Below are 54,772 nucleotides of genomic sequence, written 5' to 3'. Positions count from 1 at the left end.
AGTCCATCTGCTAAATTCCTGATCTCTAGCTGAAAAAAGAACGCCGGGTGGGCAAAAGAGCAGTGTTTTTGTCAGGTATAAAGAGGAGAACGGGAGCTTTAATCGAGAATTTAATCACTTAACTTGATAATCTACCAACTTACCGGTAGATTTCACCAATCCCCAGCATAACCACTCCCACAATCCCCGGCAAAACCGTCTTTCCCCAATCATCCGCAAAGTTTCCATCCTATCCTATCCAGAACTACTTAATAACGCAATCCCTAATCTCCATCCAATAGCTGCCGCAAAGGTGCAAGTCCACTTTCATAAATCTTTATTACTGTTAGAAAAACAGCTTATAGGCCTCATATCCAAAGTAAAGTCCAAAACCGATAAGGGAGAGCCCCGATAAAATTGAAATAAGCGTAAGTATCCTGCCAGTCATGAATCTTCTGAAACTGCTTGCCACCGCTGCCATCGTCAAATCCCAAAGCAGCAGGCCGATAAAGATTGCACAGCTGTATATCAATATTTGGCTTTTATCATATTCAGCTGCTGTTTTCGCCAATACAGAGCCATAAATGCCAAGCCAGAATAGAATGGTCAGGGGATTGGAAATGGACATCAGGAATCCGGAAATAAATGATTTTGCTGCCGATTCATCTTTAAGGCGGTCGTTGGATACTACTTTTCCTGCAGTTAAAAGGCTTTCGATTCCCGTATAAACGAGCACAAAAAAGCCGAACAGCCATAAAAATGATTTTACGAAGGGGATCTCCAGAAAATTCACGACTCCCATATAGACAGCAATCATATATACTCCATCTGCGATCATAGCTCCCAGTCCGACAAGCCAGGCATGAAAAAAGCCGTTTTTTATGCCTTTGTCCAGCTGTGCTGCATTTATGGGACCAATAGGAGCTGCAAGGGAAAGCCCTAGGAAGATATAGCTTAGAAATATGCTCAAAAAAAACAACTCCTTCTCATTTGCTGCTTGTACAATTCTATTCAGCATTATAGGTTTGTACGACAGAAAAATGGATAAAAACTGCTGCTGGCTTTGCGAAGTCAGAAATGGGGAATAGTAGAAGCGAAGGCAAAGGGGTGATAAGTGATGATCGATGAACAGCATTTGGTCAAACTGATTAAACAATTAAAAGAAGCTGACAAACAGCAATTCCAGGAAATAATTTCAGAATTGCAGCCTTATGATATTGCCAGGCTTTATGAGGAGCTTCCGGAGAAGCACCGTTCGCGTTTCATCCTTCTGCTTGATCCCGAGCAGATTGCAGATTTGCTTGAAGAGCTTGAAAGGGAAGAACAGTATGGGGTTTTAGTAAAGCTTGGTGTGGAAAAATCAGGTCAGGTCATGGATCTTATGGATAATGACGACTTGGCCTTGCTTTTAGAAGGCCTTTCACCTGAAAGGATAGAAGAACTCCTGGCAGGGATGAAGCAGGAGGAGTCCCTGATTGTCCAGAGTATCATGAATTACCCGCCTGAGACTGCAGGAAGAATAATGACGAACCGGTTCGTATGGATTCCTGAAAGCTATACTGTCAGCGAAACGGTTGCCAAGATGAAATCATTTGCTGTATTTTCGGAAACAATCAATTATCTTTATGTGATAGATAAAGACAAATGTTTGACAGGGGTTGTTTCATACAGGGACCTGATTCTGGCAGAGCCTCATGAACAGATCAAAGATATTATGTTCAGCAGGGTGATTTCAGTAAATGTGGAAACAGACCAGGAAGAAGCAGCCATGCTTATTGAGCGCTATGATTTCCTGGCTTTGCCTGTCGTGGAAGAAAACGATCGGCTGGTAGGCATCATTACTGTGGATGATATTATTGATGTGGTCATCAGGGAAGCGACAGAGGATATTGAAAAACTATCAGCATCGGGAAAATCTATTGATTTTGACACAAAGGCTTTTGTGGCTGCCTACCGGAGACTGCCATGGCTGATCTTGCTGCTTTTTATAGGGCTTGTTTCGGGAACGATCATCAGCAGCTTTGAAGAAACGATTTCCAAGGTGGTTGCACTGTCATTCTTCATGCCAATGATAGCAGGGATGACAGGGAATACAGGAACACAATCCCTTGCTGTTGTTGTAAGGGGGCTGATCAGCAGAGAAGTTGACCGGGAGCTTGCAGCAAAACTGATTCTCAGGGAGTTTGCTGTCGGGCTCATTATTGGGGTGACCTGCGGCATCCTGATATCTGTGATTGCATATATCTGGCAGGGTAATGCCGTTTTGGGCCTGGTGGTCGGAAGTTCTCTTATTATTACCTTGATTATAGGCACTCTTGCAGGGACAATAGTCCCGCTTGTTCTTTATAAGCTGAATATTGATCCGGCGGTTGCTTCAGGGCCTTTGATTACTACATTGAATGATATTATCTCGCTGTTCGTATATTTCGGCATTGCAACTGCCTTTATTTCAAAGCTGATGTGAGAGAGGAATAAATTTCTTGCTGAAGCGAAAAGCTAAATCGACAAACTTTTTTGGAGGGATTTTCTTGAACGCAAATCGGGTTAAACAGATCCTTTCTTCAACTGCAGAAATTGAAGTGACTTATAATGGTGCTTCTGTATGGATTGACAGCCTCAATGAAGATGGCCGGACCGCAACAGTCCATTTGAGAGGTCCGCTTGAGGAAAGGTCTGTTGTAGAAATTGGAGAACTGTTGGAAAAATAAGGTGGACGCCGCTCTGTTATGAGCGGTTTTTTTATTTTTCATAACCTCAGTTAGTTTTTCAAGTTGATTTTTGGCTCACGCTTGTGAACTATAGTTCACAAGCGTGAGCCAAAATCAAAAACAAAGTTCAAAGCGAAAAATAAAAAAATATCAAAATCATGTTTAAAACATAAATGAGAGGGTATAAAAAGAGGTCGGATTCTGTCCGCTTTTCTATTTATAGGCAATCAGTGCTGATTTAGGGGGGGAAATTATGAGTTTTAGAAAGAAACAGTTCCTGGGTTTCGGGATCATTATGCTGTTTGTGGCAGCTATCCTGTTCTTGACGGTCTACTTTATGAATGGGATGAGAAGCAACCTTAGGGAAATCACTGAAGACAGATATGAAAAAGTTAAAACAGCTGGTGAAATCAGGCAGGGATTTACCCAGTCTGACCAGGTGATCCTGCAGCTGATTAACAGTGAAAAGGCTGCCGATGCGGAAAGCAAAGAGAGAATTGAAGAAAACAGAAACGCAATTCTGCAGGGCGTAGCATATCTGGAGGACCGCCTCAATCGCGAAGAGGCACAGGATCTGCTGATGCAGATTCAGATTGAATACTCCTCCTTGATCAACACAGAGGATGATCTGATAAGGGCGCTGGATGGTGATGTACCTGCAGCTGATTTGCGGAGGCTTATGGAAAGCCGGCAGGAGCAGAGAGACAGCCTTAGTGAAGACCTGTCTGACTTCAGTGCCTTTCAGGAAAGCCTGATGGGTGCTTCTGTGGAGCAGTCACGTGATACATATGATCAGATGATTATCAGCATTATAGCAGGGTCCATCCTTTGTCTTGCTGCTGTCGTGGCAGCGGCTTTCTGGGTGATTAGAAGCACATCCATGAGCCTGAAAAAGATAATCAGTGTCATATCCAGGGTGAATTATGCCGATCTTTCTTCCCTGCCCAGAGTAGAAATTAATACAAAGGATGAAATAGGCGAAATCGGGCTTGCTTTCAATGAGATGGCTGCATCGCTTGAAGACTATAGTTTAAAAGAAAAAGACTATACGAAACATATATCTGAACAAAACTGGCTGCAGACGAATATAGCAGATATCGCTACAATGTACCAGGATATAACGGATATCAAGACGCTGGGCGAAAAATTTATTGCAGAAACTGCTATAATTCTGGACGCCTCTGCCGGTGCGTTTTATTTGCGCACTGGGGAAGGCAGGGAAAGCCGTTTCCTTAAGCAGGCAAGTTATGCTGGAGATGGAAGAGAAGCTGGCAGGGAGGAGTTCTACCTTGGCGAAGGCCTGATCGGCCAGGCAGCTCTGGATAAGCGGACCAGGGTGCTGAAGGAGATTCCGGATGACTACTCGCTTGTCAGTTCTGGACTTGGTGAAGTGAAGCCTAAAAGCATACTGATTGCCCCGGTCCTTTTTGAAGGGAATGTCACTGCAGTCGTAGAGTTTTCTTCCATCAGGGAGTTCACAGCTCTTGAAGAGAAGCTTCTGACACAGCTGCTGGATACGCTCGGTATCACAGTCAACAGTGTGCTCGGAAGAATGGAAATCGAGCGGCTGCTAAAAGAATCCCAGATGATGACAGAAGAGCTGCAAGTACAGTCAGAAGAGCTCCAGACTCAATCTGAGGAACTTCAGGTCCAGTCAGAAGAGCTTCAGTCACAATCGGAAGAGCTAAGGATGATCAATGAACAGCTCGAAGAAAGAACAAGGGATGCAGAACAAAAATCCCGCGATCTGCAGCAGGCCAATAAGGATATTGAAGAAAAAGCAGAACAGCTGTTATTAAGCTCCAAATATAAATCTGAATTCCTGGCCAATATGTCGCACGAGCTCAGGACCCCGCTGAACAGCATCCTGCTGTTATCAGAAATGCTGTCAGAGGGGCAGGGTGAAGAAATACCGGAGGAGCAGAAGGAAGTAGCTAAAGTGATTCATTCATCAGGGAAAGATCTGCTTTCTCTCATCAATGATATACTTGACTTATCTAAAATCGAGGCCGGGAAGCTGGATATGCTCTTTGAAGAGATGAATTTGAGTGAATTGCCTTCCTATCTGGAATACAATTTCAGCCATCTGGCACAAAAAAAGAACCTGGATTTCAATATCTCAATTGCTGAAGACCTTCCTGGGATCATGTATACAGATCAGCAAAGATTTCAGCAGATTATCAAGAACCTGCTTTCAAACAGCTTTAAATTCACAGAGAAAGGCTCTGTTTCCATAGAGGTAAATCTGGCTGAACCGGAAAAGACAAGAAATCTGCCTTTAAAATCAAAAGCTGATTTTTGGACAGAGATAAAAGTGTCTGATACAGGAATAGGCATTCCGGAAAGCAAGCAATCCATCATCTTTGAAGCATTTCAGCAGGGAGATGGTGCGTCAGTCAGGAAATACGGAGGCACAGGGCTTGGCCTTTCTATCTGCCGGGAGTTTGCAAAGCTCTTGGGAGGCTGGATATTCGTGGAAAGCGAGGAAGGGGAGGGAAGTACTTTTACCCTGTTTATACCAAGCCTTCCTAATGGCCTCGAGAAAGAACAGTATACTGCAGCAGCACAGCTAGAAATAGCCGCTTCGGCTGCGGCGGAAGAAACAATCACAGATACTGGGGCGGAGGAGCCGGAAATTCATGCAGGGATTTCAAAGGAAATCCGTCATATCTTTAAAAATAAATCTGTGCTAATATGTGATGATGACAATCGCAATATCTATGCGCTGGAAAAGGCGCTTAAAGCCGAGGGAATGGAAGTCACCACGGTGCAGAACGGGCTGGAATGCCTGGAGATGATCCAGCAGAGAAGAGATATTGACATTATTCTGATGGACATTATGATGCCTGTGATGGATGGCTATGAAACAATGCAGCACCTGAGGTCCATGGATGGTCTTGAACAAATGCCGATCATAGCATTGACAGCGAAAGCAATGAAAGGGGACAGGCAGAAATGTCTGGATGCTGGTGCATCCGATTATATCAGCAAGCCCCTGAAGCTTGATCAGCTTTTGTCCGTCATGCGGGTGTGGCTGACAAAAGCTTCTTAGTAAATTGGAAAGGGGCATATGTGTGAAAAAGGATGTGCTTAAGGCGGATGAACGGGAAAAAATTGAGATGGATCTTCTTCTTGAAGCCGTCTACCTGATTTCCGGTTATGATTACCGCCAATATATGCGCTCCTCTGTAGAAAGAAGGATACAGCATAGAATGAGGCTGGAGCAGATACCGACAATCAGCAGGCTTATTGAAAAAGTCCTGCACTATCCAGGCTTCATTAATAGAATATTGGACGATTTATCCATCAGTGTGACAGAAATGTTCCGGGATCCATCCTTCTTTAAAGCATTTCGCGAGAAGGTTGTACCCCGTCTCAGGGGCCTCCCGGAAATCCGGATATGGCATGCAGGCTGTGCTACAGGGGAAGAAGCATATTCAATGGCAATATTAATGGAAGAAGAAGGACTCGGCAGTAAAACAAGGATCTATGCGACCGATATAAACGAAAATGTTTTAAAGCGGGCAGAGAGCGGGACATTCCCCCTGGCCAGGATGCAGACTTATACTAAGAATTACATCCAGGCGGGCGGCAAGAAGGCTTTTTCAGAATACTATTCTACTGACGAATGCAATGCCTATTTTCACCGGAATCTAGTGAAAAATGTGATATTTGCCCAGCATAATCTGGTGACTGACGGCTCTTTCAACGAGTTTCATGTTATCATCTGCAGAAATGTAATGATTTATTTTACACCTCAGCTGCAGCAGGATGTACTTGATCTTTTCCATGAGAGCCTTTCTGATGGCGGGTACTTGGGACTTGGAAACAAAGAAACGCTGAGAATTGGACGTTCAAAGGAAAATTATGCGGAGTTTGATGGCAAAGAGAGATTGTATACGAAAAAGTAAGGGGATTGCCTGGATCTTTGGGCATAAACTTAGAATTAGAAGGGCGGAACCCATGATGGTTCCGCCCTTCCGTTTGTATTATACTTAGCTTTCGGAGCAGGCCAGGACATCTGGCTGCAATAATTGTTGGGTGCAGCCCTGCTGGCCAGTCTGCATCTCTAAGCAAGCCCGGCAGCAGAATATTTCTCTGCGGCTTCAACGGCCGGATGCTTCAGCACCTGTTCGATTTCCGCCTTGGCTTGGATCATGACGACACACATATCATCCGGCTGGCATGCTTGGAGCTCTTTAGGAATGATCAGATTGATGGGTGCATCAATGGTTTCTTTGTCCCACTTGCTTCCCGCTGCTTCTGCAAGCAAGGGAATGCCATCCTCAAACTTTCGTTCAATGGCTTCCATGACCCCGTCTGTGTACAGAAGGATCTGAATGCTTTTTTCATACTCGATAACAGATTTTTCGACTTGTATGTTATCCCAGAAGCCGATGGCGCAGCTGCCTTTTTTCATGGGGACCGTTTCCCGTCCATCCACAAGGGCAAAGCATGGCGGATGCCCGGCGTTTACGAACTCCACTGTTTTTTTCTTTGTATCGATCACCAGATATACCGCTGTAAAATAATAATGGAGACCGCTCTTTTTTTTCTCGAGCATGACCATCCATTTATTCAGCTCTTTGATGACTCTTTCCGGGTCACTGAAATTCCTGATCACATCCCTCAGGACAGAGGAAATGAACATGCAGACGAGGGAGGCTGAAATGCCATGCCCCATCATATCCAATACGATGGCTGCATACCTGTTCTGATCAATCTTATGCCAATAATACATGTCGCCTGCCAATTTAAATGCGGGAATATAGGAAGCATTAATATGTATGTGATCCTCCTGAACCATTTCGCTTAAAAGATTATGCTGGACCTGCTGGGCTAGATCCAGTTCATCCTTTATTTTTTTTTCGTGTTCTTTATGCCAATCTTTTTCTTCCTTAAGCCTCAGGGCAACCCTTAATCTGGCTGCAAGCTCCACTTTATTGATAGGCTTCGTTATGTAGTCGATGCCGCCTACATCCAGCGCCTCTGCTACCTTTTGAGAATCTTCAAGGGCAGTGACAAATATGACGGGGATATCCCGGTACAGGGGATTTTCCTGCAGGCGCCTGCATGCTTCGATCCCATCCATTTCAGGCATCATGATATCCATCAGGATGACATCTGGTGTACTTTGGGGAAAAGCGGGCCCGGCGCTTTCCAAATGCTTGAAAAGGTCTTTTGCCGATGTAAAAGACCTGTAGTCGTCATACCCGGCATTCCTTAAAATCTTTTCAACTACAAACAAATTTACCTGGTTATCATCCACTATTAAAATCGACATTCTCACTATCTCCTTTAAGAAAGAAGCACATTCAGCTCCTCATAAAACGGTTTTAAATCTGTCAGGCTGGGGAAACAACTACCTGTATGAATATTATGTATGATAGCGGTTCAGGAAAACCATTCCGCAATATATACCCTTCTTTTATGGGCGTTAAACATATTTTTTCGGAATTCCAGTTATAAATTCCCGGTGCGGTACAAAGTATAAATTAAACAGAGGCCGTTCATTAGGCAGCTGCAGAGGATTGCTGTAAAATAAATGGTGATTTTTACATAGAGAGGAGAACCAGTTATATGGATAAAGAACAAAGTAAAGTGGATCTCCAGCAGGTATCGGATGCAGACAAAATATGGACAAGAGATTTTGTCCTGATCTGCATTGCTAATTTTTTTGTATTTTTAGGCTTTCAGATGACATTGCCTACCATCCCCTTATTTGTTGAAGACCTTGGGGGCAACGATCAGCTGATTGGATTTGTGGTTGGCATTTTCACATTTTCTGCCCTGCTTCTCCGGCCGTATGCCGGGCATGCTCTTGAAACAAAAGGCAGGCGCTGGGTTTACTTGCTCGGCCTCTTTATTTTTGTGCTTGCAGTAGGGGCATTCGGTTTTGTGCCTGGAATCATATTTTTATTTTTGTTAAGAGTGATCCAGGGCGTGGGCTGGGGATTTGCCACTACTGCTTCAGGGACAATCGCAAGTGACCTTATTCCTCCTAAAAGAAGGGGGGAAGGTATGGGCTATTATGGCCTTTCAGGCAATATCGCCCTTGCTCTCGGTCCTTCGCTGGGACTCACACTTGCAGGAGTACTGACATTCAAACAGCTGTTTTTGATTAGTGCTGCACTTGGAGGGGCGGCTTTTTTGCTTTCATCACGGATCCGCTATAAAGAAGTGGAAGAAAGCCAGTCCGCTGCCGCTCCGGTTAAATGGGATTTCTATGAGAAAAGTGCACTGAAACCCTCTGTCCTGCTGTTTTTTATCACTGTGACTTTTGGAGGGATTGCTTCCTTCCTGCCGCTCTATACAGCTCAGAAGGGCATCGGCGGAATTCAATGGTATTTTCTGATTTATGCTCTTTCCATCATGCTGACAAGGACCTTTGCCGGTAAGGTTTATGATTTAAAGGGCCATAAAGCTATATTTGTACCAGGGGCCTTCCTGATATTAATCGCGATGATCCTGCTTTCATGGCTGCCGGGCACCGGCATCTTATATCTGGCAGCTGTGCTCTATGGGCTGGGTTTTGGCAGCGTCCAGCCTGCCCTGCAGGCATGGTCGATTGAACAGGCGCCAAAGAACAGAAGGGGGATGGCGAACGCCACATTCTTTTCTTTCTTTGATCTTGGGGTGGGAATTGGAGCGATGCTATTCGGCCAGATCAGCCACTGGTTCGGCTATAGCAGCATCTATTCGACAGCTGCAGTATCAGTCTTGATTTCAATGGTCATGTACCTTATTTTTCTCAAGAAAGAGGATAAACACAAAAAACATGGAGCACTGCAATAGCAGGCTCCATGTTTTTTGGTTCTCTAAAAAGGCAGTCACCGTGTCTTTTGACACTATGATGCAGTCAGGAACAGCAGTATGATAATAACTTAAAAAGTCTTAATCATGGTTTTGGCAGAAGGAATTCAGGGAAAAGAAAAAGAGGATGCGTCAATTTGAAAGTTTCTGATGCTAAAACTATGTCCATGGGGGGATACATATGGCTAAAAGATTGATTCTTTTATCGCTGCTGTCTGCTGTTTTATTTGTATTGATTTCCTCATTCGAATTCGATGCAAAAAAGACAAATGCTAATGTAGAAGAGAAAAAAGACTATGTTTCTTTTGAATATAGAATTACAAAGGTAGAGGATGGCACGTATTACGGGAAATCAGCTGATGGGCTTGGCATATCATTTACATTGGATGATCTTGACCAGAACATCATCATTAAAAAAGAAGATACAGTGGTTTGTTATTTTGAAAAAGACAATATGAGGGACGGATTGGTCCGTGTCGAAAAGAAATAGCCAGTCGGTTGATTGGCTGTTTTTCTTTTGGCAAAATGATGCGGGTACCGTGTTTTTTTCAAAAATGAAGGGGTAATAGTTTAGTGGAGAAAAAATTTTAATGAAAGAGGCTGATCATATGGCAGACAATAAGAATAACGATGACCGCAATCAGTATTTCCAGGAGCGAGCCGGGACAGATGAAGCAAACTTCCACGTTGTGCCAGGTGATGAGGAAGGCTGGGCTGTAAAAAAAGAAGGCGAAGATGAGCCGGAATTAACAACCGGTTCCAAATCCGAAGCTGTGGACAAGGCTAAGGATATGGCGAAGGAAGCAGGTACAATGGCCATTATCCATAATGATGAAGGAAGGATAGAGGACCAGGAGAATTACCGCCAATAAGAATTAAAGGCTTCAGCCCAGGGCTGAAGCCTTTTTGTTGGAATGCGGGACCACTGTACTCGTTTTTAAAGAGGTAATATGCTATTCTAAAATAAAGTTTAAAATGCAAAGGGTGTCCATCATGAAAATAGTTTGCTTTGGTGATAGTCTAACCCGCGGAGTGTCATACCTAAAAGGGCGGCTGAGAATCTTAAAAAAGAACTATCCAGCTGTCCTTCAGGAGTTATTTCGAAATAATGGTGCAGGTGAAGCGGGGCCGCATGTTGAAGTGTTGAACAAAGGTGTCTTTAATGATAATTCGAATCTTCTGCTGTCACGGCTTGAACGGGATGTAACTGATGTGAAACCCGATTTTGCCATCATCAGCATCGGCGGCAATGATTGTAATTTTTCATGGGAAGAGGTTGCGCAAAATCCAGACAGTGAACATATTGCTTCAGTTCCGCTGGACAAGTATGCAGATAATCTCAGATGTATGATAGAGAAAGTGAAGAACAGCGGGATTACTCCAATCCTCCTGACCCTGCCTCCGCTTGATCCAGTCCGCTATTATGAGAATATTTCTGGCAAGTTCAGTTCACAAATCAGCAGCTGGATATGCAGAGTCGGCGGGATAGAGCACTGGCATGGGAAATATAATCAAAGTCTCAATAAAATTGCGGATGAACTGAATGTAATGAAAATAGATGTAAGATCTGCATTAAAACAGGCCGGAGATCTGACAGACTTAATTTCAGCCGATGGAATCCATCTGACCGAATGGGGATATAAGATCCTGGGGGCAGAGATATACAATTATCTATCCGCCCTCATGCAAACCGGGAATATGGATAATGCCTCATTGGCATCTGCATCAGAATAGGAAGGACGGCTGCCGGCTGGCCTTCTTCCTGAATTTTTTCATAGAAGTAATAGAAAAAAGCGATTTGCAGAAGCAAATCGCTTTTTTCGGTAAATCTTTTTATGCGGCTGAGAGGACTTGAACCTCCACGGGGTTGCCCCCACTAGAACCTGAATCTAGCGCGTCTGCCATTCCGCCACAACCGCTTACTAGCAACTGAATTTATTATAGCATAATAATTATGTTTGTACACTACTTTTTTAATAAATTTTCAAGAAAATTTATTGGATTTTATTTGCTTTTCTATTTCTGCATTCAGCAGTTCCTTCCCGCGGCCCTCGAGTGATCTGACATGCAGCAGTTCTTCGGCAAGGTCATGGAGGGATAGTATTTCAAACAATACCGCAGTTTCAGGAGAGATATGATGATGCTGGTCCGGATGCAGGTCAGCCAAGGGAATAAATTCTTTCTGTTCGCTGAACCACTGTGTGAGCGCATTTACTTTAGTCTGATAATCCTCTTCAGGTATAAATTCTTTATCCTTAAGGACGCGTGAGACGGTTTCCATGACCGGCATGATCGCAATATTTGTTTTCTGATCAAAGCTGAACCGGGATTTTGGCAAATAAAACAGATTGCCGATATGATAAATCAATTGGCGGAGAATGATCAATTTTTTATATTCAAGCCTGAAGCACCTTATTTCTTTACGGGTAAAACGGTGGAATCTCCATTCATCTTTCTGATATAAACATAATTTTTCAATTTTCTCCGTGTCCCTCGACAGGTTCTGAAAATCTTCTAGGAGCCTTGCTTTTTCAAAAGGAGAGCCGGACATGTGAGTAAATGACTTCAGCAGGATAGAAGAAGCTTTTTCGAATGCTGAGTCGATTCCCAGCATAATGGTCTTCGAATACTGCGGCGGCATGATGAAGATATTGACTAAAGACGAGACGACCAAGCCGGTGCAGGTTGTGCCGAGGCGGATAAAAAAGGATGCTGCATAATGATCATGGACAGTCGAAATCATGGCAGCTCCTGTCAGCACTGCAACAACCGTACCTTCGTGAAGTTTCAGTTTATGGCAGGCAATGATTGTGGCAAGCGAAACGAATGCATAAGAAAAAGGACTGTCGCCTAACAGGAAAGCAAAACAAACGGCAAAACCTGCCCCGATGGCAGAAGCAGGAAAGCGGATGAATGCCTTTCTGATTGAATCGGCAGCAGTCGGTTCAATTGTTACAATGGCAGTTATGACTGCGAACATGGCAGGCCAATCCAGCAAATGACAGATAAAGGCTGTCACAAAAACAGCAATCCCGGTTTTTACAATTCTCCCGCCAGCAAATTTAAATAGGAAAGGTTTCATTTTTTTGCCTTCTTTTACTGTATTATTTATTTTCATGATATATATATTATATCGCAAATATGATGCTCTATGGGGGAAGAAAAGATTCAGCTGGAATGCTGACTAATACAATAAGCATTGATTCAAGTGGATATGCAAAGAAAAAAGGAGAGAGGAGTGCCGCTATGCTCATTCATTTAGTTCCTAAAGATGATTTGGAGGCTCAGGGAATACGCTGGGTGCTGGAGTCCCATTTAAGCGGGGTTGATCTGCGGATTTGGAAAGATCAGACAGAGTTTCTTAATGGCATAGAATTTGATTCACCAGGACTTTCCATCATTAATATGGACAGCTGGGACCAGGGGGCCGGGGAAAAAGCGGAAGAGTTGAAGAATAAAAGAGTGCGCTGGCTCGGGATTTCCTCTGAAAGGATATTTCAGACAGCATACCGTGCACTGAAATATAAGGGTGAGGATGTGCTGTTCAGGCCATTTTCTTCTTCAGACCTGGTAAGGGCTGTCCAGCAGATCCGATTTGAACTCAGGAATAGGCCGGAGCAGGGGCAAACCAGGAAATCTGCCTCCCATGAACCTGGCTATCCAGATTTGTTCATCTCGAACGGGGAACAGGACAAGGGCCTTACAATGGCAGCGTTCCTTACCCCTAACAGCTCAGCTTTTCAGACATTGTACAGCAGATTATGCAGTCATACTTCCATTAAAGCAGGGAAAGTGTTCGCTTTGTCGGAGTTCGTTCTTTTTGTACGAACTTCTACGAATGGGAATGCTCAGGATGAGTTCCACTCATTTATGGCAGATTGGAAAAAAAGCTTTCCTGCCGCTCCCCTGGCTGTCATCGTACATATAACAAAGAAACCGCAATCGCTGAAGGATGCATACCAGCATGTGCGGATGCTGACCAAACTGATTTTTTTTGAAGGCTATGACATTATCATTTCAGAAAATCATTCTTCTTTAACAAAGGGAATGGACCCGCTCCTGACACCGGTCGAGCAGAGGGAATGGATAGAAATGCTTGAAAAAAGAGACGAAAAAGCTATTCGTTCCTGGTGTGAAAGAGAATTCCTTGCTCTGAAATCCCCATACCCGGATCCGGAGCTGGTCAGGGTCCGTCTGACAAGTGTGCTTGCACAGGCGAGAAGGTATATGAAAACCTATCAGCTTCAGTCTGAACTGCTGGAGGAAAACTATCACCATGTTTTTCAGAAGATAGTCCATCTGCCGACCATCCACCAGATTGTCAAGGAGCTTGAGCAATTTGCGGCCTTGCTTTTCATGGAATATAACCGCAAAGGAATGGATGATCCTGTCTCGGCTGCTGAAAAAGCCGAAGAACTGATAGAGTCAAATTACTGGATCGAAGGCTGGAACTTATCAGATTGTGCAGAATCGCTCGGAATGCATAAAAGTACATTGAGCCGCCGGTTTGCAGCAGAAATAGGGCTGACCTTCCGTGAAAGGCTTCATGAAATCAGAGTCCGGGAGGCAAAGCGGCTCCTGCTTGAAACAGATTTGCCGATTGAAAGGATAGCCGGCATGTGCGGGTATTCACACCCATCTTATTTTTCGTCCAAGTTTAAATCAATTGTGTTAGAAACACCTGTATCTTATAGACGGAAAAAAGCTGAATATATTTAAACAATTCGAAATATTTCTTAAAAACATGTCAATCTGTTGCGCTGAGGGTGCAACCATTTATAAAGAAATCACCAGATTATAAATTCATCACCTCCTGTCCCGCAGTAAAATGAAAGAAACCATATTCAGGAGGTAATTGTGATGGGAAAAGCTGCTGAGAGAGTGAAAAGATACCGGGGCAATCAATTGAATACGAAAGGCTGGCAGCAGGAAGCAGCGCTAAGGATGCTGATGAATAATCTGGATCCAGAGGTAGCAGAGATGCCTGACAAGCTTGTTGTCTATGGGGGGATCGGCAAGGCTTCCAGGAACTGGGAATGCTTTGAAGCTATAGTGGAGTCGCTTAAGAAGCTGGAAAATGACGAAACACTTCTTGTCCAGTCAGGCAAACCTGTTGCGATTTTTAAATCGCATTGTGATGCCCCGCGTGTTCTGATTGCCAATTCAAACCTTGTACCGGCCTATGCCAACTGGGAAACCTTCCATGAGCTTGACCGCAAGGGCCTTATGATGTATGGGCAGATGACCGCTGGAAGCTGGATTTACATTGGCTCCCAGGGGATTGTTCAGGGGACATATGAAACTTTTGCCGAGCTGTCCAATCAGCATTTTGGAGGTTCCCTTAAAGGCACTATTACTGTAACAGCCGGCCTTGGAGGCATGGGAGGGGCACAGCCGCTTGCTGTCACGATGAATGGCGGTGTCTGCATCGGGATTGAAGTGGATGAGACAAGGATCGACCGCAGGATTGAAACAGGATACACCGATATGAAAACGGATTCATTGGGGGAGGCCATTTCCCTGGCTGAGCAGGCAAAGAAAGAGGGGAAAGCCCTTTCTATTGGGCTTGTAGGCAATGCTGCTGAAATACTCCCCAAAATGCTGCAAACGAATTTCATCCCGGAAGTATTGACAGACCAAACTTCTGCCCATGACCCGCTGAATGGGTACATCCCCGCCGGTATGACTATTAGTGAAGCTGAGGAGCTGAGATCAGCGAACCCTGGGGAATATGTCAGAAGGTCAAAATCTTCTATGGCAGATCATGTAAGGGCTATGCTCGATATGATGGGAAATGGCACGATTACTTTTGACTATGGAAACAATATCCGCCAGGTGGCAAAAGATGAAGGTGTGGAAAACGCTTTTGCTTTCCCCGGATTCGTGCCTGCCTATATCAGGCCGCAGTTTTGTGAAGGAAAAGGACCTTTCAGGTGGGCAGCTCTTTCAGGAGATCCTGAGGATATTTATAAAACCGACCGGGCTATCCAGAGAGAGTTCAGCGATAATGAGCATTTATGCAATTGGATCAGGATGGCTCAGGAAAAAATCCAGTTTCAGGGGCTCCCATCCCGCATATGCTGGCTTGGCTACGGAGAAAGAGCCAGATTCGGAAAGATACTGAATGATATGGTCGCGAGCGGGGAACTGAGTGCTCCGGTAGTAATCGGCAGAGACCATTTGGATTCCGGCTCAGTCGCTTCTCCGAACCGTGAGACCGAATCGATGCTGGATGGATCTGATGCTGTTTCAGATTGGCCAATCCTCAATGCCCTCATCAACGCAGTCGGGGGAGCAACATGGGTCTCCCTTCATCATGGAGGCGGAGTCGGGATGGGCTACTCCCAGCATTCGGGTGTAGTCATAGTTGCAGATGGCACTAAGGAAGCTGAAATGCGCATTGAAAGGGTGCTCACCACTGATCCCGGCATGGGAGTGGTCCGGCATGCGGATGCCGGATATGAGCTGGCCAAGAAGACAGCAAGGCAAAAAGGCATAAACATGCCGATGTTAGATAAAGGAAGTGAGCGGAAATGAGCAGCAGGATAATATGGATTAAAAATGCCTCCCAGCTTGCCACTCTCGCTTCAGATGTGAAAGGGCCGCGTTCAAAAAGTGATATGTCAGAGCTGGGATTGATCGAGAACGGGAGCTTATTGATTAAGGACGGCAAAATTTTGGCAGCAGCGGCAGCAGGAGAAGTAGAAAAAAAGTATGGAGCCATCCTGAAGAATGCAGAGATTATTGATGCTTCCGGCCGGCTTGTCACACCCGGGCTGGTCGATCCCCACACTCATGCAGTATATGGCGGCAGCCGGGAACGGGAGTTTGAAATGCGCCTAGAAGGTGCCAGCTATATGGATATCATGAACAGCGGCGGCGGAATCCACGCGACTGCAAGAATGACAAGGGAGGCATCGGAAGAGGAGCTGATAAAGCAGACAGCACTGCGCCTTGACTCCTTCCTTGCGCATGGAGTGACAACAATTGAAGGGAAAAGCGGCTATGGAATGGAGCTCGAAACAGAGCTGAAGCAGCTGCGGACAATGAAAAAACTGAATGAGCAGCATCCTGTTGATATTGTCCCAACCTTTATGGGGGCACATGCAGTGCCGCCGGAATACAAAGGCAGGGAAGATGAGTTCGTCGACTATATCATAAATGATATGCTGCCGGCTGTGTCTGCTGAAAAGCTCGCAGAATTCAATGATGTATTCTGCGAGCTGGGCGTCTACACTCCTGAACAGGCAGAAAGGATTCTTGAGGCCGGAAAAAAATTCGGGCTGATTCCTAAAATACACGCTGATGAAATTGAGTCCTATGGAGGAGCAGAGCTTGCAGCCAAGGCAGGGGCCATCTCAGCAGAACATCTGCTGAAGGCCTCGGAAGCTGGAATAGATGCGATGGCAAAGTCTGGAACGATTGCCTGTCTGCTGCCGGCAACAGCTCTTTATTTGCGGGAGGAAGCGGCCAAAGGGCGGATGATGATTGACAGAGGGGTGCCTGTAGCAATCTCAACAGACTGCAACCCTGGTTCATCACCGACGACCTCCATGCCCCTCGTCATGAATCTCGCCTGCATCTTGATGAGGATGACGCCGGCAGAGGCATTGACCGCTGCAACCTATAATGCCGCATGCGCCATCAGAAGAGAAGATCGAGCAGGGTCACTGGAAGAAGGCAAGCAGGCGGATATTGTTATGTGGAATGTGAAGGACTACCGGGAGCTGCAATATTTGTTCGGGGTCAATCATGTTCATTCTGTCTGGAAAAACGGCATAAAGGTGGTGGGGTAAGATGGATGCGCGCTGGCTGACAAAACCCGGCTGGTCCTGGAATTATGCTGAAAGCAGTTCCCCTGAATTCGTCCATCAATGGGTCTGTCCGCTGGAGCGGATAGAGGGAAAACCCGATGTCATCATTTATGGAGCGCCCTTATCAAGATCATCCATCAGTGTTTCAGGAGCATCCCTATACCCGGAGGAATTCAGGAAAATGTGGAAGGGATACGCAGCCTATAATCTTGATGAAGATATCGATTTGACCACTTTTACTGCTGCTGATGCAGGAGATGTTCTTATGCATACGACTGATATTCACCTTTCCCACAGCCGTATCCAGGAGACAGCCTATGAACTGGCAAAAGGCTTCCCGGGATCTGTCAGCTGCCTGATCGGCGGGGACCATTCAGTCACAGCCTGTTCTGTGCGAGGGATAAAGGAAGCCTTTCCTGAAGAAAGAATCGGCATCCTCCAGCTGGATACCCATCTGGATGTAAGAGATCCGCAGGAACTGGGGCCTGCAAATGGCACACCGATCCGCCAGCTTATAGACGGCGGCGCTGTTAAGGGGGAGGATATAGTCAATATCGGGCTTCATGGATATTTCAATGCAAGGCCGCTGGTAGAATACGCAAAAGAACACAAGATCCGGATGGTCACCATGAAGAATGCCCGGAAGCAGGGGCTTATCCGAACAGTGCAGGAGTCACTGTATGATTTGGCAGCCAGGACAGACCGGGTTTATGTAACAGTGGATATGGATGTTCTGGACATATCAGCAGCACCGGGCGTGCCTGCCTCGACACCGGGAGGTATGATGCCTGCCGAACTGTTTGATGTCCTGCTCGAAATTGGGAAGTGTCCGCATGTGTTGCATATTGACTTTGTCTGTCTCGACCCGACAAAAGATTCAAACGTATCAGAAACGGTAAAAGCGGGCGTCTATGCCTGGCTGCAATTTATGACCGGCTGCACATTGCGCAAGTAAGGATTGAACACTCACTGTTAAGGGAGCGATTGATATGGAAACCAATCTGCCAAAACAGCCAGGTACAGACATAAGCACCAAAACGCCATTTATGTGGAAATTTTTCGTTTACAGTTTCATAGGCGCGTTCATTTTCTTCGTCCCCATCACCATCGGCGAAAAGAATTCCATTCTGCTTGATCATATTGTGACTTACATTCAAACGGCAGCGGAACCTGCCATCCCTTTTTATACTCTGCTCATTCTGGCTGCCGGAGCCATATATCCTTTTTGGACAGGGAAATGGAAGAAATCCCTGACAGATATTATTTTTTCATTGTTTAAGGTGGCCGGCCTGCTGGTAGGCATCATGATTCTTCTGAATAAGGGCCCAGCCTGGCTGTTTGACCCGGATATGGGGCCGTTTTTATTCAATAAGCTTGTTATACCTGTCGGCCTGCTGGTGCCAATAGGCGCTGTCTTCCTTTCTTTGCTGGTAGGCTACGGCCTTTTGGAATTCATCGGGGTTCTAGCAAGGCCAATCATGCGACCCATCTGGAAAACGCCCGGACGTTCTGCAATTGATGCTGTCGCTTCTTTTGTGGGCAGCTATTCGGTCGGCCTGCTGATAACAAACCGCATCTATAAAGAAGGCAAGTATAACGGCAAAGAAGCAAGCATCATTGCAACTGGCTTTTCAACCGTTTCTGCCACGTTCATGGTTATTGTGGCAAAGACCCTCGGTCTGATGGAAATGTGGAATCTGTATTTTTGGCTTACCTTCTTCATAACCTTCCTTGTGACAGCGATAACGGTCAGAATTTGGCCTTTATCAAAAATAAAAGAAGATTATTATGAAGGTTCTGACCCGCAGCCGGAGAAAAAGATAGAAGGAAACCTTTTCACCGCAGCATGGTCTGCGGCTAGGGAAACAGCCGCTTATTCACCGCGCCTGCTGAAGAACGTCTGGATTAATCTGAAGGATGGGCTGTTAATGGCCATGGCTATCCTGCCTTCCATCCTGTCTATCGGACTGCTTGGCCTGATTTTAGCTGAGTTCACACCGGTCTTTGACTGGATTGGCTATATCTTTTATCCGTTCACATCAGTTCTGCAGCTGCCGGAGCCGATGCTTGCTGCCAAGGCAAGCGCTCTCGGCATAGCAGAAATGTTTCTTCCTGCCCTGCTGGTCACTGAAGCTGCACTGGAACTGAAGGTTGTCATTGCGATTGTCTCTGTGTCAGGAATCATCTTTTTCTCTGCGCTTGTGCCTTGTATCGTGTCGACGGAAATTCCTCTCTCCATCCCCGTGCTCATCGCTATTTGGATTGAAAGGGTGATTTTGACGCTGATTATTAGTACACCGCTTGTCTATTTGCTGCTCTAGAAAGAAAAAAAGCACGGCTTCGGCCGTGCTGTTTTTCTTTACCGATTCATACTAAGGCTGGACCAAATAATCTCAATGCTTTTACGGGACTTTCACCTGTGCTTTCTATTGAAAAGTTGAATGTATTTGCAGGAATAAACAGCTGATCGCCTTTTTTAACAAATTGCTCCATTTCGTCCGTTTTCACCACTGCGTTCCCGTACAGAATATATAATCCGGAAAACACTCCGTCTCCCGTAATTTCAACCTCTCTTTCCACTTCGATAAGGGTCATTCTAAAACACGGTGTTTGCTGATATCCAATTAATTCGGTTTCTTTAAATCCTTTTGATTCCCATAATACAGCAGGAGGTACTTTCCACTTTTCCAAGGTTTCTTCGCTCGTATAAGTTTCGTACAGGAATATATCAAACATTTTTTCGAATCCCAGTCCCTGGTGAAGCAAGTAGTCCTCCAGCTGCAATCCGGAAGGGGAGGATTTTTCAAGCCGGATTGTGTAATCAGTGGGTTCCTGGATTTCAACCAGCAGGCAGCCCGCTCCGATGGCATGGGGGATGCCAGCTTCAATCAGGAAGGTATCTCCAGGGCGGACATAGTACTTGTGCATGCAATCCAGCATGCCTTTAATGTCTTGTTCATTAAATAAGTTCTTCCATTGTTGCTTTGTGACACCGGGTTTGAATCCTAAATACACATACGGAGGTTCCCCGTTGATTTCTCTCCCTCCAATAAAGTGCCAGCATTCAGTCTTGCCATATGCCGAATTAAATAATTGCTGGGCTTTTTTCTTGTCAGGGTGGGCCTGAATAATTAGACGCTCAGCCGAATCGATTAATTTTACGAGAACACCAGTCTGCTTTCCAAGTTTCTCAACATGCTGTTTGCCTAAAAATTCAATGGGGTGCTCATCTACCATTTCCTTTAAAGTGATTTTTATGCCAGCCAGATCCAGTTTATTTAATCCGTCCGCTTCCCGGCCCTCCGTTCGGCTTGAAACAATTGATATCATCCATTCTTCCGGGAAATGACTATCCTTGGGATCTTCTTTTCCATGAATTTCATCAATCAGTTTTCCGCCAAGGTAGGTTCGCCATGATCGAGCAGGGGAGAGCTTTATGGGTGCTGAACCATCATAAATATGTCTATTCAAATATGTTCCTCCTTATCTTTATTTAAAAGTATGTCTGTATTAATAGTAAGTGAATGCGCTTCCATTAATAATTAAAGATTTTAAGATGAATGAGTAAAATTTTAAGAGATTCCTTCAGCCGTCAATTAATTCATTGAGAGGATGCAGAGATTGATTTACACTATCGGTACCAGTGCGATGGCGGCGCTAACAAAAATATAAATGGAGGATAAGGAATGAAAAAATATGCTATTTGCGGTGTCAGCAATCGGGCTTTGGAAATGTTTATGCGGCCCATGATGAATGAATTTTCCGAAGAAACCGGGATTGCAGCGATATTGGATTCCGATCCTTATCGCTTTAAGGTATGCAAAGAGAAATTTCCGATGCTTGAACATGTTCCGACGTATAATCCGGAACAATTTGAAGAAATGATTGACCAGACAAAGCCTGATTATGTGATTGTCGCAGGCAGGGATGATACACATGTTGAATATATTTTAAGATCATTAAAGAAGCAGGTTGATGTCATAACAGAAAAACCGATGGTGACAAATGCGGCAGATGCCAATAAAGTCATGAATGCCGAAACCGAAAGCAGTGCTAAAGTGATTGTCACATTCAATTATCGATACAGTCCATTTCACAGGAAGATTAAAGAAATGATTTTGGAAGACAAGGTCGGCAGGATTACTTCCGTGGATTTAAATTGGTATATAGATACATTCCATGGATCCAGTTATTTCAGAAGATGGAATCGTGACAGGAATTTTTCCGGAGGCTTATCAATCCATAAATCAACACATCATTTCGATCTGGTGAATTGGTGGCTGGATCAAAAGCCAGAAGAGGTATTTGCATATGGAAGCCTGAATTATTTCGGGCCTGATGGAGAATTAAATCCGCGAAAAGTACCGAGCCGCTATTGCGGAACATGTGCTGAACAAAGCAAGTGCACCTATTTCAGGCGCTGGAATCCCCGCAGCGGAACCAGCACTGTAAAAGACGACCATCTGCTTGCAGGAGTATATGAGGAAGTACCTTACACTAATTACAGGCCGGATGCCTGTATTTATGATGAAGAAATCAGCATTGAGGATACCTATGTGGCTTCAGTTAGATATGAGGGAGGAAGCTTGCTGAGCTATTCTATTAATTTTTCCTCTCCTTATGAGGGTTACCGATTGGCGATAAATGGAACAAAGGGGAGGATCGAAACGGCAGAGTATCATGAGCCGTCACGGATTCATTTCAAATATCCTGAACAAACCATTGATTATTTTCCGCTCTTCGGTGCGAAAGAAACAATAGAGGTTGTTAAAAATCCTGGGGGCCACGGGGGCGGCGATCCCATTCTGCTGGAAGATCTTTTCCTTGGCCCTGACCCTGCCAGAAACTATCCCATCTTGGCAGGATCGCAGGCGGGTGCTTATTCAATAGCGGTTGGAGAAGGCGTATGGCGGTCTGTGAAAGAAAAAAAGCCAATGAATATAAACGAGCTCCTATTTGCCAGCAAGCAAGCCATCAGCAAATAAAATGCTTAATCCGAACCTGCCTGATCCTGTAAAGGAAAGGGCAGGTTTTTGCTGGAACATCAAAGCCATGTTACTGAATGGAATTTCAACCAGTGGAATTCTGATAAAACTGAATTAACTAAAATATCTTAAAATTTTACCCTATCATCTTAAAATCTTTAATTATTTTAGAAAACGTTTTCATTTACAATTAAATCAAGAGAAAGGGGGAAACTAGATGAGTTACTCGCCAGGAGTTCCTGAATCAGTAATCAACAGCAAGAAGGCAGTGGAGAAAAAGAAAATTAAAAAAGAAAAATTGATTCCATATCTTTTTATACTGCCATCTTTTCTTATTATCTTAGGATTTTTGTTTTACCCGATTGCGACTGTGTTCTACTATAGTCTGCAAAACTATGACATTTCAGCACCTTATTATAATGGCTTTGCGGGGCTTGATAATTTTAAAAACATCTTTACGCAGGACGAACTATTTATCCCCAGCTTAATCAATAGTGTGAAGTGGGTAGTTTCTGAGGTCGGCCTGCAGCTAATCTTTGGGATGATCCTGGCCCTGCTGCTGAACCAGACTTTCAAGTTCAGGGGGTTTGCACGTGCGGTTGCTTTCATCCCATGGGCAATTTCAGGGGTGCTGGCGTCTGTTATGTGGTCTATGATGTTTAATGAGCATATGGGAGTAATCAATGACATGCTTATGAAGGTGGGAATCATAGACGAACCGAAGGCTTTCTTAGCCAGCACATCCACCGCTTTTGCAGCTGTGGTGATTGCTGAACTATGGAGGGGGATTCCTTTCTTTGCAATCACTCTCTTAGCTTCCCTTCAGAGTGTACCGGACGAATTATATGAAGCAGCAAGGGTAGACGGAGCAAACCGCTGGAAATCTTTTATCTACGTTACTCTGCCTCAACTGAAAAATACGATAGTGCTGACTACATTGCTAAGAGTTGTCTGGGAATTCAACAACGTTGACCTCCTGTTCAATTTAACGGGCGGCGGGCCTGCACACGCGACAACGACACTGACGATGTATATTGCAGATTTGGCTGTTCATGGAAGCAACTTTGGATACGGTTCTGCCTTAACGGTTGTCTCATTTGGAATACTTCTAATCTTTGCCATCCTTTATTTGAGGCTATCCCGTTATGAAAAGGAGTGAGTTGATTGTTTTCAAAAAATAAGAAATTAGATAAAATCCTGACTTTATATCTTCCTTTGGCCATGATGCTCAGTTTTACTATCTTTCCAATCTATTGGACGATCAACACAGCATTAAAGCCGGAAGGAGATATAGTAAAGAGACCTTTGCAGTATTTCCCGGTCAACCCGACAGTTGAAAACTTTGTCTATTCATGGACTAATATCGGATTTGCGACCTTTTTTAAGAATAGCCTGATTGTTGGCATCTGCACTGTCATTGTTGTTCTTATATGTTCAACTTTGTCTGGATACGCACTGGCAAGATATCAGTTCAAAGGAAAAAAAGGGTTTTTGCTGATGCTGTTATCCACCCAATTTATACCAAGGGCTATGATGATCATCCCATTGTTTGTCATTTTTAAGAATCTGGGATTAATCAGCCATCCGCTAGCTCTGATTATCACATATACGGCAGTTGAGATTCCTTTTACGACCATCCTGATGAGCGGATTCATAGCAAACGTACCAAAGGAACTGGAAGAAGCTGCAATGATTGACGGCTGTACAAAATTGCAATCCCTGCGACATGTAGTATTTCCGCTATTGCTTCCCGGCATTGTGGCAACAGGCGTTTTTACTTTCATCTACACTTGGAATGAATTCCTGCTTGCACTGATGCTGACCAATCAGAATTCGAGATTTACGCTCCCGGTTGGATTAAGTACGATGCTGGGCGAATTCAATGTCAACTATGGAGCTTTAGCAGCCGGAAGTGTAATCGCTTTAATTCCTGCAGTTATATTATTTGCCTACGCACAGAAACACCTTGTCAATGGCATGGGCGGGGCTGTCAAAGGCTGATAAATACAAAAATATACGGTTTAAAAAAGGAGGAAATACGATGTTAAAGCAAAAATGGGGCAATTCAATACTTGCTCTTTCAATGGCTGCCGGGTTAGTTCTTACAGGCTGCTCTGGCGGGGATGAGGCTTCATCTGAAGGCAAAGATTCTGGTGAAAAATCCGATGGACCTGTAACTCTCCAATTCTGGGATGAAAACGCAGGCCCGGCGCGTACGCCTTTTTGGGAAGAAGTAATCAAGCGGTTTGAGAAAAAAAATCCTGATATTGATGTTGAATATGTCGGAATTCCGAATAAATCAGCAAAATCCAAATATGATGCAGCGATAGCCGCCGAGGATACACCGGACATTGGGTCTGTCCAGACAACCTGGCTGCCTGAGTTTTCAATCCGCGAAGCACTGGCGCCGCTTGATTCTTACTTTGAGTCGTCAGATATCAGCGGAAAGCTGAATAGCAATGCAATAGAAGCCAATAAATCCATTACCCAGGATGGAAAGCTTTATGGCATTCCATATGCCCAGAACTTAGATGCTCTGTGGATCCGTTCAGACTGGTTCAAAGAAGCAGGAGCCGCCGAACCTAAAACATGGGATGATTTCTTTACAGCCATTGAAAAGATGACAGATAAAGATAAGAGCCGATATGGATTTACGATCCGCGGAGGTGCTGGTGCATCCTTCACTATCCAGCGCGCAATGTTTGCAAATAGCGGTTTGGATTACTTTAACGAAGATGGAACAACCAACATCAATGATCCAAAGCACGTAGACTTCGTTGAAAAATATGTATCTTATTATGATAAATTCACTCCAAAAAGCGATATTACCAATGGCTACAAAGAAATGATCGCTGGATTTGATACTGGTGTTGTCGCGATGGTCCATCACAACCCAGGTTCTTATGGTGAACACAAAAAAGCTCTGGAAGATGGGACATATCAGCTGATCCCGCTGCCGGCCACAGATGATGGCCAATATGTTGCTGAAGGCGGAAACGCAGTTAACCTGGCTATGTTCAAGTCTTCTGAACATCAGGATGAAGCATGGAAATTCATTGAATTCGTCAACTCTGAAGAAGCACAAAGCTACTGGAATGAACAGACTGGTCAAATCCCGACAAATTCAGATGTATTAGATGACCAATGGGTACAGGATGCACAGCATATCAAGGTAGCATTTGATGTCTACAATAATGAGGATACAAAACTTTATATGCCTCCTTTCTATTTACCGGATTACCGTTCTATTCTTGATAATCTGGTAGACCCTGGATTCCAGGCAGTAATGACGGGCGACAAGTCTGCCAAAGACTTCTTAGATGAATGGGCAAAAGCAATTGAAGATTCAAAGAAAAAATATGACGACACTTTTAATAAGTAATCAAAAGTATGTAATTAAGGCTTAACGCAGTAAAGTCCCTTTCTTTCAACCTGGGTGATGCTGCCGGCTTACAATCAGGACAAAGCGGGTGTTGAAGTTTATTGGCATCCTTTTTGTCTGATTGCTACTAATTTCACATGAAAAGGAGACAGAATAATGGGAAAAACAATTGATAAGATTACGACTGAAACACCTTTGATGATGGCTGAAAAGGCATGCCAGGCACTTATGCAGACGTTTCGTGCAGAAGAGCTTCCGCCGGTAGATGATTTCCACTATCATCAAGGGGTTTTTCTATATGGCATGTACAGGGTCTACCAAGCAACAGGAAAAAAAGAATATTTTGAGTATATAAAAGCCTATTTTGATAACTTGATTGATGAATATGGGAATGTCCGCTTTGAAAGGGACCAGCTTGACTCTACAATGGCAGGAATTCTTTTATTCCCGCTATACGAAGAAACGAAAGATCAAAGATATATGATTGCAGCAAAGCGTTTAAGAAGCGCGCTGGAGACGATTAACAGAACCTCAGAGAATGGATTCTGGCATAAGGAAAAATACCCTTATCAAATGTGGCTGGATGGCTTATTTATGGGAGGCCCCTTCATGCTGCTTTATGCGGAGCACTTCAATGAGGAAGAATTGATCCAGCATGTCCTGCTTCAGGAAAAGCTGATGAGAAAGCATATGACAGACGAGAAAACAGGCCTGCTTTACCACGCCTGGGATGAGAAAAAAGTGCAGCCATGGGCTGACCCTGAAACAGGCCTTTCACCTGAGTTCTGGGGGCGTTCTGTTGGGTGGTACGGTACAGCATTGATCGACCTGCTGGAGATTCTTGGAGATAAGAAGCGGGGCCAGGAAGAATGGATCACTTCTCTTCAAAGCTTCATACCGGCGGTTGCCAATTTCCAGGATGAAAAAACAGGTCTGTGGTTTAACATCATCGACAAAGGTGACCTTGAGGATAACTGGCTGGAATCTTCTTGTTCGTCATTATTCCTGTATTTTATTGCAAAAGGAATTCAGCATGGCTATGTTGATGAAACCTACCGTGAAATTTGTGATAAGGCATACAAAGGCCTGCTGGAACACATGGTCGATGAAAAAGAGGAAGCAATTGATTTAAAGGGCATTGTAATCGGGACATCAGCAGGTGTTTATGACTACTATGCAGAACGCCCTACATCAATCAATGACCTCCATGGGATGGGTGCCTTTATCTTGGGAAGCATGGCATACCATGATCTGCTGAAAGCATAACAGCCGGCTACATCCTGTATGATAAGGAAATGAACCTTTTCTTGTGCCGGATTCCTGCACATGAAAAGGTTTATTTTACAAGGTCATTTAATTGAAGGACATGCAGTAAAAAGTGAAAAAATATTTCGAATTAAGAAAAAACTTATTTACCATTGATAGAATATTAGATATTGTTTAAGTCAGGAGATCTAATCTTCTATTTTGCTTCTAAGGGGAACATAAAAGATGGTTATGAAAATAAAAAACTTCATTCGCAAATATTTCCTTTTCTCGATTAAATCAACGATTAATACTCTTTATTTACCGATCATTATTATTTTTATATCCGTTTCCGGGCTGGTTTCCTCCTTGCTTGCAACTGCCCAGGTTGAAGAAAATGCATATAAAAATGTCAATGATACCATTTTTCAGACAAAAAACTCATTGGATTATATGCTCACAGACGTGTTTCAGCAGATAGTGGCTGTTTCGAATGACCCAATGGTTTTAAACTTGATTGGAATGGAACAGGCGGACATTAAACCAAAGTATTATGTGGAAATAGATAAAACATTGCAGCTTATTTATTCGCGCTATAATATCATACTGGAATCCGTCCTGATCGATCTCAATCAAGGAGGGTTTTTGCTGTATCATAGTGATTACACAGCTAACCCGACGGTTTCCTATGATCAGTATTTTAATCATTATAAAGGAAGCAAAGAGGGATTTTATTGGAGAAATATACACCAGGATCAAATTTTTGATACCAAACATGAAGTGATGTCGGTGTTCCGGCTGATCGAAAAGGAATACTATTCAGAAAAAGGAATCGTATTATTTAATCTTCGCGATGAATTCTTTGAGCAGGTGCTGAACAAATCACTCATCGGTGATAATGGCTATCTGACTTTGATCAGCCCTAACGGCAAATATGAATCCAAAACCGTGAAAACGGAATACAAGCTGGATAATAAAACTCTCCGCTCCCTTCAGCAAACCGAGGAAGAGGACGGGCAATTTTTTTATAAAAGCGCTTCCGGGGAAGATATGATTGTTATTTATGATACAGTCAAACCGAACAACTGGAAGCTGGCAGCAGTAGTCCCGCAGGATGAAATATTAAACAAAGTGAATTATATAAAGCATTCTACTGTTTTCTTCATCTTATTGATGATAGTAAGTGCGATATTTCTTACCTATCTGGTAGGGAAGTATATTTCAAAGCCTTTCGAGAAAATGGCAGAGCAAATGCGGACCATCAATAAAAAGAGCCTGGATTTTTATCATGAAACATCAGGCCCAGAGGAGATGAAAGTCCTTCATAATGGGTTTAAAGAACTGCTCTTGCGAATTCAGTCACTGATGGACCAGATCCGCCTGGAGCAGGAAGAGAAACGGCAGCTGGAGTTTGCCATTATGCATGCTCAGATTAACCCGCATTTCCTTTATAACACGCTGTATTCAATTAAGGGATTATGTGATATGGGGCTTAATAAGGAGGCAAGCAGCATGGTAAGCGCATTGTCCAGCTTTTTCCGTATTGGAATCAGCAGAGGAAAAGAAATTATTCCTATTAAAGATGAATTGGAGCATATCGAGCACTATTTATTCATTCAGGAGATGCGCTACGGTGATGACTTCTCTTATATTATCGACGTAGAAAAAGAAGTCCTTTCCCATGATATTGTCAAGCTTTCCTTGCAGCCACTTATTGAAAATGCCATTTACCACGGAGTGAAACAGAAAAGAGGGCAAGGGAAGATTATGATAAGAGGTTACCAGGATAAAGAGACCATTTACTTAGAGGTTGCAGATAACGGCAATGGGATGGAAAAAGAAAAACTTCAGGATATTCTTAACGAAATGAAGTCTTCTTTTCAGGAAACCAAGGGCTTTATCGGGATTGGTCTAAAAAGCGTAAATGAAAGGATTAAAATCCATTTTGGAAATGAGTATGGACTAAGTATAGCCAGTGAACCAGGAAGCGGGACAGTGGCGAGCATCATTATTCCCAAGACAAAAGGGGAGTTCAGCGAGAATGTATAAGGTGATTGTTGTTGAAGATGACCGTATTATCCGCAGAGGGATCTGCCAGTCCATCGATTGGGGAGAGCATGGATTTGTTGTTGCAGGAGAAGCGGGGGATGGCGAGGCGGCGCTGGGGTTGATTGAAAAGGAGCAGCCCCAAGTGGTTATCTCGGATATTAATATGCCCTTTATGGATGGTTTGGAGATGGGGAAGAAAGTCAGGGAAATCAGCCCGGAAACCAGGATCATTTTTTTGACAGGATATGAAGAGTTTAAGTATGCTCAGCGGGCCCTTAAAATGAAAGCGTTTGATTATTTGCTGAAGCCGGTAGATTCAGATCATTTGCTTTTGAAAGCAAAGGAAGCAGCGGCAGATTGGGAACATGAAGCCAGGAAAGAAATGAAAGTTACAGAGTCCTTGCCCTTTCTTCAGCAAAAGTTCTTTCAGGAGCTGATGAGAGAGGGACACCAGCAGGTAGATGTGGAGAAGGAATTGAATGAGCTCGGGGTTGAATTAGAAGGGCCAAGCTTCACTGCTGTTCTTGTTCACGCATCTGCAGGTCTCCGTGAGAATTCTATTAAACTAATGAAACAGGCTGCTTCCTCCCTTTTTACACCTGGACAATGTATTGTCATTCATATAGATTTCAATGAGTGTGCAGTCCTTTTATCACTTGATGGCTTGAATGATACAAGAAAAGGCCAGCTGGCCAATCTAATAATCCATACACTTTATGAGCATGATGGACATTCTGCTACAATAACGCTGGGAAGAACCTATCAGAATCTGTTCGAGCTCGGAAAATCACTTCTGGAATCAAGGCTTGCCATGGATTTAAGGCATATCATGGGAACAGGGAGGGTATTTTCTTTTGAAGATACCGTGTCAGGCGAGAGAGAAGCAGATGATTCTCTGCATATATTAGAATCAGAATTAGAAAGCCAAATCAAGCTCGGTATCCCTGAAAAGGTAAGTGAAACTCTCACCAGATTAAACAATGCGATATTAGAAGGAAAAACTGTGCCGTTGTCAGATTTAAAAGTCCTTGCGCTAAAGTTCAGTACTTTGCTGTTTTTTGAATCTGAAAAGTGGAAAAAGGAAGAAACCATAAGTATTAATTTTTCCGAAGTATATGAGAGAATTATGAAAATAGAAACGCTTACTGAAATGATGGAAATTCTTCATTCACTTGTTTTGCAGTGGGCAGATGCGTTGCATAGGAAACAAGATAAAAATCATTTCAGCCATGTTGATCAAGCGATATCATACATTAAAGAACATTTTCATGAAAGTACACTGACCCTGAAAAAAGTGGCTGAGATCATCCATGTCAGCACACCTTATTTAAGCAATTTATTCAAACTCGAAAAAGGGTTCAATTTTGGGGACTACCTGCTGGAACTAAGAATGAATAAAGCGATGGAAGAATTGCGCTCGGGGGATCTGAAAACGTATGAGGTATGTGAGAAGGTAGGCTATAGCAATCCCCAATATTTTAGTGTTTGCTTTAAAAAATATACAGGGTATACTCCTGCCGAATACAAAAAGCAGTTTGAATGAGCTATAATCCTGCCTGGCTGCTTATTGATTTAATGCCAAATTGGAAGCTCTGCATTATCATCTTCTTCCTTATTTCTGTAAAAAAAGCCGCAGATTTTCTTCAGCCAAAAGCACCCCTGCCGACAAGCAGGGGTGCTTTCTCATGAGTAAATTTATAGATCATCAAACCCATTATCCACTGTATTCACCTTCACATACTGCCTCGGCTTTTGTTCAAAAAAGTCCGATTTTCCAAGATCGACCTCTTCATAGGCCTTGATCCAGCGGAGGGGATTAGTCCTTGATCCTTCAAAAGGCCGATTAAAGCCCAGCTGGTTGGAGCGGACGTTCGCATAAAATTTTATATACTCCTCCACATCTTCGATCAGGATGCCGTTTATTTTATCCCCAATGATTGAACGCGCCCATTCAATTTCGAGATGGGCGGCTTCCCTGAAAGTAGACTCGGCGAATTCTGCCAGCTCTTTGGTATTGTGGTCAGGATATTCTTCAAGGATTTCCTGAAAGATTTTAGCAAAAAGATCGACATGAAGCTGTTCATCTCTATTAATATAATTGATCATCGTGCTGGTAGAGACCATTTTCTGGTTCCGTGCCAGATGATAGAAAAAGGCGAAGCCGGAATAGAAGAACAGCCCCTCCAGCACTACGTCGAAAATGATCGATTTCAGCAGGCTTTCAACGGAAGGCGACTCTGCAAATTTCCTGTAGCCGGAGGCAACGAATTCATTCCGCTTCACAAGGGCAGGCTCGGTACGCCAGAATTCAAACACTTCGTCCTGCTTTTTTTTATCAACAATGCTTGAAAGCACATAAGAATAAGAGTGGTTATGGATCACTTCCTGCTGGGCAAGGATGATCATCAGGGCGGACAGGCTGGAATCTGTCAGGTAATCAGCGACCTTTCCGGCATAATCAGTCTGAATGCTGTCAAGAAGGGCAAGGAGGCCGATGATTTTTAAGAAAGCTTCCTTTTCTTCTGCTGATAACTCAGGAAACTGTTTGATGTCCTGTGACATATTGATTTCAAAAGGGGTCCAGAAATTGGCGAGCATCCGCTTGTATTTAGGAAAGGCCCATTGGAACCTGACATCATCCCAATTCAGGATATTGGAACATTCTCCATTGATGATTCCGGTAGAGCGGTTTGGTGCTGTTTGATTCATGATTTCTCTTTTATGGACAGGGGTTGTCATAATAACACTCCTTATAGGTTAGCTTGAGCAGGAATCACAGTCTTCATAGTCAGAAGAAGTAGACCTGACATAATACGTTGTTTTCAAACCGTTCTTCCAGGCAGACAGATGCAAATCCAGCAGTTCCTTTGCTTTAATATTGTTCTGGACATAAAAATTAAAAGAGATTGCCTGATCGATGTGTTTCTGCCTTTGGCTGTTCTGAAGGATGCTCCAGTGCTGATCAATCACGTAAGCTGACTTATAGTACCAGGTTGTATGCTCATTCAAGTCAGGCGCCGTTACCGGAATCTTGTAATCTTTCTTTTCTTCAGAATAGAATTTCCTGAATATCGGATCGATGCTCGGACTGCTGCCGGCAATAATGGCTGTTGATGCATTGGGGGCCACAGCCATAAGATATCCATTTCGGATGCCGTTCTTCTTGACTGCCTGCATCAAAGAATCCCAATCGTGGACAGAGTCCAGGCTGCTGTAGCCGCGGGAAGCAAAGTATTCGCCGGTTTGCCAGTCAGAGCCTTTGAACGCAGGATATGAGCCTTTTTCCATGGCCAGATTCATACTGGCTTTAATAGTCAGGAAGGCAATCTTTTCGTACAGCTCATCTGCCAGCCTGACGGCTTCTTCGTTTTCCCACCTGAGTTTTTTCAAGGCGAGCAAATGATGCCAGCCAAATGTACCGAGCCCGATTGCCCTGTATTTGCGGTTGGTGGCCACTCCCTGGAGGACGGGGATGGTATTCAGATCAATGACATTATCCAGCATCCTCACCTGAATCGGGATCAATCTTTCCAATACATTGTCAGCTGCAGCTCTCGCCAGATTAATAGATGACAGATTGCAGACTACAAAGTCGCCGGGGATCTTTTCAATAATAATCCGGCCGTCTTCTTCACGCTGCTCCTTCGTTATGGTTGCACTCTGATTTTGCACGATTTCAGTGCAGAGATTGGTGCAGTAGATCATGCCTGCATGACTGTTGGGATTCTTCCTGTTGACTTCGTCCCGATAAAACATGAAAGGAGTGCCGGTTTCAAGCTGGCTGATCATGATCCTCTTCATAATATCGATTGCGGGCACTATTGTCGCAGACAGCTCCGGGTTTGCGATGCATTCTTCGTACTTATTCCGGAAAGAACCAGCACCTGGCTTTTCATCATAAAAATCTTCAAGGGAAAAGCCCATAATACTCCGTACCTCATGGGGATCGAACAGATGCCAGTCCCCGCGCGATTCCACCGTTTCCATGAATAAATCCGGCAGGCAGACACCGGTGAATAAATCATGGGTGCGGTATCTTTCATCCCCGTTATTCAATTTGCTGTCCAGGAAAGAAAAGATATCTTTATGCCAGACGTCGAGATAGACGCTGACTGCCCCTTTTCGCTGTCCGAGCTGATCGACGCTCACAGCTGTGTTATTGAGCTGCTTCATCCATGGAAGAACTCCTGATGAAGCCCCTTTAAATCCTTTAATATCACTGCCCCGGCTCCGGATCTTTCCCAGATAGACCCCGATGCCGCCGCCATTCTTGGAAAGGTTCGCGATATCTGTATTGCTGTCATAAATGCCCTGCAGGCTGTCATCCACTGTATCGATAAAGCAGCTTGAAAGCTGGCCCCAGTTCTTTCCGGCATTGGAGAGGGTAGGGGTTGCTGCTGTCATATACAGATTGCTTAAAGCCCAATAGGATTCCTTAATGAGAGACAGTCTGCGTTCCTTCGGCTCTGAACGGTTCAAAGCCATACTGATAATGATGAATCTTTCCTGCGGCAGCTCGAACAGCCTCTTTTTCTTATCCCGGCTCAGATAGCGGTCAGCCAGCATCTTCACTGCTATATATGTAAAAAGCCTGTCCTTCTCCGGGTCAATGAAAGAACCGATTTCAGCGATTTCTTCTTTAGTATAAGATTCCAGCAGGACTGGAGAGTAGACCCCAGCATCGGTTAGATTGGTGATAAGCCCGTACAGGGGGCCATACCGATCTCCGGCAGTGAAGCGGCGGTTCTCGGCAGCTTCCTCATAAAGGCTGGATAAATACAGGCGTGCGGCCACGAATGTCCAGTCAGGATCCGCCTCGCTGATCATAGAAAGAGAATCAAGAATCAGCTGGTTAAGTAGCTCATCTTTTCCTGGAGTGTGATTCTCCTGCAGCTGAATCGCCCTTTTATAGAGGTGCTGAAAGTCCAAATGCGGGAAATCTGAATCAATGGCTGCCAATGGCAGCGGTTTTGCCGAAGAAATGTTCATAGTCATACCTCCTGGGTTGATCAGTATTTTTCCAAAAACAAAAGCGCAAGCGTTTAAGCTGGACGTGGATAAAGAATTGAAAATCATCCACAAGTGTTACAATTTATTAATTCCTTGACCATAAAAAAATCCGCCCACATATTGGGCGGATCAAACGAAGGCATAAAAGAAGATCAAACGATTTATACCATCGTTTCACCTTCCCAATCCCCGAAGAACCGAAACTTTGCAAGCATGGCAGGTCTCCTGGCTCGTGCATCATCCTACTATAAGCCCTTCCCATAAATGCGCCTGTTCAGCGTTCATATACAGTGGATGCTTACCTCGTACACACTTACAGTTGCGGGGACAGCTCCGGCATCGAACCGGATTCCCTTTTAAGCCCTTAATGGGCACCAACACTTGCGGATTCTTATTCAATTGTTGACAGCAATAGCCTGAATCGGCAGCCGCATCGATCATTCGCCAAAATTCTCTGGTCTTTCTGCAAAAAAAATCGCTTCCCGAGTTTCAGAAGCGAAAAAGGAAAAAGAGACCACAAACAAAATTCATTCATAAGGAAAACAATATGTAGTGTTGATTCGTGATGTATAATCAATATCTTGTACCTTGATTGTAGCATAGATAAAATCCTACATCAATCATAAAGCTAAAAAATAATAAAAATAAGGAAGCAGGAGCATGGCGCTCCCGGCAATAAGCAGAATCCGTGCCGTATTTGTCGAAAGCCTGGCGCTGTTCTTCCACTTTTTATACCAGCTCCACCTTTGCAGATTTGTCTTATAAAGAAGGAAAAGAAGCATGAATAGTGCAGCAGACTGAATATAGAATGGCACCCCGAATGCTTTGCTTGTTATATCTTCATCTGCCGGGACCGCAAGTCCAAGGATCTTTTCATGAAAAAATCCAAAAAGGGCAAACACGGCAACGGCAATGATGATTACTTTAATCAGTTCTAGATAAAAACCGCCAATATTTTTCACTGAAACACTCTCCAAGACATTTATAATATTTTCGCCTCTCCATTATAGCGTTCAATAAACAGGCAAACAAAACTTTGATATTTTCAAAAAAATCCGAATTAATGCGAAACAATCAATAATCATCAATTCATGAACTTATTTGGATGGTTGTGAAAGAAAATGATTGATTTTTGAAATCGATTCCATTACAATTGGCTTACATAATTAAAGATACAATTACTAAGCAAAAAGCCATGAAGCTGCCAGTGAAAGCAGCCGGGAGGTGTTATTCTTGCTGACGCCAGAGAGACATCAGCTCATACTTGAGATGCTAAAAGAGAAGCATACAGTTAAAATACAGGAGCTTGTCGAATTGACAGCTTCCTCAGAATCAACCATTAGACGGGATTTATCCCAGCTTGAAAATGATAAGTTTTTAAAAAGGGTGCATGGGGGTGCTGCGAGACTGCAGGGGAAACTCCAGGAACCCAGCATGGTGGAAAAATCCTCTAAAAACCGTATAGAGAAAAAGGATATTGCGAAGTATGCAGCAGGCCTTGTAGAAGAGGGAGATTGCATATATCTGGATGCGGGTTCGACCGTACAGGAAATGATTCCCTTCTTGCCTCATAAGGATATTGTGGTAGTGACAAACGGGCTTATGCATATACAAATCCTAATGGAGAGAGGGATCAAGACCTTCCTGGTAGGCGGCTATGCTAAGCCGCATACGAACGCCATTATAGGCAGGGGGGCCCTGTCAAGCCTGGGCCAGTACAGATTTGATAAATGCTTTATGGGTGTCAATGGCATCCATCCTCAGTTCGGCTATACTACACCGGACCAGGAGGAAGCAATGATCAAGCAGACGGCCATTTCACTATCGAGGGAAGCATATGTGCTTTCGGATAGTTCGAAGTTTTCTGAAATCGCTTTCGCCAAAATTGCGGAGCTTCATGAAGCATCCATCATCACAAACTCGCTTGATGCAGAGAGCAGAGAATCCTTTATCAGCAAAACAAAAATTAAGGTTGTGACAGCATGATTTACACATTGACGCTTAACCCTTCCGTTGATTATATCGTTGAGCTGGACAATGTCCAGCTCGGCGGATTGAACAGGACAAAAAGTGAATCTAAATTTCCTGGAGGAAAAGGCATAAACGTTTCCCGGGTCCTGAAAAGGATGGGAGTCGACAGTGAAGCAATCGGGTTTGCCGGCGGGTTTACCGGTAAATATATCGAAGACTCCCTGGAGGAAGAGAATATTAAGACCCGATTCGTTCCGGTAAAGGATGACACAAGAATCAATATCAAGCTGAAAAGCGGGCAGGAAACTGAAATCAATGCCAGGGGGCCTGAAATCAGCAGAGAAGACCTGGAAGCATTGACTTCTGAAATCAGCCGGCTGGGAGAGGGAGATATGCTGGTGCTGGCCGGAAGCATCCCTTCCACGATGCCGGATGATACGTACGAATCATTGGCCAAAATCTGCCATGCCGGCGGTGCAGAGTTTGCTGCAGACGCAGAGGGTGAGCTGCTTAAAAAGGTTCTCCCATACCGTCCTTTCCTGATCAAGCCCAATCACCATGAACTTGGCGAATTATTCGGCACTGAAATCCATACGTGCGAAGAAGTGCTTCCGTACGCTAAAAAGCTTATCGAAATGGGTGCGCAGAACGTCATCATTTCCCTGGCTGGGGAGGGGGCTGTATTTGTGAATGGCGATATGGCCATTACAGCGACTGTACCGAAGGGCACATTAAAAAGCTCGGTAGGTGCCGGAGATTCTATGGTTGCCGGCTTCCTTGCCGAATTCAGCCGAAGCGGCAGCTATGAAGCGGCTTTTAAATACAGTGTGGCGTCTGGAAGTGCAACAGCCTTTTCAATTGGCCTGTGCACGATTGAAAAAGTAGAAGAACTGCTGCCCGAGGTAGCGGTCAGAACAATTTAAAGGGGAGAGCTTTATGAAAATTACAGAGCTGTTGACAAAAGATACGATCCTGCTCTCTATTAATGGCAGGGATAAGCGCGGGGCAATCGACCAGCTGGCAGAAACTCTTGATAAAGCTGGAAAGCTTAATGACATTTCCGCTTTCAAAGAAGCTATTCTAAAAAGAGAAGAACAGAGCACTACCGGAATAGGCGACGGCATTGCCATCCCCCATGCGAAAACCGCGGCTGTTGCCAATGCTGCAATTGCATTCGGCAAATCGGCAGAAGGGGTGGATTATGATTCACTGGACGGACAGCCGTCACATCTATTCTTCATGATTGCCGCCCCTGAAGGTGCGAACAATACCCACCTTGAGGCACTTTCACGCCTTTCTTCCATCCTTATGAGAGAAGAAGTGCGCAGGGAGCTGATGGAAGCGGATTCTGCGGAAACCGTTTTGAGCATTATCAATGCCCATGATGAAGAAGGCGAAGAAGAAGAGCAGAGCATGGAAAACAAAAAGGACTTCATCGTCGCTGTTACAGCCTGTCCTACAGGGATAGCACATACCTACATGGCCGCAGATTCACTCAAAGCGAAAGCAGCTGAACTGGGCATTGATATAAAGGTAGAGACAAATGGATCCGGCGGGGCTAAGAATGTCCTTACCCGGGAAGAAATCGAAAATGCAGCTGCCGTTATTGTGGCGGCAGACACAAAAGTGGAAATGGAACGCTTCAGAGGGAAGCATGTCATCCAGACGGCCGTAGCAGACGGCATCCGCAAGCCTAAAGAGCTTATTGACAGGGCCGTTAAAAAGGATGCGCCGGTCTATCAGGGATCAGGCAATGCTTCAGAAGACAGCGGCAATAAGGAGAAAAAAGGCGGCATCTACAAGCATCTGATGAATGGTGTTTCCAATATGCTTCCGTTTGTTGTCGGCGGCGGGATCCTGATCGCAATTTCCTTTATGTTCGGCTATAACGCATCCGATCCTAATGATCCTTCCTACAATGAATTTGCAGCGGCACTTATGACCATTGGCGGGGGCAATGCCTTTGGCCTGCTGGTTCCTGTACTTGCCGGATTTATTGCAATGAGTATAGCAGACCGTCCGGGCTTTGCTCCAGGCATGGTCGGAGGTTTCATGGCCGCAAGCGGCGGCGCCGGCTTCCTTGGCGGCTTGATTGCCGGTTTCCTTGCCGGTTACATCGTTGTGCTTCTTAAGAAGCTATTGTCCGGCCTTCCGTCTGCTCTTGAAGGAATCAAGACTATTTTGCTTTACCCGCTACTTGGAATCCTGCTGACTGGCCTTGCCATGCTGTATGCAGTCAATGAGCCTGTCGGTGCACTGAACAATGCGATCACAGAATGGCTCGCCGGGCTTGGCACTGCCAACGCTGTACTGCTTGGAATTGTACTGGGCTTAATGATGGCTTTTGATATGGGTGGCCCTGTCAATAAGTCAGCCTATGTATTCGGGACAGGCCTTCTGGCAAATGGCGTCTATGAGCCGATGGCTGCCATCATGGCGGCCGGTATGGTTCCGCCGCTTGCCATTGCCCTGGCTACAACTTTCTTTAAAAATAAATTCACAAAGCAGGAAAGAGATGCAGGAGCTGTCAACTATATCATGGGCATATCTTTCATCACGGAAGGCGCCATCCCGTTTGCGGCAGCAGATCCGATCAGGGTCATTCCGTCGATCATGGTGGGTGCTGCCACAACAGGCGCACTGTCCATGCTCTTTAACATCGGCCTCCGCGCACCTCACGGAGGAGTGTTTGTTTCCTTCCTTGTAGAAGGAAATGCGCTGCTGTACCTATTAGCCATCCTGGTTGGCTCGGTTGTATCTGCCGTCCTTTTGGGAATCTTTAAAAAACCTGCAGCACAAGTTAAATAATAACCCAGCCGGAAAGCTATTATGCTTTCCGGTTTTTTCTTTGCTTGATAAGATCAGTTCATCAGGGCTGCAGCAGCCTTAGCTCTCTTCCACAGACAAAGCGCAAGGGTTTCCGCAGGTCATAATCAGCGCTCAGGGAAATATGAATAATATATATGTTCCTGAAAGGGTGATGATAAATGGCCAAAACATTCAAAGAAGCGGCAATGGAAGAAAACGGGTTCTGGCTCCAGATCCTCGGGGATCATGCGAGATTCATCCATGACGCCCTGGCGCCGTCTGAAAAGGAAAATATCCGGACAGCAGAATATTTTATAAATGCCTTTGATGAACTGCTCGTACAGACAGGAAGCGCAGATCCTATACAATTAAGCATGCTGGCAGAAAGAGAGGCAGAAAAGCTGCGGAGCTTTAAGCTGAAATTGATCGAAGAGCATCTGACCGGCAAAATTAAAATCCACCTTGGTCCGACCTTCATCAACCATATGGTAAACGAGCTGGAAGAATACCTGCTTGTGCTGAGCTGCTTAAAAAAAGGTGAAGCACCTCCTGTATTTCATGAGCTTCATCACCATCTGATCTGGCTGCTCGATGCTGCCGGTCATGCCGGAGCGATTTCCGATAATATGGACCGGATTGAGAAGATGATCAAAGAAAAAAGCGATGACTATACGAAGCATTTTGAGGGCTTTTATTTAAAAGCAGTGGAGCTTACCGGTTTTCTGCGGACAAATATACAAAGCTTTCCTGCACTTGACCGCTTCAATGAAAACGTAAAGCTCGAAATGAAGTTGTTTATGAATTTCCTGGATGAAATCGAAGAACTTGAACTCTCAAACCAGGCTCTTGGAACATTTGCTCCCCTGATGGCCGACCATATGTATAGAGAGGAATGCTATTATCTTACAAAGCTGGCCGAGTCGCAGTCCGGGCAAGAGCCGGACTGCAATCCTGCGAAACCCCGCCTTCAATATTAGGCAGCCATTTCCCTGTTTGAAAATATTTCGCATTTTAACCTTCTCTAATGTGAACATACTAAAAAGGATCACATTTCGAGGAGGCAATCTTAGTGAAAAGAAGCTTAGCAGCCATTCTGGCAATTTTGTCCATAGTCATGCCCTTGTCAGCGTGCGGCACAAACAATAATAATCAAATGAATGAACCGGAAGAGATGAACTATACACCAATGCGCAATAATGGCGATGGTTTTGACAATGACCAGGTCAATCAGCCTAATAACGACAGCAACAGGGTCATACCTTCACGCTACGTAGATCCGGCAGATATGAGGCAGCTTGATGAACAAATTGAAGAGAAAAATGAGAGCAGCGAAGACTGGAGCGACCGTGGCATGAGAAACGACGAGACTCCAAAGACCGAAGATAAACCGGATCTTGGAGGAAATTTGTCTGGCGAAAGATAAAAAGGAAAGTACTGGCCGCAGAAATGCGGCTTTTTCTTTTTAAGTGATAATCCCCGCTGTTTAGGGTAAATGGTAAAAAAACTAATCAGAATGCAGGGATTGTATGGAAATATTGAAATGGGGCTATATGAGGAGAGGGCAGAGAAAGGCGGTCTTTGATAAGTATCCGAATACCACTGTTATTTTCCGGCGGGTCAGGGGATATTTCCTTGTTTATAGCATCGGGTGGAACGAAATAGATGGTGTCGTGGAGCGAAGCGACATTGAGCAGATGGAACTTCTGCTCAATAAAGAGCTGGGACTGCTGGGGAATTATTCCGAAAGGGGCGGTAAACAATAGTGGCCGGTAAATCAAGGCAATCCTTTTTAGGTGCATGACTGTTCCGTTTTACGAGCCATACTATAAAGGCAGCCTGGGACAGAGTTCCTGCTGCACAGCAGCCAAAACTGTCCACTAATGCTGCAGAAGGAGAGGACACTTCATGACTAAGCGCAATAGAAAAACCAAATCCGGCCTGCAAAGCGCCAAAAGCATAAATGATATGGAGTTTTCAAAGGAAATGACAGCTTCAGAAAAGAAAGCTGAGAAACAGAGGCCGCACTGACTTTATGGCCAGTTTTGAATATCAGGGCGGGAGGATTTTTTATGAAGAGATGGGCAGCGGGATTCCGATTGTCTTCATTCACCCGCCTGGTATGGGAAGCGTGGTTTTCGAGCGCCAAAAGCCGCTTTCTGAATGGTTCAGGCTCATTCTTCCAGACCTGAGCGGACACGGGCAGTCTCCCGCCATCCAGACAAACATATCCATCAGCGGATATGCAGGAGAAATAGCTGCGCTGCTGGATCACCTGAAAACTGAAAAAGCAGCGGTTCTTGGCTATTCTGCCGGCGGGCTCATCGCTCAGGAATTTGCGCTCCGATATCCTGAGCGGACAGCCGCGCTTCTGCTGGCAGGCGGTTACCCGGAAGTTCAGTCAGCTGCGTTTAAGTATGAACATTTGGCTGGAATGTATATGGTCAAGCACCATCCGAAGGTCCTGATCCCGCTGCTTGCGGCAAGCCATACGCGCGATCATGCATACCGTGCCAGGCTAGTGGAGCATATGGAGCTGGCAGACAAACGGGTATGGTTCCAGTTTTACGGCCAGTCACTGCAATACAATTGCACTGACGAGCTGAAAGAGCTAAAGGCTCCATTGCTTCTGATGTACGGATCCCGCGATTTCGCCAATCAGCACATCAGATCATACAAAAAACACACTGCTTATCAATCAGCTGTCATAAAAAAAGTTGCCCATCAGCTGCCTACTAAAAAATGGCATGCTTTTAACCAGATAATACTTGGCTTCCTTTTTTCGGAGGCGAAAATTTAGAACAGCCAGAGTGCTGTTCTTTTTAGCGTGAAAAAGCTTTTCTTAGGTATTATTTCCCATTATAATAAAGTTACTGAATTTATGCTGAATAAATTTGGAAAAACATCTTACCAGGAGAATAATATGACAGAATACTTGGCTGACCTGCATAAAAGGAATCAATTGCTTGTCTATCTATTGTGGGCTTGTGTGATCCTCGGAATTGCAGTAGCATTTGATACCCCGAAAACGGTTGTGACCATATTGGCGGCTGGAGGACCATTCTCATTGTTCTGCAGCTTCATGATCTGGAGGAAAAAAGGAATCCCCCTGATCATGTATGTTATATCAATTGGGCTGGCGGTCATTTCTTTTTTCTTTGTCCATACAACAGCTGAGTTTACAAATACGCTTATATTCTTTTTAGCGCTTGGAATTATTTCCTTGTATCATAACTACCGCCCGCTGTTATTAAATGGGCTGATTGCACTGGCTATGCTGAACTACTTCCTTGCAGTGAAGCCGGGTTATGCCGAGGTTGACAAACTCGGTGTCAATGCCTTTTTCATCTTAGTGCTGGCTGCCCTTACCGCGCAAAGCCTGCTGGGGAGCGGGATGCTGAAGAAGGTTGAGTCAGGCAGGAAGCAATCGGAGCTTCAAAAGAAGAAAGCCGAAGTGGTCCTGCAGGAAGTTCAGAGGACAATCGAGGTTTTGGGAAGGTCCAACCGCGGGCTGAATGAAAATGCGGAAGTGACAGGTAAAATAACGGGCGAGGTGGTCCTCGCTTTTCAGGAGCTTGCAGGGGGGATTGAATCTCAGGCTGCGAGCATCACAGATATAAATGCAGCTATTCAGGACGTTTATGATGGAGTTCTGAAGGCGAATGAGGCATCAGGAATCATGGAAGATTCTTCAACCGCCTCGGCAGAAATGACGATGCAGGGGAAAGAAAAGATGGACAGGCTTTATGAAAAAATGAACGGTATTGGAAGGATGGTAGAAACCACTAATTCTGTCATGGCAAAAGTAAATGAAGAAAACAAACAGATCGAAGGCATTGTCAAACTGATCGCCGGCATAGCCGATCAGACCAATCTGCTGTCATTGAACGCTGCCATTGAAGCTGCACGTGCAGGGGAACATGGCAAAGGATTCGCCGTGGTGGCAGAGGAGGTCAGAAAGCTAGCCATGCAGGCGCATGTTGCTTCAGGCCAAATAACTGGCATCCTGGAAGGGATCCAGTCCAAATTCAAGGAGGCAGCGGAACTGATCGGGAGCGGGATGGCGGAGGTCTCTGCTGGAAGGCAGTCTGCGGAAGAGGCGGAGAACCTGTTCTCATCTATTCAGGAACAGTCCTCTGCTGTATTGCGGCAGGCAGGATACTTAAGGACACTCAACGAACAGCTTCAGCAGGCATCAGCCAGCGTCAGGGAGGAAATGACAGCTGTAGCAGCCATAACCGAACAGTCGGCAGCTTCCGTTGAAGAAGTGCTGGCAAGTGCCGAGGTCCAGGAACAGCGTGTAACAGGAATCGTTGAAAATATCCGTGAACTGAATGCTTTGACAAGCAGTCTTGAGGAAACGGTAAAGTGATGATGATGCAAGAAAAAGCCCGGCATATTGCCGGGCTTTTTCTTTATTCATTTGTTAGCTCATGGCCAGCGACTGCTGCAGCCTATCCGCTTTTATCAGGCTTTATCGCAAACAGGACCGCAAGTGCAGCAAGGATGGAAACACCGCATAATATATAAAACAGAAGCTGTTCCGAATGCTTAACGATGATGGCGATGGCGGGCGGACCGGCTGCTACGCCGATGAATCTCATCGAACTGTACAGTGAACTGATGGTCCCTCTCTCTTCCTTCTCGATGCCTTCAGTGATCAGGGCATCCAGGCAGGGCAGGCTGACTCCGATGCCGATTCCCCCGATTGCGAACATGGCCATTAAATACCACAGATTGGTCGAGAGCCCCAGTATTCCGACTGACGCAGCAAGCAGGATGCTGCCAGAAAAAGTAATCCACTTCATCAGGTTCTTATTTTCTTTGATCAGCTTTCCTGTAATATAGGACGATAAACATAGCGCGCCCAGCGGGATGGCCAGAAAAAGGCCTTTTTTTACATTTTTGATGTCATACTGTTTTTCTAGGATATCCGATAGATGAAACAGCACTCCAAATAATACGAACATTAATATGATGCCTGCCACAAATATGGCGTAAAGCCATTTGCCATTATTCTTAAAAATATCTTTAATTTTTTTGAAAAAGGCCTTGAAGGGAATTGGCTCTGTGCGCTTCTCCGGTGTTTTTACCAGCAAGACCATTAGAAGAATAGAAATGGCACAGAATACTGGAAAAGCAAAAAAAGGCAAATACCATAAAAAGCCTGCCAAAAAGGCCCCGAGAATCGGACTTAATACTTTGCCGAAGGTGTTCGAGGTCTCAATCACCCCGAGAGAACTGCTCACTTCTTCCTCATTTTTGAACATATCGCCCACTAAAGGCATGACAATGGGCGCCCCGCCGGCTGCCCCGATCCCCTGCAGCGATCTGCCGATAAGGATGAGCCAGTAGGGGTCGGCCATTTTCCAGGAAGCCCACCCGGAGATGAGTCCGCCGATTGCGGCAATCAGGAGGCTTGGAATGATTACTTTTTTCCTTCCGATATGATCTGAAAGGTATCCAGCAAGAGGGATCAGGATAATGGCAACTATGCTGTACACCGTTATGATCATACTGGACTGGAAGGAAGAAATGCCAAGCTCCCGCTCCATTACGGGCAGAACTGGAATAAGCATGGAATTCCCCAGTGTCATAACAAGGGGGATGGAGGAAATAGAGAGAACAGCCCATTTTTGATTATGCGTGTCATTGCTTTTCCGGCTCTTATTATCCTTTGCTTTTTTCTTGGATTTCTTTAAAACGACTTTTTCCACATGCTCCATATGAAAACCTGCCTCCTGTGTTGATACTATTACTATTAGCCAACAGCCTCAGTTCTTTCCCTGCTATTTTTTGGCATAAGAAAGGGTTGGAACAAACAGGAAAAAGAGTTAGAATAGGGGATAATGCCAGCGGGCAGACTAATTAGGTCCATTGAAAGGGAGATAGCAATGAAAGGCCGGATTATAGAATTCAGCATTGGCAAGCCAAGACAATTTGATTGGAAAGGGTCAAAAGAAATTTCTGGAATCGGTAAGACCCCGCTTGAGGAAGCCAGCTTGACGCCTGAGGGTTTTACCGGCGACGGTGTCGCCAATCCGGATTTCCACGGCGGCCCTGACAGGGCAGTATGCCTGTATCCTTATGAACATTACAGCAGGTGGGAAAAAGAGTTTGGAAAGCCGTTTCAGCCTCCGGCATTCGGAGAAAATATCTGTGCAGAAAAGATGACGGAAGAAGAGGTATTCATCGGGGATATCTTTGCACTGGGCAATGCGGTCATCCAAATCACCCAGGGGCGGGTGCCGTGCTCGACCATCTCTAAGTTCAATGAAGCTGATAAACTGCTGGCAAGAATTGTGGAGACAGGCTTCACAGGATATTTTTTCAGGGTGATTGAACCAGGCAGGGTCAGGAAAGATTCACAAATTACCCTTCTTGAACGGAAGCAGGAGGAAATCTCGGTCTTGGAGGGGAATGAAATTTTTTTCCGCGGGCGGAAAGACGCTCAGGCAATGGAGAAGATGCTCCTAATAGAGGCTCTGGCGGATGTCTGGAAAACAAAGCTCCAAAAGGCTTTGTATAATATTACATAATTTTTTGTAAAAAAAGATTTGACAAACGGATATATCCGATTTATCATAATAATCAATATATCGCACGGCAATGACGAAGAGTAGTAGCTTTTGCAGATGCTTTAGAGAGCTGATGGATGGTGGGAATCAGTGCAGATGCTATAGTGAATGGACTTCCGAGCCTCCAAACCGAACCTTTTTTGAGCAGTAGGCTTTGGCGAACGGTCTCAACGTTACAAGAGACAGATGGCAGGACTTTTGTTCTGTTGTCTGCAAAGTGAGCTGATTGATCAGCTAATGAAGGTGGCACCACGGGTTTCTCGTCCTTTTTATAAGGATGAGGGACCCTTTTTGTGTTATAGAAAAAAGAATATAGAAATCGCTGAACAAGAGTAGTAGCAGTGCTTAAGTTCGTTCCAGAGAGCCGGGAGTGGTGGAAGCCGGCACGAACAGCATTGTGAATGGACTTGTGAGAGGCATCCTGAAAAAAGTAGGGATGCACGGGATTCCGCCGTTATCAGGATAGGGTCTGCAGGGCCGAGAGTCTTGCGCACCCGAAAAGAGAGAGCATTTATTGCTCTAATCTGAGGTGGCACCGCGGTCCGGAATATCGTCCTCTATATGCACAATACCTGTGCGTATAGGGGACTTTTTTTATTGGAGCCGAGCCGAGAAAAGCATAGGAGGAAAGAAAATGAGCAGAGCAGAGACAGTACCAGGCATCATCATTGAGGAACTGGAAGGAGATATACTGACGCCCATCAGCATTTATCAGCGGATCAGCGGCGAGAAAAAATTCCTGCTTGAAAGTTCGCTGAAACATGAGCGCTCAGGAAGGTATTCGTTTATCGGTGCAGATCCTGTTTTTGAATTAAAGGGGAATGGCGGCAAAAGCGTTATGATCAAGGGAGGAGAAGAAACCGAATTGGCAGAGCCTCCCCTTGAGATGGTAAAAAAGCTGCTGCCTGAACAGGCTGTGCAGGCCCCATTTCCGCTGGCTGGAGGAGCGGTAGGCTATGTCGGGTACGACAGCATCAGGCAGTATGAAGATATAGGGCGGGTGCCAAAAGATGAGTTCGGGATCCCGGATGTGCATCTGATGTTCTTTGAGGTCATGGCTGTCTATGACCATGCTGAACAGAAAGTTTATCTGATTGGCACCCCCCTGTTGCCCGAAACGACAGAAGAGAGCCTGAGGCTCAGGATTGCCGGGCGGAGGAAGGAAATAGAAGAAGGCTCCGGCACCACTTCTGACAGCAATATAAAGATATCAAGATACTCGGCTTCAGAAACAAAAGAGTCTTTTGTTGAAAAGGTGAAGAAAGCCAAAGAACACATCGTCCAGGGGGATATTTTCCAGGTAGTGCTTTCGCAGCGCATGCAGGCAGACATCGAAGGAGATCCGTTCTCGTTCTACCGCAGGCTCCGTATTCAGAATCCTTCACCATATATGTATTTTCTGAATTTCGGGGAATATGCCGTCGCCGGCGCATCTCCGGAAAGCCTGATCAAGGCAGATGCTGATAAAGTAACCACAAACCCCATTGCAGGAACAAGGCCAAGGGGACGGGATGAGGAAGAAGATGAAAAGCTGTCAGCAGACCTTCTGAATGATGAAAAAGAGCTTGCTGAGCACCGGATGCTCCTTGACCTGGGCAGAAATGACCTTGGCAGGGTTTGTGAATTCGGATCAGTAAAGATAGAAAAATATATGCAGGCCGAAAAATTCAGACATGTCATCCATCTGGTTTCAGAGGTGTCCGGAAAACTGAAGCCGGAATATTCACCAGCAGATTCACTTGCTGCCTGTCTGCCGGCAGGGACCGTATCAGGTGCACCGAAAATCCGGGCAATGGAGATCATCAATGAACTGGAAGAATATAAGCGGGGCGTATATTCAGGGGCCATCGGCTATTTCTCTGCCGGCGGCAATATGGACTTCGCCCTTGCGATCCGCACCATGCTGATCAAGGGGAATAAGGCCTATATCCAGGCTGGGGCAGGCATCGTACATGACTCGGTGCCCGAAAAAGAGTATGAAGAAACCATTCATAAATTAAGGGCATTTTTGGAGGATCAAGATGATTTTATTAATTGATAACTACGATTCATTTACGTATAACCTGTATCAGTATTTGGGTGAGCTTGGCGAAGAAATAAAAGTCGTCCGCAACGACAGAATCAGCATTGAAGAAATCGGCAGGATGAACCCTGAAGCCATTGTTCTGTCACCAGGACCAGGCAGGCCGGAGAAAGCCGGCATTTGCATAGAACTGATCCAGGAATTCTCAAGCAGCATCCCGATCCTCGGGATTTGCCTGGGACATCAGGCCATTGGCCAGGCATTCGGGGCCAGGATCGAGAAGGCCTCCAGGATCATGCACGGAAAAACATCCAAGCTAAGGCATACCGGCTCTCATTTATTCCAATACATGGAGCAGCCGATCGATATCATGAGATATCATTCACTCGTCATCCAGACCGGGACGCTTCCGGCACAATTCAAGGTGCTGGCCAAATCAATGGATGATCAGGAAATCATGGCCATCAAGCATGAAAAATACCCGCTCTTCGGCCTTCAGTTTCACCCGGAGTCAGTCGGGACGGTAAACGGAAAAAAGATGCTGGCAAACTTTTTAGCGGAAATCAGAAAGGAGAATAGGCATGAGGCACATACTGGAACGCTTATCTGAACGCACGGAACTGACTGAATCAGAGATGATGGAGGCGATGGCCCACTTGCTGTCCGAAGAGGTGACAGACAGTGAAATTGCCGCCTTCCTGGTGGGGCTGAAAACAAAGGGAGAAACGGTTGCTGAAATTGCAGCACTTGTGAAAGGGCTGAGGGGCAGGAGCCTCAGGTTTGAAAGGAAGATTCCCGGTGCCCTGGACAACTGCGGGACTGGCGGAGATGGATCAAAAAGCTTCAATATCAGTTCGACCAGTGCATTTGTCATCGCAGGAGCGGGAATCCCTGTTGCCAAGCATGGAAACAGGAGCATCTCCAGTAAGACCGGTAGCGCTGATGTACTGGAGCACTTGGGGATTAACCTGAACCTGGCGCCGGAGCGTATTGAAGAAATTCTCCAGGAGATCGGCATTGCCTTTCTTTATGCGCCGCATGTCCATCCTCAGATTAAAAGAATTATGAAGGTTAGGAAGGATTTACGGATTCCGACGATTTTCAACCTGATCGGGCCCCTCACCAATCCGATGGAGCTTGATTCTCAGCTTCTGGGAATCTACAGGAGAGATTTGCTTTCTATGTTTGCGGAAGTACTGAATGAACTGGGGCGGAAAAGAGCGGTTGTATTGAACGGAGCCGGATACATGGACGAAGCTTCCCTCCAGGGAGAGAACCATTTGGCGATCCTGGATAACGGGAAAATTACACAGAAAATCCTCCGCCCTGAAGAAACTGGGCTTGGCACATATAATAATGAAGAAATACGGGGCGGAGACTCAAAGGAAAATGCGGAAATATTGCGGAAAGTGCTTAAAGGCGAAAAAGGGGCATACCGGGATACCGTCCTGCTGAACAGCGGGATCGGCATATTCGCCGGCGGAAAGGCGGAGACCATCCAGGATGGCATCAGGCTGGCTGCAGAAAGCATAGACAGCGGTGCCGCGCTGGATAAACTGGAAGATTTAGTAAAGATTGGCAGCAAGTTCAAACAAGAGGTGATATAAGATGGTGACCATTTTAGATAAAATCATTGAAGAGAAAAGACGGGAAGTTGAAAGGATGAAAGCGGCTGGGATGCCTGAAATCCCTGAAGTGAAAAAAAGATCCTTCATTTCCAGGCTTGAATCAGCTGAAAATTTGAGCATCATTGCAGAGTTCAAGCGGGCGTCACCTTCTAAAGGTGATATTAGCATGAATGCTTCTCCGGCGGAACAGGCTGCCAAATATATTAAATATGGAGCCGATGCTATTTCAGTATTAACAGACACTCCCTTTTTCAAAGGAAGTTTTGATGATCTGGCAGCAGTCAGGAACACAGTCGACGTCCCGATTCTCTGCAAGGATTTTATAATCGATAATATCCAGATTGCCAATGCGAAAAGAGCAGGAGCCGATATGATCCTCCTGATTGCGGCAGCGCTTGGGGAAGGACAAATGGAAGAACTTTATCAATATGCTACCAGTCTGGATCTTGAAGTATTGGTTGAGGTGCACGATGAGGAGGAAGCAGAAAGAGCAATGCTGGCCGGCAGCCGGCTGATCGGAGTGAACAACCGGGACTTGCGGACATTCCATGTGGATCTTTCTGTCACTGAAAGGCTCGCGCCGGCGATTAGGCAATCAGGTGCATTCCTGATAAGCGAGAGCGGGATGAAAACGGTCAAGGATGCCGAAAGGGCCGCCTTTGCAGGGGCAGGAGGGATCCTTGTCGGGGAAACCTTCATGAAAGCTTCTGATCTTGAATCCTCGCTAAGCGGCATGAAAGTGCCTTTAAAGGAGGTGCATCTCCCGTGAAGGTGAAAATCTGCGGAATCACAGATCTGGAGAGCGGCCTGTACGCGGCCAAAAGCGGTGCAGATGCACTCGGATTTGTATTTGCCGAAAGCAGGCGCCGGGTCTCGCCGGAGGGAGCAGCTGAAATTATAGCAAAGCTTCCCGGCGAGCTTCTGAAGATTGGCGTCTTTGTTAATGAATCAAAAGAAGTAATTGAAAAAACGGCGGAAATTGCCGGATTGGATATGGTCCAGCTTCATGGTGATGAGACTCCTGAATTCTGTGCGGAAATCAGTCTGCCAGTCATTAAAGCCCTGAGTGTACAAGGCGAGCAGGACCTTGACCATATTGCAGAATATCCTTGTGATCATATCCTCCTGGACAGCCCAAAGGGAAAATACAGGGGCGGGAACGGAATCGCCTTTGATTGGAGTATTCTTGAAGGAAGGGATTTTGGAGGGAAGAATATTATCCTCGCAGGGGGCTTGAATCCTGATAACGCAGCAGAAGCAATCCGCCAGGCAGCGCCTTATATGGCCGACGTCAGCAGCGGCGTTGAAAAGGACGGAAAAAAAGACCCTGCCCTGATTGCGGAATTTATAGCAGAAGCAAAAAATGCGCTCGAAAATAAGGAGGAAGTAAAATGACAGCAGTCTATACGATGCCAGATGAAAAAGGGCATTTCGGCATATACGGAGGAAGATATGTGCCTGAAACACTTATGCAGGCAGTGACAGAGCTGGAGGAGGAATATAAAAAAGCGCTCCAGGATGAAAGCTTTACAGCAGAACTAAACAGCCTCCTGAAGGATTATGTGGGCCGGGAAACACCGCTTTATTTTGCCGAAAACCTGACGAAGCATGCAGGAGGAGCGAAGATTTTTCTGAAAAGGGAGGATTTAAACCATACGGGCGCTCATAAAATCAATAATACAATCGGCCAGGCTTTATTGGCAGTCCGCATGGGGAAGAAGAAAATCGTTGCAGAAACGGGAGCAGGTCAGCACGGCGTAGCCACTGCGACCGTCTGTGCCCTGCTGAATCTTGAATGCGTCATTTATATGGGGGAAGAAGATATCAGGAGGCAGGCTCTGAATGTATTCAGGATGGAACTCCTCGGAGCGAAAGTCGTTGGTGTCAGCTCTGGGAGCAGCACACTGAAGGATGCGGTCAATGAAGCTTTGCGCTACTGGGTTGCCAATGTTTCTGATACACATTATATACTTGGGTCTGTGATGGGGCCGCATCCATTCCCGATGATTGTAAGGGACTTCCAAAGTGTGATCGGGGCGGAAACGAAGCAGCAGTATCTTGAAAAAGAAGGAAAGCTCCCTGATGCAGTCGTGGCCTGCATCGGCGGGGGAAGCAATTCTATGGGGATGTTCTATCCTTTCATTAAAGATGAGAGTGTCCGCATGTATGGTGTGGAAGCAGCTGGACTTGGGGTAGATACCGGAAGCCATGCGGCTTCATTGACCAAAGGCAAGCCGGGTGTCCTCCACGGCGCACTAATGTATCTCCTGCAGGATGAGGACGGCCAGATCCAGGAAGCCCATTCCATTTCGGCAGGCCTCGATTATCCGGGTGTGGGCCCTGAGCACAGCTATCTTAAGGATACTGGCAGGGTAGTCTATGAGTCTATCACAGACGAAGAAGCCCTTGAAGCTCTTAAGCTGCTGTGCAGGCTTGAAGGCATCATCCCGGCGCTGGAAAGCGCCCATGCTGTGGCATATAGCTTAAAGCTTGCAGCGGGGATGGCGAAGGATGAAGGAATTGCCGTCTGTCTGTCAGGGCGGGGGGACAAGGATGTAGAAACGGTGAAAGCCAGATTAGGAGGGAAGAAGGATGAATAGAATCGAAAAAGTGTTCCGCCTTTTGAAAGAAAAAGAGGAAAAGGCCTTTATCCCCTATATTATGGCAGGCGATGGCGGTCTTGCCACGCTGGGGGACAAAATCACTTTCCTTGAAAAATGCGGCGCAACAGCGGTTGAAGTGGGCATTCCCTTTTCGGATCCGGTAGCGGACGGCCCGGTCATTGAGAAGGCGGGAATACGCTCGCTGAAAGAAGGGACTACGCTTAAAACGGTCCTTGAAACCTTGAAAACGATCAGGCCGATCGTCCATATCCCTATCATTATCATGACTTATGTTAATCCTGTCATGGCTTATGGAATTGAAAGGTTTACCTTCGAAGCAAGCAAAGCTGGTGTCGACGGGCTGATCCTTCCAGATCTTCCTCCCGAAGAAGAAGATTTGCTTGCACCCCATGCAGAAAGGGACGGTCTGGAAATCATCAGGCTTGCTACTTTGACCAGCCCGATCGAGCGGGTACAGCAAATTTCGGAAAAAGGGAATGGCTTTCTATATGCGGTCACAGTCAAAGGGACAACGGGCGTAAGAAGAGATTTTTCCGAAGAGCTTCAGGAGCATTTGCAGAAAGTAAAGAATGTAAGCAGGCTGCCGGTCCTCGCAGGCTTCGGGATCTCGACCCCCGAGCATGTCTTGGCAATGAATCAGATCTGCGATGGTGTCATCGTCGGAAGCAAAATCGTCCAGCTCTTTGAAGAAAATAATCTGGAAGAAATCGAGAAGCTCATTAAAGCATCCAAAAAAGAAAATGCCTTTCAGCCATGAGGAAAAGCCTCTCCCTATTAAGGGGGGAGGCTTATTTTTTTCTTTCCCAGCCCTTCTGCAATCACCTTCTTTGGTTTGTAAAAGCAAACTATTTATCCTGGTTTCAAATTATTTCAGAAAGCTTGACATGCCCGGTGAATACATTATAATTACATACTATATCCGAGTATTATAATAAGATTTCTTAGAATAGGTGGTTTTCTGTGTTTATTGATATTCAATCTGTGAATAAACAGTATGTTGATAAAAACGGCCTCGCCGCAGATGTGCTGAAAGATATTGACCTGAGCATCGAAAAAGGCCAGTTCATATCGATCCTTGGCCCATCTGGATGCGGTAAATCAACCCTGCTGAATATTGTGGCCGGCCTTACAGCAGCCACGAGCGGCAGTGTACTGATTAATCAGCAGAAGGTGACGAAGCCCGGCAGGGACAGGGGGATGGTTTTCCAGCAGGCCGCATTATTTCCATGGCTGAATGTACTTGAAAATGTAACATTTCCTTTGAAAAAGGAAATGGCTAAAAGAGAAGCTAAGGAGACGGCCCTGAAGTATCTGCAGATGGTCCAGCTTGGCAAGTATCCCGGACATTATCCGCATGAGCTGTCAGGGGGGATGCAGCAACGGGTATCGATTGCCCGCGCCCTTGCCATGAACCCGGAAATCCTTCTGATGGATGAACCGTTCGGTGCACTTGATGAACAAACACGCTCAAGGCTGCATCACCAGCTTGAGAAGATCTGGATGGACACAAAGAAAACAATCCTTTTTGTCACCCACAGCATCTCCGAATCTATCAAGCTATCTGACCGCATCATTGTGATGGGCACCAAGCCGGGAACGATCCTTCAGGATATCAAGGTCGATCTGCCCCGTCCTAGAGACCAGTACAAGAAGGAAATGCTTGAAATAGAAGATCATATTATGAGCTATCTCAAAAAGGAAATCGATAAAGTAGTAAGCGAGGAATTAGCCGATGAAACCAGCAATTAAACGAATCATCTTCTTTGCAATCGTCATTGGCTTATGGGAGCTGGGATCCAGAATGGGTCTTTGGCTGCCGACCATCCTCCCATCGCCGACAGATGTTTTCCAATCACTAGTAACAGGAATCAGCGATAAAACACTTCTATATGATCTTGCCGCCAGCTTCAGGAGACTGCTCATTGGCCTGGGCATCAGTTTAGTGCTGGGCTCTGCCCTTGGAATCCTGCTTGCCAAATCAAAGACGGCCGACGAAACACTCGGCACAGTCATCCTTGCTCTCCAAAGCGTACCCAGCATTGTCTGGCTGCCGCTGGCGATCATGTGGTTCGGCATGAATGAAGTATCTGTCATTTTTGTCGTGATTCTTGGCGGAACCTTTGTCATGACCCTGAATATGAGGGTGGGCATCAAAAATGTTTCACCGCTGTTCATTAGAGCAGCCCAAACAATGGGATCCAATGGAATTGACTTGTTTGCAAGAGTCATCTTCCCGGCCTCAATCCCTTATGTGGTGACAGGTGCAAGGCTTGCATGGGCTTTTGCCTGGCGGGCTCTGATGGCAGGGGAATTGCTCAGCACCGGTCCAGGGCTCGGGTACACGCTGAGATATGCTTCTGATTTTGGGGATATGAGCCTTGTAATCGCCGTCATGATCATCATCGGCGTCATCGGATCAATTGTGGACCAGCTTATTTTCCAGCGGATCGAGAAATCAGTCCTGGAAAGATGGGGACTTGAAAACAAATAAATAGGGGGAAACACAATGAAAAAGAAAGCCTTTATGTTCATGGCTTCATTATTGACAGCAGCAGGTATTCTCTCAGGCTGCGGATCATCGGAAGAAAGCTCAGGCTCAAAAGAAAAAATCGTCATCGGCTACTTCCCGAATATCAACCATGTTCCGGCAATGGTCGCGAAAGATCAGGGCTTCTTCCAGAAGCGGCTTGGCGACGGAACAACGATCGAGTATAAGACGTTTGCTGATGGCGGCCAGTTCATGACTGCACTTAAAACAGGCGACCTGGATGCGGGTCTCGTCGGCCCCGGCCCAGCGATGAATAATTATTCCACTGGTGCAGACGTTAAGCTGATTGCCGGAGCTTCTACAGGCGGCACAGTCGTCCTTGCCAGCAAGGACAGCGGCATCAAGACTGCAGCTGATTTTGCAGGAAAAACTTATATTACGCCTGCAGTCGGATGCACACATGACGTTCAGTATGAAACATATCTGGAAGAATCAGGCATTACCTCCGAAAGGATCGGCGGGACAATGAAGCACCTGACAGGTAACCCTGCACAATATGCAAATATGCTGAAAGCAGGAAAGATTGATGTGGCAGTTGCCCCTGAGCCTTGGGCTGCCGTGATAGAAGAAGAAACAGATGCAAATGTTGTCATCGGCTGGGATGAGGTTG

47 protein-coding genes, 1 tRNA gene, 1 pseudogene, 1 riboswitch and 2 other annotated features (1 of these 52 cut by a window edge) are annotated in these 54,772 nt (G+C 45.4%); of the genes and pseudogenes, 40 read left to right on the top strand and 9 right to left on the bottom strand.

Going from position 1 to position 54,772, the window contains the following annotated elements; genetic code table 11:
• Window positions 1-325: 325 nt before the first annotated feature.
• The gene (locus AC4E8B_RS15360; protein ID WP_490214235.1) at window positions 326-949 is read right to left on the bottom strand and encodes a LysE family transporter; all 624 of its coding nucleotides are present in this window, start codon (window positions 947-949) and stop codon (window positions 326-328) included.
• A gap of 147 nt (window positions 950-1,096) precedes the next feature.
• Here AC4E8B_RS15360 and mgtE point away from each other — a divergent pair, with 147 nt between their 5' ends.
• The 4 genes from mgtE (at window position 1,097) to AC4E8B_RS15340 (ending at window position 6,598) form a co-directional block, all read left to right on the top strand.
• The gene (gene mgtE, locus AC4E8B_RS15355) at window positions 1,097-2,443 is read left to right on the top strand and encodes a magnesium transporter (protein WP_490214234.1); all 1,347 of its coding nucleotides are present in this window, start codon (window positions 1,097-1,099) and stop codon (window positions 2,441-2,443) included.
• Window positions 2,444-2,507: 64 nt separating this feature from the next.
• On the top strand, window positions 2,508-2,687 hold the full coding sequence (locus AC4E8B_RS15350) for a small, acid-soluble spore protein, H family (RefSeq protein ID WP_490214233.1): 180 nt from the start codon (window positions 2,508-2,510) through the stop codon (window positions 2,685-2,687).
• A 253-nt stretch (window positions 2,688-2,940) separates the two neighbouring features.
• Entirely contained in the window at window positions 2,941-5,739 is a 2,799-nt protein-coding gene (locus AC4E8B_RS15345; RefSeq protein ID WP_490214232.1) for a sensor histidine kinase, read from the top strand.
• A gap of 67 nt (window positions 5,740-5,806) precedes the next feature.
• Window positions 5,807-6,598: a CheR family methyltransferase gene (locus AC4E8B_RS15340; protein WP_490219709.1), complete on the top strand. Its 792-nt coding sequence runs from the start codon at window positions 5,807-5,809 to the stop codon at window positions 6,596-6,598.
• Window positions 6,599-6,756: 158 nt separating this feature from the next.
• Here AC4E8B_RS15340 and AC4E8B_RS15335 read toward each other — a convergent pair whose 3' ends face one another.
• A complete protein-coding gene (locus tag AC4E8B_RS15335; protein WP_490214231.1) occupies window positions 6,757-7,971 on the bottom strand; it encodes a SpoIIE family protein phosphatase in 1,215 nt (404 codons plus the stop codon).
• Window positions 7,972-8,267: 296 nt separating this feature from the next.
• On the opposite strand from AC4E8B_RS15335, the gene AC4E8B_RS15330 reads away from it, so the two are divergent.
• From AC4E8B_RS15330 to AC4E8B_RS15315, 4 genes are all read left to right on the top strand, one after another.
• Window positions 8,268-9,482, top strand: a complete 1,215-nt coding sequence (locus tag AC4E8B_RS15330) for an MFS transporter (RefSeq protein WP_490214230.1) — start codon at window positions 8,268-8,270, stop codon at window positions 9,480-9,482.
• A gap of 199 nt (window positions 9,483-9,681) precedes the next feature.
• A complete protein-coding gene (locus AC4E8B_RS15325; RefSeq protein ID WP_490214229.1) occupies window positions 9,682-9,990 on the top strand; it encodes a hypothetical protein in 309 nt (102 codons plus the stop codon).
• Window positions 9,991-10,108: 118 nt separating this feature from the next.
• The gene (locus tag AC4E8B_RS15320) at window positions 10,109-10,372 is read left to right on the top strand and encodes a DUF2188 domain-containing protein (RefSeq protein ID WP_490214228.1); all 264 of its coding nucleotides are present in this window, start codon (window positions 10,109-10,111) and stop codon (window positions 10,370-10,372) included.
• Between the two features lie 121 nt (window positions 10,373-10,493).
• Complete coding sequence (locus AC4E8B_RS15315) at window positions 10,494-11,234, top strand: SGNH/GDSL hydrolase family protein (RefSeq protein WP_490214227.1); 741 nt, start codon at window positions 10,494-10,496, stop codon at window positions 11,232-11,234.
• 102 nt (window positions 11,235-11,336) lie between these two features.
• On the opposite strand, the gene AC4E8B_RS15310 is transcribed toward AC4E8B_RS15315, so the two are convergent.
• Both AC4E8B_RS15310 and AC4E8B_RS15305 read right to left on the bottom strand, forming a co-directional pair.
• Window positions 11,337-11,419 (bottom strand) — tRNA-Leu (locus tag AC4E8B_RS15310).
• A gap of 65 nt (window positions 11,420-11,484) precedes the next feature.
• Complete coding sequence (locus tag AC4E8B_RS15305; RefSeq protein WP_490214226.1) at window positions 11,485-12,582, bottom strand: aromatic acid exporter family protein; 1,098 nt, start codon at window positions 12,580-12,582, stop codon at window positions 11,485-11,487.
• 164 nt (window positions 12,583-12,746) lie between these two features.
• Here AC4E8B_RS15305 and AC4E8B_RS15300 point away from each other — a divergent pair, with 164 nt between their 5' ends.
• The 5 genes from AC4E8B_RS15300 (at window position 12,747) to AC4E8B_RS15280 (ending at window position 19,635) form a co-directional block, all read left to right on the top strand.
• The gene (locus tag AC4E8B_RS15300; protein WP_490214225.1) at window positions 12,747-14,219 is read left to right on the top strand and encodes a helix-turn-helix transcriptional regulator; all 1,473 of its coding nucleotides are present in this window, start codon (window positions 12,747-12,749) and stop codon (window positions 14,217-14,219) included.
• Window positions 14,220-14,360: 141 nt separating this feature from the next.
• Window positions 14,361-16,037, top strand: a complete 1,677-nt coding sequence (gene hutU, locus AC4E8B_RS15295) for a urocanate hydratase (protein WP_490214224.1) — start codon at window positions 14,361-14,363, stop codon at window positions 16,035-16,037.
• Window positions 16,034-17,296 carry an imidazolonepropionase gene (gene hutI / locus AC4E8B_RS15290; protein ID WP_490214223.1) on the top strand — a complete coding sequence of 421 codons (1,263 nt, stop codon included), beginning with the start codon at window positions 16,034-16,036 and terminating at the stop codon, window positions 17,294-17,296. Before hutU ends, hutI begins: the two co-directional genes overlap by 4 nt.
• 1 nt (window position 17,297) lies before the next feature.
• Complete coding sequence (locus tag AC4E8B_RS15285; RefSeq protein ID WP_490214222.1) at window positions 17,298-18,269, top strand: agmatinase family protein; 972 nt, start codon at window positions 17,298-17,300, stop codon at window positions 18,267-18,269.
• A gap of 34 nt (window positions 18,270-18,303) precedes the next feature.
• Window positions 18,304-19,635: a YjiH family protein gene (locus AC4E8B_RS15280; protein WP_490214221.1), complete on the top strand. Its 1,332-nt coding sequence runs from the start codon at window positions 18,304-18,306 to the stop codon at window positions 19,633-19,635.
• Window positions 19,636-19,681: 46 nt separating this feature from the next.
• On the opposite strand, the gene AC4E8B_RS15275 is transcribed toward AC4E8B_RS15280, so the two are convergent.
• The gene (locus AC4E8B_RS15275) at window positions 19,682-20,785 is read right to left on the bottom strand and encodes a type I phosphomannose isomerase catalytic subunit (protein ID WP_490214220.1); all 1,104 of its coding nucleotides are present in this window, start codon (window positions 20,783-20,785) and stop codon (window positions 19,682-19,684) included.
• 215 nt (window positions 20,786-21,000) lie between these two features.
• Between AC4E8B_RS15275 and AC4E8B_RS15270 the strand changes: the two genes are divergently transcribed.
• The 7 genes from AC4E8B_RS15270 (at window position 21,001) to AC4E8B_RS15240 (ending at window position 30,518) form a co-directional block, all read left to right on the top strand.
• Window positions 21,001-22,299, top strand: a complete 1,299-nt coding sequence (locus AC4E8B_RS15270) for a Gfo/Idh/MocA family protein (RefSeq protein ID WP_490214219.1) — start codon at window positions 21,001-21,003, stop codon at window positions 22,297-22,299.
• A 217-nt stretch (window positions 22,300-22,516) separates the two neighbouring features.
• A complete protein-coding gene (locus AC4E8B_RS15265; RefSeq protein ID WP_490214218.1) occupies window positions 22,517-23,458 on the top strand; it encodes a carbohydrate ABC transporter permease in 942 nt (313 codons plus the stop codon).
• 5 nt (window positions 23,459-23,463) lie between these two features.
• The gene (locus tag AC4E8B_RS15260; protein ID WP_490214217.1) at window positions 23,464-24,300 is read left to right on the top strand and encodes a carbohydrate ABC transporter permease; all 837 of its coding nucleotides are present in this window, start codon (window positions 23,464-23,466) and stop codon (window positions 24,298-24,300) included.
• Window positions 24,301-24,340: 40 nt separating this feature from the next.
• Complete coding sequence (locus AC4E8B_RS15255; protein WP_490214216.1) at window positions 24,341-25,681, top strand: ABC transporter substrate-binding protein; 1,341 nt, start codon at window positions 24,341-24,343, stop codon at window positions 25,679-25,681.
• A gap of 156 nt (window positions 25,682-25,837) precedes the next feature.
• Window positions 25,838-26,947, top strand: a complete 1,110-nt coding sequence (locus tag AC4E8B_RS15250; protein WP_490214215.1) for a glycoside hydrolase family 88/105 protein — start codon at window positions 25,838-25,840, stop codon at window positions 26,945-26,947.
• 225 nt (window positions 26,948-27,172) lie between these two features.
• A complete protein-coding gene (locus tag AC4E8B_RS15245; protein WP_490214214.1) occupies window positions 27,173-28,975 on the top strand; it encodes a sensor histidine kinase in 1,803 nt (600 codons plus the stop codon).
• Window positions 28,968-30,518, top strand: coding sequence for a response regulator (locus AC4E8B_RS15240; RefSeq protein ID WP_490214213.1), 1,551 nt, complete (start codon window positions 28,968-28,970; stop codon window positions 30,516-30,518). The genes AC4E8B_RS15245 and AC4E8B_RS15240 overlap by 8 nt, the downstream gene beginning before the upstream one ends.
• A gap of 152 nt (window positions 30,519-30,670) precedes the next feature.
• Here AC4E8B_RS15240 and AC4E8B_RS15235 read toward each other — a convergent pair whose 3' ends face one another.
• The 3 genes from AC4E8B_RS15235 to AC4E8B_RS15225 all read right to left on the bottom strand — a co-directional run bounded on the left by AC4E8B_RS15235 (window position 30,671) and on the right by AC4E8B_RS15225 (window position 34,947).
• Window positions 30,671-31,714, bottom strand: coding sequence for a ribonucleotide-diphosphate reductase subunit beta (locus AC4E8B_RS15235; RefSeq protein WP_490214212.1), 1,044 nt, complete (start codon window positions 31,712-31,714; stop codon window positions 30,671-30,673).
• A gap of 18 nt (window positions 31,715-31,732) precedes the next feature.
• Window positions 31,733-33,964, bottom strand: coding sequence for a ribonucleoside-diphosphate reductase subunit alpha (locus AC4E8B_RS15230; RefSeq protein ID WP_490214211.1), 2,232 nt, complete (start codon window positions 33,962-33,964; stop codon window positions 31,733-31,735).
• Window positions 33,965-34,184: 220 nt separating this feature from the next.
• Window positions 34,185-34,379: riboswitch (cobalamin riboswitch) on the bottom strand.
• A 226-nt stretch (window positions 34,380-34,605) separates the two neighbouring features.
• Entirely contained in the window at window positions 34,606-34,947 is a 342-nt protein-coding gene (locus tag AC4E8B_RS15225) for a hypothetical protein (protein WP_490214210.1), read from the bottom strand.
• 271 nt (window positions 34,948-35,218) lie between these two features.
• Between AC4E8B_RS15225 and AC4E8B_RS15220 the strand changes: the two genes are divergently transcribed.
• The 9 genes and pseudogenes from AC4E8B_RS15220 to AC4E8B_RS15180 all read left to right on the top strand — a co-directional run.
• A complete protein-coding gene (locus tag AC4E8B_RS15220) occupies window positions 35,219-35,971 on the top strand; it encodes a DeoR/GlpR family DNA-binding transcription regulator (protein ID WP_490214209.1) in 753 nt (250 codons plus the stop codon).
• Window positions 35,968-36,879, top strand: coding sequence for a 1-phosphofructokinase (pfkB, locus tag AC4E8B_RS15215; RefSeq protein ID WP_490214208.1), 912 nt, complete (start codon window positions 35,968-35,970; stop codon window positions 36,877-36,879). The genes AC4E8B_RS15220 and pfkB overlap by 4 nt, the downstream gene beginning before the upstream one ends.
• Before the next feature lie 13 nt (window positions 36,880-36,892).
• A complete protein-coding gene (locus AC4E8B_RS15210) occupies window positions 36,893-38,764 on the top strand; it encodes a PTS fructose transporter subunit IIABC (protein WP_490214207.1) in 1,872 nt (623 codons plus the stop codon).
• A 179-nt stretch (window positions 38,765-38,943) separates the two neighbouring features.
• Window positions 38,944-39,741: a DUF2935 domain-containing protein gene (locus tag AC4E8B_RS15205; protein WP_490214206.1), complete on the top strand. Its 798-nt coding sequence runs from the start codon at window positions 38,944-38,946 to the stop codon at window positions 39,739-39,741.
• Window positions 39,742-39,833: 92 nt separating this feature from the next.
• Window positions 39,834-40,187 carry a hypothetical protein gene (locus AC4E8B_RS15200; RefSeq protein WP_490214205.1) on the top strand — a complete coding sequence of 118 codons (354 nt, stop codon included), beginning with the start codon at window positions 39,834-39,836 and terminating at the stop codon, window positions 40,185-40,187.
• Between the two features lie 103 nt (window positions 40,188-40,290).
• Complete coding sequence (locus tag AC4E8B_RS15195) at window positions 40,291-40,527, top strand: hypothetical protein (protein WP_490214204.1); 237 nt, start codon at window positions 40,291-40,293, stop codon at window positions 40,525-40,527.
• A 142-nt stretch (window positions 40,528-40,669) separates the two neighbouring features.
• Window positions 40,670-40,792 carry a hypothetical protein gene (locus tag AC4E8B_RS15190; protein WP_257991495.1) on the top strand — a complete coding sequence of 41 codons (123 nt, stop codon included), beginning with the start codon at window positions 40,670-40,672 and terminating at the stop codon, window positions 40,790-40,792.
• Window positions 40,793-40,796: 4 nt separating this feature from the next.
• Entirely contained in the window at window positions 40,797-41,561 is a 765-nt protein-coding gene (locus AC4E8B_RS15185) for an alpha/beta fold hydrolase (protein WP_490214203.1), read from the top strand.
• Window positions 41,562-42,578: 1,017 nt separating this feature from the next.
• Window positions 42,579-43,133, top strand: a pseudogene (locus AC4E8B_RS15180) (methyl-accepting chemotaxis protein); the annotation flags it as partial.
• Window positions 43,134-43,215: 82 nt separating this feature from the next.
• Here AC4E8B_RS15180 and bcbE read toward each other — a convergent pair.
• Window positions 43,216-44,487, bottom strand: a complete 1,272-nt coding sequence (bcbE, locus tag AC4E8B_RS15175; protein WP_490214202.1) for a bacillibactin exporter BcbE — start codon at window positions 44,485-44,487, stop codon at window positions 43,216-43,218.
• A 168-nt stretch (window positions 44,488-44,655) separates the two neighbouring features.
• On the opposite strand from bcbE, the gene AC4E8B_RS15170 reads away from it, so the two are divergent.
• The 11 genes from AC4E8B_RS15170 to AC4E8B_RS15120 form a co-directional block, all read left to right on the top strand.
• On the top strand, window positions 44,656-45,300 hold the full coding sequence (locus tag AC4E8B_RS15170; protein WP_490214201.1) for an MOSC domain-containing protein: 645 nt from the start codon (window positions 44,656-44,658) through the stop codon (window positions 45,298-45,300).
• Between the two features lie 61 nt (window positions 45,301-45,361).
• Window positions 45,362-45,610, top strand: a binding site (T-box leader).
• Window positions 45,611-45,652: 42 nt separating this feature from the next.
• Window positions 45,653-45,900: a binding site (T-box leader), on the top strand.
• A gap of 73 nt (window positions 45,901-45,973) precedes the next feature.
• Entirely contained in the window at window positions 45,974-47,377 is a 1,404-nt protein-coding gene (gene trpE / locus AC4E8B_RS15165; protein WP_490214200.1) for an anthranilate synthase component I, read from the top strand.
• Window positions 47,361-47,972, top strand: coding sequence for an anthranilate synthase component II (locus tag AC4E8B_RS15160; RefSeq protein ID WP_490214199.1), 612 nt, complete (start codon window positions 47,361-47,363; stop codon window positions 47,970-47,972). Before trpE ends, AC4E8B_RS15160 begins: the two co-directional genes overlap by 17 nt.
• The gene (trpD, locus tag AC4E8B_RS15155) at window positions 47,944-48,969 is read left to right on the top strand and encodes an anthranilate phosphoribosyltransferase (RefSeq protein WP_490214198.1); all 1,026 of its coding nucleotides are present in this window, start codon (window positions 47,944-47,946) and stop codon (window positions 48,967-48,969) included. The genes AC4E8B_RS15160 and trpD overlap by 29 nt, the downstream gene beginning before the upstream one ends.
• A gap of 1 nt (window position 48,970) precedes the next feature.
• Window positions 48,971-49,759, top strand: coding sequence for an indole-3-glycerol phosphate synthase TrpC (gene trpC, locus AC4E8B_RS15150; RefSeq protein ID WP_490214197.1), 789 nt, complete (start codon window positions 48,971-48,973; stop codon window positions 49,757-49,759).
• Window positions 49,756-50,385, top strand: coding sequence for a phosphoribosylanthranilate isomerase (locus AC4E8B_RS15145; RefSeq protein WP_490214196.1), 630 nt, complete (start codon window positions 49,756-49,758; stop codon window positions 50,383-50,385). Before trpC ends, AC4E8B_RS15145 begins: the two co-directional genes overlap by 4 nt.
• Window positions 50,382-51,590, top strand: a complete 1,209-nt coding sequence (gene trpB / locus AC4E8B_RS15140; protein WP_490214195.1) for a tryptophan synthase subunit beta — start codon at window positions 50,382-50,384, stop codon at window positions 51,588-51,590. The genes AC4E8B_RS15145 and trpB overlap by 4 nt, the downstream gene beginning before the upstream one ends.
• Complete coding sequence (trpA, locus tag AC4E8B_RS15135; protein ID WP_490214194.1) at window positions 51,583-52,371, top strand: tryptophan synthase subunit alpha; 789 nt, start codon at window positions 51,583-51,585, stop codon at window positions 52,369-52,371. The genes trpB and trpA overlap by 8 nt, the downstream gene beginning before the upstream one ends.
• A gap of 203 nt (window positions 52,372-52,574) precedes the next feature.
• Window positions 52,575-53,363, top strand: coding sequence for an ABC transporter ATP-binding protein (locus AC4E8B_RS15130; RefSeq protein ID WP_490214193.1), 789 nt, complete (start codon window positions 52,575-52,577; stop codon window positions 53,361-53,363).
• Window positions 53,347-54,105, top strand: a complete 759-nt coding sequence (locus tag AC4E8B_RS15125; protein WP_490214192.1) for an ABC transporter permease — start codon at window positions 53,347-53,349, stop codon at window positions 54,103-54,105. The genes AC4E8B_RS15130 and AC4E8B_RS15125 overlap by 17 nt, the downstream gene beginning before the upstream one ends.
• A 15-nt stretch (window positions 54,106-54,120) precedes the next feature.
• Window positions 54,121-54,772: the 5' portion of an aliphatic sulfonate ABC transporter substrate-binding protein gene (locus AC4E8B_RS15120; RefSeq protein WP_490214191.1), read on the top strand. 344 nt of this gene lie beyond the right edge of the window; only the first 652 of its 996 coding nucleotides appear in the window; the start codon lies at window positions 54,121-54,123; its stop codon lies beyond the right edge, outside the window.

The sequence above is a fragment of the Bacillus sp. SRL543 genome (assembly GCF_984799205.1).
Note: the sequence above shows the minus strand (reverse complement) of the source record. Positions and strands in the feature narration are given on the sequence as shown.

Coding starts and splice junctions, on each gene's coding strand:
- AC4E8B_RS15285 (WP_490214222.1), top strand. CDS start 17,298: ATGGATGCGCGCTGGCTGACAAAACCCGGCTGGTCCTGGAATTATGCT.
- AC4E8B_RS15250 (WP_490214215.1), top strand. CDS start 25,838: ATGGGAAAAACAATTGATAAGATTACGACTGAAACACCTTTGATGATG.
- hutI (WP_490214223.1), top strand. CDS start 16,034: ATGAGCAGCAGGATAATATGGATTAAAAATGCCTCCCAGCTTGCCACT.
- AC4E8B_RS15160 (WP_490214199.1), top strand. CDS start 47,361: ATGATTTTATTAATTGATAACTACGATTCATTTACGTATAACCTGTAT.
- trpB (WP_490214195.1), top strand. CDS start 50,382: ATGACAGCAGTCTATACGATGCCAGATGAAAAAGGGCATTTCGGCATA.
- AC4E8B_RS15265 (WP_490214218.1), top strand. CDS start 22,517: ATGAGTTACTCGCCAGGAGTTCCTGAATCAGTAATCAACAGCAAGAAG.
- AC4E8B_RS15345 (WP_490214232.1), top strand. CDS start 2,941: ATGAGTTTTAGAAAGAAACAGTTCCTGGGTTTCGGGATCATTATGCTG.
- AC4E8B_RS15315 (WP_490214227.1), top strand. CDS start 10,494: ATGAAAATAGTTTGCTTTGGTGATAGTCTAACCCGCGGAGTGTCATAC.
- mgtE (WP_490214234.1), top strand. CDS start 1,097: ATGATCGATGAACAGCATTTGGTCAAACTGATTAAACAATTAAAAGAA.
- AC4E8B_RS15195 (WP_490214204.1), top strand. CDS start 40,291: ATGGAAATATTGAAATGGGGCTATATGAGGAGAGGGCAGAGAAAGGCG.
- bcbE (WP_490214202.1), bottom strand. CDS start 44,487: ATGGAGCATGTGGAAAAAGTCGTTTTAAAGAAATCCAAGAAAAAAGCA.
- AC4E8B_RS15125 (WP_490214192.1), top strand. CDS start 53,347: ATGAAACCAGCAATTAAACGAATCATCTTCTTTGCAATCGTCATTGGC.
- AC4E8B_RS15280 (WP_490214221.1), top strand. CDS start 18,304: ATGGAAACCAATCTGCCAAAACAGCCAGGTACAGACATAAGCACCAAA.
- AC4E8B_RS15185 (WP_490214203.1), top strand. CDS start 40,797: ATGGCCAGTTTTGAATATCAGGGCGGGAGGATTTTTTATGAAGAGATG.
- AC4E8B_RS15210 (WP_490214207.1), top strand. CDS start 36,893: ATGAAAATTACAGAGCTGTTGACAAAAGATACGATCCTGCTCTCTATT.
- trpA (WP_490214194.1), top strand. CDS start 51,583: ATGAATAGAATCGAAAAAGTGTTCCGCCTTTTGAAAGAAAAAGAGGAA.
- AC4E8B_RS15245 (WP_490214214.1), top strand. CDS start 27,173: ATGGTTATGAAAATAAAAAACTTCATTCGCAAATATTTCCTTTTCTCG.
- AC4E8B_RS15330 (WP_490214230.1), top strand. CDS start 8,268: ATGGATAAAGAACAAAGTAAAGTGGATCTCCAGCAGGTATCGGATGCA.
- trpE (WP_490214200.1), top strand. CDS start 45,974: ATGAGCAGAGCAGAGACAGTACCAGGCATCATCATTGAGGAACTGGAA.
- AC4E8B_RS15190 (WP_257991495.1), top strand. CDS start 40,670: ATGACTAAGCGCAATAGAAAAACCAAATCCGGCCTGCAAAGCGCCAAA.
- AC4E8B_RS15340 (WP_490219709.1), top strand. CDS start 5,807: ATGGATCTTCTTCTTGAAGCCGTCTACCTGATTTCCGGTTATGATTAC.
- AC4E8B_RS15205 (WP_490214206.1), top strand. CDS start 38,944: ATGGCCAAAACATTCAAAGAAGCGGCAATGGAAGAAAACGGGTTCTGG.
- AC4E8B_RS15235 (WP_490214212.1), bottom strand. CDS start 31,714: ATGACAACCCCTGTCCATAAAAGAGAAATCATGAATCAAACAGCACCA.
- AC4E8B_RS15170 (WP_490214201.1), top strand. CDS start 44,656: ATGAAAGGCCGGATTATAGAATTCAGCATTGGCAAGCCAAGACAATTT.
- pfkB (WP_490214208.1), top strand. CDS start 35,968: ATGATTTACACATTGACGCTTAACCCTTCCGTTGATTATATCGTTGAG.
- AC4E8B_RS15240 (WP_490214213.1), top strand. CDS start 28,968: ATGTATAAGGTGATTGTTGTTGAAGATGACCGTATTATCCGCAGAGGG.
- AC4E8B_RS15255 (WP_490214216.1), top strand. CDS start 24,341: ATGTTAAAGCAAAAATGGGGCAATTCAATACTTGCTCTTTCAATGGCT.
- AC4E8B_RS15320 (WP_490214228.1), top strand. CDS start 10,109: ATGGCAGACAATAAGAATAACGATGACCGCAATCAGTATTTCCAGGAG.
- AC4E8B_RS15270 (WP_490214219.1), top strand. CDS start 21,001: ATGAAAAAATATGCTATTTGCGGTGTCAGCAATCGGGCTTTGGAAATG.
- trpC (WP_490214197.1), top strand. CDS start 48,971: ATGGTGACCATTTTAGATAAAATCATTGAAGAGAAAAGACGGGAAGTT.
- AC4E8B_RS15300 (WP_490214225.1), top strand. CDS start 12,747: ATGCTCATTCATTTAGTTCCTAAAGATGATTTGGAGGCTCAGGGAATA.
- hutU (WP_490214224.1), top strand. CDS start 14,361: ATGGGAAAAGCTGCTGAGAGAGTGAAAAGATACCGGGGCAATCAATTG.
- AC4E8B_RS15335 (WP_490214231.1), bottom strand. CDS start 7,971: ATGTCGATTTTAATAGTGGATGATAACCAGGTAAATTTGTTTGTAGTT.
- trpD (WP_490214198.1), top strand. CDS start 47,944: ATGAGGCACATACTGGAACGCTTATCTGAACGCACGGAACTGACTGAA.
- AC4E8B_RS15305 (WP_490214226.1), bottom strand. CDS start 12,582: ATGAAACCTTTCCTATTTAAATTTGCTGGCGGGAGAATTGTAAAAACC.
- AC4E8B_RS15230 (WP_490214211.1), bottom strand. CDS start 33,964: ATGAACATTTCTTCGGCAAAACCGCTGCCATTGGCAGCCATTGATTCA.
- AC4E8B_RS15325 (WP_490214229.1), top strand. CDS start 9,682: ATGGCTAAAAGATTGATTCTTTTATCGCTGCTGTCTGCTGTTTTATTT.